General features: G+C 46.3%; 50 protein-coding genes and 1 tRNA gene (1 of these 51 running past the window's edge). 30 read left to right on the top strand and 21 right to left on the bottom strand.

The genetic code is table 11. The annotated features are described in order from the left end of the window. Positions 1 to 809 carry the 3' portion of a DNA polymerase IV gene (gene dinB, locus Q4Q46_RS16805; protein ID WP_259573136.1) on the top strand. 268 nt of this gene lie to the left of the window's left edge, so 809 of the gene's 1,077 nt are visible here — the last part of the coding sequence; the start codon falls outside the window, past its left edge; its stop codon occupies positions 807 to 809. A gap of 43 nt (positions 810 to 852) precedes the next feature. On the opposite strand, the gene Q4Q46_RS16800 is transcribed toward dinB, so the two are convergent. Then, on the bottom strand, positions 853 to 1,752 hold the full coding sequence (locus tag Q4Q46_RS16800) for a LysR family transcriptional regulator (protein ID WP_311906537.1): 900 nt from the start codon (positions 1,750 to 1,752) through the stop codon (positions 853 to 855). Between the two features lie 92 nt (positions 1,753 to 1,844). Here Q4Q46_RS16800 and Q4Q46_RS16795 point away from each other — a divergent pair, with 92 nt between their 5' ends. Beyond that, positions 1,845 to 2,777, top strand: a complete 933-nt coding sequence (locus Q4Q46_RS16795; RefSeq protein WP_311906536.1) for a DMT family transporter — start codon at positions 1,845 to 1,847, stop codon at positions 2,775 to 2,777. 153 nt (positions 2,778 to 2,930) lie between these two features. Here the strand turns inward: Q4Q46_RS16795 and Q4Q46_RS16790 are convergent, their stop codons facing one another. The 3 genes from Q4Q46_RS16790 to Q4Q46_RS16780 all read right to left on the bottom strand — a co-directional run bounded on the left by Q4Q46_RS16790 (position 2,931) and on the right by Q4Q46_RS16780 (position 6,945). After that, positions 2,931 to 4,577, bottom strand: coding sequence for a methyl-accepting chemotaxis protein (locus Q4Q46_RS16790; RefSeq protein ID WP_311906535.1), 1,647 nt, complete (start codon positions 4,575 to 4,577; stop codon positions 2,931 to 2,933). Between the two features lie 95 nt (positions 4,578 to 4,672). Next, positions 4,673 to 5,227 carry a cache domain-containing protein gene (locus tag Q4Q46_RS16785; protein WP_006080485.1) on the bottom strand — a complete coding sequence of 185 codons (555 nt, stop codon included), beginning with the start codon at positions 5,225 to 5,227 and terminating at the stop codon, positions 4,673 to 4,675. A gap of 257 nt (positions 5,228 to 5,484) precedes the next feature. After that, positions 5,485 to 6,945 (bottom strand): aminoacyl-histidine dipeptidase, encoded by a 1,461-nt coding sequence (locus Q4Q46_RS16780; protein ID WP_311906534.1) that lies wholly within the window; start codon positions 6,943 to 6,945, stop codon positions 5,485 to 5,487. 220 nt (positions 6,946 to 7,165) lie between these two features. On the opposite strand from Q4Q46_RS16780, the gene Q4Q46_RS16775 reads away from it, so the two are divergent. From Q4Q46_RS16775 to Q4Q46_RS16760, 4 genes are all read left to right on the top strand, one after another. Continuing rightward, positions 7,166 to 8,704, top strand: a complete 1,539-nt coding sequence (locus tag Q4Q46_RS16775) for a M17 family metallopeptidase (RefSeq protein ID WP_311889864.1) — start codon at positions 7,166 to 7,168, stop codon at positions 8,702 to 8,704. 1,456 nt (positions 8,705 to 10,160) lie between these two features. Further along, complete coding sequence (locus Q4Q46_RS16770) at positions 10,161 to 11,450, top strand: NCS2 family permease (protein ID WP_106651422.1); 1,290 nt, start codon at positions 10,161 to 10,163, stop codon at positions 11,448 to 11,450. A 210-nt stretch (positions 11,451 to 11,660) separates the two neighbouring features. After that, positions 11,661 to 12,779, top strand: coding sequence for a glutamate 5-kinase (gene proB, locus Q4Q46_RS16765; RefSeq protein WP_106651421.1), 1,119 nt, complete (start codon positions 11,661 to 11,663; stop codon positions 12,777 to 12,779). A 12-nt stretch (positions 12,780 to 12,791) separates the two neighbouring features. Continuing rightward, complete coding sequence (locus tag Q4Q46_RS16760; protein WP_311906533.1) at positions 12,792 to 14,069, top strand: glutamate-5-semialdehyde dehydrogenase; 1,278 nt, start codon at positions 12,792 to 12,794, stop codon at positions 14,067 to 14,069. A gap of 132 nt (positions 14,070 to 14,201) precedes the next feature. On the opposite strand, the gene Q4Q46_RS16755 is transcribed toward Q4Q46_RS16760, so the two are convergent. The 3 genes from Q4Q46_RS16755 to Q4Q46_RS16745 form a co-directional block, all read right to left on the bottom strand. Next, positions 14,202 to 14,504 (bottom strand): hypothetical protein, encoded by a 303-nt coding sequence (locus tag Q4Q46_RS16755; protein ID WP_107948823.1) that lies wholly within the window; start codon positions 14,502 to 14,504, stop codon positions 14,202 to 14,204. A 211-nt stretch (positions 14,505 to 14,715) separates the two neighbouring features. Beyond that, positions 14,716 to 15,192, bottom strand: a complete 477-nt coding sequence (gene ybaK / locus Q4Q46_RS16750) for a Cys-tRNA(Pro) deacylase (protein WP_311900329.1) — start codon at positions 15,190 to 15,192, stop codon at positions 14,716 to 14,718. 142 nt (positions 15,193 to 15,334) lie between these two features. Then, positions 15,335 to 16,261: a DMT family transporter gene (locus Q4Q46_RS16745; RefSeq protein ID WP_311906532.1), complete on the bottom strand. Its 927-nt coding sequence runs from the start codon at positions 16,259 to 16,261 to the stop codon at positions 15,335 to 15,337. A gap of 288 nt (positions 16,262 to 16,549) precedes the next feature. Here Q4Q46_RS16745 and dnaK point away from each other — a divergent pair, with 288 nt between their 5' ends. From dnaK to Q4Q46_RS16730, 3 genes are all read left to right on the top strand, one after another. Then, positions 16,550 to 18,469 carry a molecular chaperone DnaK gene (gene dnaK, locus Q4Q46_RS16740; RefSeq protein ID WP_226060583.1) on the top strand — a complete coding sequence of 640 codons (1,920 nt, stop codon included), beginning with the start codon at positions 16,550 to 16,552 and terminating at the stop codon, positions 18,467 to 18,469. 110 nt (positions 18,470 to 18,579) lie between these two features. After that, positions 18,580 to 19,713 (top strand): molecular chaperone DnaJ, encoded by a 1,134-nt coding sequence (gene dnaJ / locus Q4Q46_RS16735; protein WP_006082793.1) that lies wholly within the window; start codon positions 18,580 to 18,582, stop codon positions 19,711 to 19,713. Positions 19,714 to 20,222: 509 nt separating this feature from the next. Further along, the gene (locus tag Q4Q46_RS16730; protein WP_311906531.1) at positions 20,223 to 20,807 is read left to right on the top strand and encodes a DUF6988 family protein; all 585 of its coding nucleotides are present in this window, start codon (positions 20,223 to 20,225) and stop codon (positions 20,805 to 20,807) included. Between the two features lie 441 nt (positions 20,808 to 21,248). On the opposite strand, the gene Q4Q46_RS16725 is transcribed toward Q4Q46_RS16730, so the two are convergent. Continuing rightward, positions 21,249 to 21,527 (bottom strand): hypothetical protein, encoded by a 279-nt coding sequence (locus Q4Q46_RS16725; RefSeq protein WP_028759454.1) that lies wholly within the window; start codon positions 21,525 to 21,527, stop codon positions 21,249 to 21,251. 319 nt (positions 21,528 to 21,846) lie between these two features. Here Q4Q46_RS16725 and Q4Q46_RS16720 point away from each other — a divergent pair, with 319 nt between their 5' ends. From Q4Q46_RS16720 to Q4Q46_RS16680, 9 genes are all read left to right on the top strand, one after another. Further along, positions 21,847 to 22,410, top strand: coding sequence for a DUF4256 domain-containing protein (locus Q4Q46_RS16720; RefSeq protein ID WP_311906530.1), 564 nt, complete (start codon positions 21,847 to 21,849; stop codon positions 22,408 to 22,410). A gap of 156 nt (positions 22,411 to 22,566) precedes the next feature. Continuing rightward, positions 22,567 to 23,898 carry a DEAD/DEAH box helicase gene (locus Q4Q46_RS16715; protein WP_311906529.1) on the top strand — a complete coding sequence of 444 codons (1,332 nt, stop codon included), beginning with the start codon at positions 22,567 to 22,569 and terminating at the stop codon, positions 23,896 to 23,898. A 221-nt stretch (positions 23,899 to 24,119) separates the two neighbouring features. Beyond that, the gene (locus tag Q4Q46_RS16710; RefSeq protein ID WP_311906528.1) at positions 24,120 to 24,704 is read left to right on the top strand and encodes a GNAT family N-acetyltransferase; all 585 of its coding nucleotides are present in this window, start codon (positions 24,120 to 24,122) and stop codon (positions 24,702 to 24,704) included. A gap of 149 nt (positions 24,705 to 24,853) precedes the next feature. After that, positions 24,854 to 25,663, top strand: coding sequence for a M48 family metallopeptidase (locus Q4Q46_RS16705; RefSeq protein WP_006083908.1), 810 nt, complete (start codon positions 24,854 to 24,856; stop codon positions 25,661 to 25,663). Positions 25,664 to 25,880: 217 nt separating this feature from the next. After that, positions 25,881 to 26,498, top strand: coding sequence for a BamJ family beta-barrel-assembly machinery protein (bamJ, locus tag Q4Q46_RS16700; RefSeq protein ID WP_006083907.1), 618 nt, complete (start codon positions 25,881 to 25,883; stop codon positions 26,496 to 26,498). 71 nt (positions 26,499 to 26,569) lie between these two features. Then, positions 26,570 to 27,382, top strand: a complete 813-nt coding sequence (dapB, locus tag Q4Q46_RS16695; RefSeq protein WP_006082785.1) for a 4-hydroxy-tetrahydrodipicolinate reductase — start codon at positions 26,570 to 26,572, stop codon at positions 27,380 to 27,382. A gap of 168 nt (positions 27,383 to 27,550) precedes the next feature. After that, positions 27,551 to 28,711, top strand: a complete 1,161-nt coding sequence (gene carA, locus Q4Q46_RS16690; protein WP_086012618.1) for a glutamine-hydrolyzing carbamoyl-phosphate synthase small subunit — start codon at positions 27,551 to 27,553, stop codon at positions 28,709 to 28,711. A 27-nt stretch (positions 28,712 to 28,738) separates the two neighbouring features. Beyond that, complete coding sequence (carB, locus tag Q4Q46_RS16685; RefSeq protein WP_311906527.1) at positions 28,739 to 31,963, top strand: carbamoyl-phosphate synthase large subunit; 3,225 nt, start codon at positions 28,739 to 28,741, stop codon at positions 31,961 to 31,963. A gap of 172 nt (positions 31,964 to 32,135) precedes the next feature. Further along, positions 32,136 to 32,879, top strand: coding sequence for an RluA family pseudouridine synthase (locus tag Q4Q46_RS16680; protein ID WP_311906526.1), 744 nt, complete (start codon positions 32,136 to 32,138; stop codon positions 32,877 to 32,879). A gap of 59 nt (positions 32,880 to 32,938) precedes the next feature. Here the strand turns inward: Q4Q46_RS16680 and Q4Q46_RS16675 are convergent, their stop codons facing one another. The 4 genes from Q4Q46_RS16675 to Q4Q46_RS16660 form a co-directional block, all read right to left on the bottom strand. Beyond that, the gene (locus Q4Q46_RS16675; protein ID WP_311906525.1) at positions 32,939 to 33,712 is read right to left on the bottom strand and encodes a substrate-binding periplasmic protein; all 774 of its coding nucleotides are present in this window, start codon (positions 33,710 to 33,712) and stop codon (positions 32,939 to 32,941) included. 214 nt (positions 33,713 to 33,926) lie between these two features. Then, the gene (locus tag Q4Q46_RS16670) at positions 33,927 to 35,015 is read right to left on the bottom strand and encodes a methyl-accepting chemotaxis protein (protein ID WP_311906524.1); all 1,089 of its coding nucleotides are present in this window, start codon (positions 35,013 to 35,015) and stop codon (positions 33,927 to 33,929) included. A 304-nt stretch (positions 35,016 to 35,319) separates the two neighbouring features. Continuing rightward, positions 35,320 to 36,693, bottom strand: coding sequence for a magnesium transporter (gene mgtE, locus Q4Q46_RS16665; RefSeq protein WP_311900313.1), 1,374 nt, complete (start codon positions 36,691 to 36,693; stop codon positions 35,320 to 35,322). Positions 36,694 to 36,712: 19 nt separating this feature from the next. Further along, positions 36,713 to 37,432, bottom strand: coding sequence for a hypothetical protein (locus tag Q4Q46_RS16660; protein ID WP_311900312.1), 720 nt, complete (start codon positions 37,430 to 37,432; stop codon positions 36,713 to 36,715). A 774-nt stretch (positions 37,433 to 38,206) separates the two neighbouring features. On the opposite strand from Q4Q46_RS16660, the gene Q4Q46_RS16655 reads away from it, so the two are divergent. Next, positions 38,207 to 39,415: an endonuclease/exonuclease/phosphatase family protein gene (locus tag Q4Q46_RS16655; RefSeq protein WP_311906523.1), complete on the top strand. Its 1,209-nt coding sequence runs from the start codon at positions 38,207 to 38,209 to the stop codon at positions 39,413 to 39,415. 109 nt (positions 39,416 to 39,524) lie between these two features. Here Q4Q46_RS16655 and Q4Q46_RS16650 read toward each other — a convergent pair whose 3' ends face one another. From Q4Q46_RS16650 to bufA2, 3 genes are all read right to left on the bottom strand, one after another. Next, positions 39,525 to 40,337, bottom strand: coding sequence for an HvfC/BufC family peptide modification chaperone (locus tag Q4Q46_RS16650; RefSeq protein ID WP_311906522.1), 813 nt, complete (start codon positions 40,335 to 40,337; stop codon positions 39,525 to 39,527). After that, positions 40,334 to 41,233, bottom strand: coding sequence for an MNIO family bufferin maturase (gene bufB, locus Q4Q46_RS16645; protein WP_311906521.1), 900 nt, complete (start codon positions 41,231 to 41,233; stop codon positions 40,334 to 40,336). Before bufB ends, Q4Q46_RS16650 begins: the two co-directional genes overlap by 4 nt. A 117-nt stretch (positions 41,234 to 41,350) precedes the next feature. Then, positions 41,351 to 41,803 carry a BufA2 family periplasmic bufferin-type metallophore gene (bufA2, locus tag Q4Q46_RS16640; protein ID WP_006083895.1) on the bottom strand — a complete coding sequence of 151 codons (453 nt, stop codon included), beginning with the start codon at positions 41,801 to 41,803 and terminating at the stop codon, positions 41,351 to 41,353. Between the two features lie 498 nt (positions 41,804 to 42,301). Between bufA2 and Q4Q46_RS16635 the strand changes: the two genes are divergently transcribed. After that, the gene (locus tag Q4Q46_RS16635; RefSeq protein WP_311906520.1) at positions 42,302 to 43,492 is read left to right on the top strand and encodes a class I SAM-dependent rRNA methyltransferase; all 1,191 of its coding nucleotides are present in this window, start codon (positions 42,302 to 42,304) and stop codon (positions 43,490 to 43,492) included. 254 nt (positions 43,493 to 43,746) lie between these two features. Here Q4Q46_RS16635 and rpiA read toward each other — a convergent pair whose 3' ends face one another. Beyond that, positions 43,747 to 44,409, bottom strand: a complete 663-nt coding sequence (rpiA, locus tag Q4Q46_RS16630) for a ribose-5-phosphate isomerase RpiA (protein WP_263266320.1) — start codon at positions 44,407 to 44,409, stop codon at positions 43,747 to 43,749. A gap of 251 nt (positions 44,410 to 44,660) precedes the next feature. On the opposite strand from rpiA, the gene Q4Q46_RS16625 reads away from it, so the two are divergent. The 4 genes from Q4Q46_RS16625 to Q4Q46_RS16610 are packed head-to-tail and all read left to right on the top strand — an operon-like array spanning position 44,661 to position 47,762. Next, positions 44,661 to 45,596: a DUF808 domain-containing protein gene (locus Q4Q46_RS16625; RefSeq protein WP_311906519.1), complete on the top strand. Its 936-nt coding sequence runs from the start codon at positions 44,661 to 44,663 to the stop codon at positions 45,594 to 45,596. A gap of 48 nt (positions 45,597 to 45,644) precedes the next feature. Further along, a complete protein-coding gene (locus tag Q4Q46_RS16620; protein WP_311906554.1) occupies positions 45,645 to 46,601 on the top strand; it encodes a 3'-5' exonuclease in 957 nt (318 codons plus the stop codon). Further along, positions 46,598 to 46,756: a hypothetical protein gene (locus Q4Q46_RS16615; RefSeq protein WP_198555528.1), complete on the top strand. Its 159-nt coding sequence runs from the start codon at positions 46,598 to 46,600 to the stop codon at positions 46,754 to 46,756. Before Q4Q46_RS16620 ends, Q4Q46_RS16615 begins: the two co-directional genes overlap by 4 nt. Positions 46,757 to 46,802: 46 nt before the next feature. Beyond that, a complete protein-coding gene (locus tag Q4Q46_RS16610; RefSeq protein ID WP_311906518.1) occupies positions 46,803 to 47,762 on the top strand; it encodes a hypothetical protein in 960 nt (319 codons plus the stop codon). Between the two features lie 101 nt (positions 47,763 to 47,863). On the opposite strand, the gene Q4Q46_RS16605 is transcribed toward Q4Q46_RS16610, so the two are convergent. Continuing rightward, positions 47,864 to 48,202 (bottom strand): PBPRA1643 family SWIM/SEC-C metal-binding motif protein, encoded by a 339-nt coding sequence (locus tag Q4Q46_RS16605; RefSeq protein WP_012587000.1) that lies wholly within the window; start codon positions 48,200 to 48,202, stop codon positions 47,864 to 47,866. Between the two features lie 368 nt (positions 48,203 to 48,570). Between Q4Q46_RS16605 and Q4Q46_RS16600 the strand changes: the two genes are divergently transcribed. Next, positions 48,571 to 48,647 (top strand) — tRNA-Trp (locus tag Q4Q46_RS16600). Positions 48,648 to 48,740: 93 nt separating this feature from the next. On the opposite strand, the gene Q4Q46_RS16595 is transcribed toward Q4Q46_RS16600, so the two are convergent. After that, the gene (locus tag Q4Q46_RS16595) at positions 48,741 to 48,929 is read right to left on the bottom strand and encodes a site-specific integrase (protein ID WP_261272721.1); all 189 of its coding nucleotides are present in this window, start codon (positions 48,927 to 48,929) and stop codon (positions 48,741 to 48,743) included. On the opposite strand from Q4Q46_RS16595, the gene Q4Q46_RS16590 reads away from it, so the two are divergent. From Q4Q46_RS16590 to Q4Q46_RS16575, 4 genes are all read left to right on the top strand, one after another. Beyond that, positions 48,928 to 49,221 carry a hypothetical protein gene (locus tag Q4Q46_RS16590; protein WP_311906553.1) on the top strand — a complete coding sequence of 98 codons (294 nt, stop codon included), beginning with the start codon at positions 48,928 to 48,930 and terminating at the stop codon, positions 49,219 to 49,221. The two genes, Q4Q46_RS16595 and Q4Q46_RS16590, sit on opposite strands and share 2 nt — an antisense overlap. Positions 49,222 to 49,983: 762 nt before the next feature. Then, positions 49,984 to 51,183 (top strand): hypothetical protein, encoded by a 1,200-nt coding sequence (locus Q4Q46_RS16585; protein ID WP_311906516.1) that lies wholly within the window; start codon positions 49,984 to 49,986, stop codon positions 51,181 to 51,183. A gap of 77 nt (positions 51,184 to 51,260) precedes the next feature. Then, a complete protein-coding gene (locus tag Q4Q46_RS16580) occupies positions 51,261 to 52,106 on the top strand; it encodes a hypothetical protein (RefSeq protein ID WP_311906515.1) in 846 nt (281 codons plus the stop codon). A gap of 464 nt (positions 52,107 to 52,570) precedes the next feature. Continuing rightward, positions 52,571 to 52,993 carry a BLUF domain-containing protein gene (locus tag Q4Q46_RS16575; protein WP_261274036.1) on the top strand — a complete coding sequence of 141 codons (423 nt, stop codon included), beginning with the start codon at positions 52,571 to 52,573 and terminating at the stop codon, positions 52,991 to 52,993. A gap of 189 nt (positions 52,994 to 53,182) precedes the next feature. On the opposite strand, the gene Q4Q46_RS16570 is transcribed toward Q4Q46_RS16575, so the two are convergent. Further along, complete coding sequence (locus Q4Q46_RS16570) at positions 53,183 to 54,445, bottom strand: type II toxin-antitoxin system HipA family toxin (RefSeq protein ID WP_311906514.1); 1,263 nt, start codon at positions 54,443 to 54,445, stop codon at positions 53,183 to 53,185. Further along, positions 54,442 to 54,789: a helix-turn-helix domain-containing protein gene (locus Q4Q46_RS16565; protein ID WP_311906513.1), complete on the bottom strand. Its 348-nt coding sequence runs from the start codon at positions 54,787 to 54,789 to the stop codon at positions 54,442 to 54,444. The genes Q4Q46_RS16570 and Q4Q46_RS16565 overlap by 4 nt, the downstream gene beginning before the upstream one ends. 706 nt (positions 54,790 to 55,495) lie before the next feature. Between Q4Q46_RS16565 and Q4Q46_RS16560 the strand changes: the two genes are divergently transcribed. Beyond that, positions 55,496 to 55,987, top strand: a complete 492-nt coding sequence (locus tag Q4Q46_RS16560; protein ID WP_006087343.1) for a VOC family protein — start codon at positions 55,496 to 55,498, stop codon at positions 55,985 to 55,987. Positions 55,988 to 56,100: 113 nt separating this feature from the next. Here the strand turns inward: Q4Q46_RS16560 and Q4Q46_RS16555 are convergent, their stop codons facing one another. Next, positions 56,101 to 57,039: a LysR family transcriptional regulator gene (locus Q4Q46_RS16555; RefSeq protein ID WP_006087342.1), complete on the bottom strand. Its 939-nt coding sequence runs from the start codon at positions 57,037 to 57,039 to the stop codon at positions 56,101 to 56,103. Positions 57,040 to 57,671 lie beyond the last annotated feature (632 nt).

Genomic DNA, 57,671 nt, shown 5'->3' with positions numbered 1-57,671 from the left:
TCTCCCGTTATACCCAATTGATTGAGCCGTTGTCCTTAGATGAAGCCTATTTAGACGTGAGTGAGTGCCAACAATATAAGGGCTCGGCGACCTTGATTGCGCAGGCCATTCGCCGCGATATCTTAGCCGAAACGGGGTTAACCGCTTCGGCTGGCATAGCACCAGTGAAGTTTTTAGCTAAGGTTGCCTCGGATCTGAATAAGCCAAATGGCCAATATGTGATTACCCCAGAGACACTCCCTGATTTTGTTAAAACCTTATCGCTACGTAAAATTCCCGGTGTTGGCAAAGTCACCGCCGAAAAGCTCTCCTCGCTTGGGCTCAATACCTGTGGTGATGTGCAAGCCTACTCTAAACCTGAGTTATTGGCGCGATTCGGAAAATTTGGTGGCGTCTTGATTGAGCGTTCCCAAGGCATCGATGAGCGGGGCATTTCCGCCGACAGGGAGCGTAAATCAGTGGGTGTTGAAACTACGCTGGCAAAGGATATTTATAGCCTAGAGCAGTGCCAACAAGTGATGCCGGGATTGATCCAAGAATTAGCCCTACGTTTGAGCCGCAGCGCTAAAGAGCGCAAAATTCACAAGCAAGTGGTCAAGCTCAAGTTTAATGATTTCAAGCAAACCACCATTGAGCATCGTAGTGATGAAGTCTCGATTGTGATGTTTTATGATCTACTCGCACAGGCGATGGCAAGGCAAGAGGGGCGCGGCATTCGTCTATTGGGTATTTCGGTAGGACTCGCCGATTCTATCCTCGCAGTGCCCGAAATCCCAAATGCCCAGACTCAGCTTGATTTAGCGCTCTAGCTGTTTACTGAGTCGATACGCCGCAGACTCACGCCTGAATGGCTCAATAAGCCTCGGGTGGATTTGCCAACATAAAATCAATTAACAGTCTGACCCGTAAGGGCAGGTTGTCCCGATCGCGATACATCAAGTAGGCTGTGCGCGGAATACCTTGCCATTCTGGCAGTATTTGAACGAGCTTGCCGCTTTGTATCTGTTCACTCGCCATGCTGATGGGTAATAGTCCAATACCGAGCCCCGCCACTACAGCCTGACTGGCGATCGCCATATCATCGACGGCTAATTTGATGTTACCTCTTGGCTCAAACTCGACATTTTGCCCAGTGCTTTTGTGCTGTAAACGCCACGTTTTTGTGGGCTTAGCGATGATAACCGGATGCAGATCCAGTTCTTCTATGGATTGCAGTGTATGCCACTGGATTGCCGGTGTGCTGGCGCAAAGCACAAAGCTAATCGTGGTGAGCGGCCTTGCAATCCAATCGGGATCTTTAGGTTCACCCACTCGAAAGGCGATATCGATGGCGTTTTCACTGACATCAATATTCATGTTCGACAGACTTAAATCGATATCAATATTGGGATAATGCCGTTGGAAGGCGTTGAGTGATTCACCCAGCCAGCGATAGGTTGTATTGATGGGCGCCGAGATCCGCAATTTGCCAACCGCTTGATGTTTATCCGCATGCAACTCACCGGATACCTGGTTTAACTCGATAAACAGCGGGCCGCAGAGTTCGAGATACCGCAGGCCTGTAGCGGTAAGGTTGACTCTATGGGCGTCTCTGTGCAGTAAACGCAGGCCTAATGATTGTTCTAACAGATTGATTCGACGGCTTAAGGTTGAAGGTGGAATGCCTAAGTGCTGCGCCGCGAGCTTAAAGCTCCCTTGTTGTGCCACCACCCAAAATAAGCGCATATCGTCTAAGGAATAATTAAGTTTCATATTTGGAATTTAAGCTCTCAATCTTGTTTGTTTTAATAATATATGAAACTTATAAACTAAGCTCAATCCCAATTACCTCCCTAGAGTCCGATATGAAATCCCATACACCTTACATAACATTCGTTTGTCTACTGATTTGCGTTTTTAGCTGGGGCAGCGTGTTTCCCATTGCTAAGCGAGTGCTGGAGGAGATGTCAGGGGAATCCCTCGTATTCTGGCGTTTTACCATTGCGGCTGTGACTCTAGCGTTATATATCGCTTTTACTCGTCAGGCTTGGCCCAAATTGAGTTTGGCGCAATATATTGTCATAGCGCTAGTAGGCGTGATTGGTGTGGGCGGCTTAAATCTGGCGTTATTTAATGGCCTGCAGCATACCTCTGCCGCCAATGGTGCCTTGATTATGGCGCTTAGCCCGCTGGTGACTTCAATTGTCAATGCGCTATTACAGCGTGAATGGCTCAGCAGACAACAAGTGTTCAGCTTAGTGGGCGGTTTGGCGGGCGTATTGCTAGTGATCACTAACGGCAGTGTGCAGCAATTACTCAACTTTAGTTTTAACCAAGGTGATGTGATGATTGCCGCCGGCATGTTGGCGTGGAGTGGTTATACCATTTGTTCGCAATGGGTCGGCCATTGGTTGCCTGTGTTGCCCTTTACCTTGCTGAGTATGATAGCTGCCAGTGTGTCTATGTCCGTGGTTGGGCTTGGCCGAGGTGAGTTTCATCCTTGGCAGGAGTTGATTGGACTGTCGACGACGGCTTTGTCTAGCGTGCTCTACATAGGTTTGTTCGCCACTGTGCTCGGTTATCTGTTTTGGATTAACGGCGTTAAGGCGCTTGGTCCCGCTAAGGCATCGGTCTTTTTTAATCTCGTGCCCGTTTTTGCGGCATTAACGGCGTTAGCCATGGGGCAGGCGGTAACGGAAATTCAATTGGTGGGTATGCTGATAGTAATCCTTGCGTTGATGTTACCTATGTTAGTCAACCTACGCGCGGCAAGAGGCTTAGTGGTTAAGCGCTGCTAATCTATGCTAGCTTTGCTGTTTAAATATAAGGGAGCACCTGAATTCAGATCATCACTGCGACAGGTTTATGCTCCCTTATTCGGTAGAGGGGACTTTTCAAACATCACTGATTTACAAAAGGTAACTTATATAAAAACTTTCACTCTCGACAAATTACAGTTTAAAACGACTGACCAGCGCCGTGAGGTTACCCGCCATTGACGAGAGTTGTACGCTTGCGGCGTAGATTTCATCAGTGTTGCGTAAACTGTCTTCCGACTGTTCGGCAATGTGTTGAATATTTTGATGACTCTCATTGGCCATAGTGGTTTGCGCTTTGGCAGCGAGGGCGATTTGACTATTCATCTCGCTGATCTGGCTCACCATTTCTGCAATATGTGCTAGGGCTTCACCGGCATTACTGGCGGCTTCGACGCTCGAAATGGCCTTTTCATTACCAATATTAATTGCCGCCACAGCGCTTTGGGTGCCATTTTGCACATTGGCGATCATCAATTTAATTTCTTCGGTGGATTGGTGGGTCTTAGAGGCGAGGGAGCGCACTTCATCGGCAACCACAGCAAAGCCGCGTCCTTGCTCGCCCGCTCGCGCCGCTTCAATTGCTGCGTTAAGGGCTAATAGATTGGTCTGTTCGGCAATAGATTGGATCACCTCAAGTACGCGGCCGATATGTTGGCCTTCTTGTTCGAGTTTGTTGATTTGCATTTCTGCCGAGCCTACATCCCCCGCAAGTTCTCGAATTACATTGATGGTTTTTTTCACTCTTTCTTGGCCATCTGCGGTAAAGATATCGGCTTGTTTCGCGGCATCGGCGGCATGACTGGCACTGACTGACACTTCTTGCACAGAGGCAGCAATGTGATCACTGGCATCGGCGATTCTGTGGGTGGCCGCCTGTTGATCCATCAAGGTATGTTTTGCCGTGGCGCTGGTTTTGGCTAGTCCTTCGGCGGCGACATTAAGCTCCGAAGTAGATTGTTTAAACTGCGAGATAATGCCATGTAAGTTATCGAGAAAATGATTAAAGGCATTGGCAAGGTCGCCCAGTTCATCCTTAGAGGTTAGCTGGACCCGCTCGGTCAAATCACCATCACCATCGGTAATATCGTGGATTTTCGCCAGCAAAACTGCGAGCGGCTTACTGATGAGTTTAGGCAAGGCAACGATGAACAGAATGCAGATCAGGATACTAATCGTTAAAGCAATTAACTGCATCTGCTGCCCACGATAGGCGTCATCATCCACTTGGGTGACGGCTGCTGCCGTGTTGCTGTTTAAGTCATCGATCAGCTGATTAATATTTTGATGCAACTGCTCGAATTGCGTCGCTGCTTGGCCAAAACTCAGATCAATGGCGGTCGTGCGACCGTTACGGCCATTTTGGGTGCGCTGATTGCTGATTTCAGAAGTGGTGGTACTCCACGCCTCGAAACTGCGATTTAATTCATTGAGTTTTTCTTTTGCGAGGGGACTAGTGGTCACCTCGGAAAACTGATTAAGGTGTTCTTTGACCAGAGATATACTATTAGTGTGCTGTTTTAGAAGGCTATTATAGGAGTCCGTGCCGACGTTAACGAACATCAGGCTACGTTCGGCGACTTGCGCTTGGTAAAGCTCTTTATCAGCTTGCAGCAGTTCAGATTGGCTCGGTAAGTATTCGAGTGCGAGCGTATTTGCGCTGTTATTTAATGCTTTAAGCCCTAAGATGCCAGTTGAAGAGGCGAAGATGACAACGCCAGCGAGTAGCAGACTCGGGTAAGTCAGTTTCTGGTTAACGGAAAGATCTTTATACCATTCCATAGTCACGCCCTCCTTGATTGATGCACTGAAAGGTGAGGGCCGCGATAACCACTGAATAAAAGCGGATGCGGCCCATCACTGGCGTTCTCTGGCAATTAGAGTCCGAATTGATCGAGGTTGATCCCTATGGTGATAGCACCAATTGCGGCATCGCCATCCATGACGGGTATCGAAATTTGTACCAGATAAGCTTGGGAGCTAGTGTCAAATTTGACTGGACCTATGTGCTTATCGCCTTTGCCATTGGCGAAGGATTTTTGCCATTTATCTTCGTCACCCTGCCAGTAGTCTGAGGTTTTACTGGTCATGGCGACGTTAGCACCTTGATTATCCATGAGAAAAATTTCTTGGTAGTAAGGTTGGCTGGCTTCGAAGGTGGTGAGAAACTTGGCCGCTTCGTTGTTCATCAAGGACGACATAAAATCATCAATCCCAGCGGTGGCGATCCATTTTTCATCTAATGTTTTGATCGAATCTAAACTTTTGCCTTGAGCATTTTGCGCTTTAACGGCATTCACCAGCACCACTTCTTTACCTAATGGCATCAGTGAATCGGCTAGATCGATAACGGCTTGGGGGACTTCTTCGGCGAAACTGAGGTTACTGCTGAGCAGTAGTGCGGCGGCTGACAAGATTTTACCAAATTTCATGATCTCTATTCCTTAAGGTCACAGTATTGAAGGGGAAAGCGGCTATCTCTAAAAGCGCGACAAGCAAAAATACGTTCGGGTTAGACAGAACAACTATAGTAGAAAATTCAAGTTATTCAGTTCTTTCATAAAAATTTTATCAATGGCATTTCTGCACACAAATAGAAGGCGCGATAAAAAATAAGGCCACATCTGACTTGAGCAGATGTGGCCTTGAATTAGGTGCCAATTGAGTGAGCTAGGCTAACATTCGGGCGTTACGCCTTAACTGGAATACGCTCGAGTACGGCTAATAATAAGGTCCAGTATTGACCGACTGTGGTGATGTTCACCATCTCATCTGGGCCGTGCGGATAACGAATCGTAGGGCCAATCGAGACCATATCCATGTCTGGATAAGGTTTCTTGAATAGACCACACTCAAGACCCGCATGGATCACCATGATCACTGGCTCTTTTTGGTAAATGTCTTGATAGGTTTCGCGTACTATCGCCATCACAGGTGAGCTGTTATCTGGTTTCCAACCTGGGTAAGCGCCGCTTAAATCGATATCGGCTCCGGCTAAGTTAGTTAATGCAGTTAACATGCCTTCGACTTGAGTTCGACCAGAATCAATCAGTGAGCGAATAAGACACAGTATAGTGACTTGTTCATCGTCAGTGCTGATGACGCCAACGTTGAGTGAGGTTTCAGTCACACCTTCGACTTCATCGCTCATGCGGATCACGCCATTCGGGCACACATGCAGCAAATCGATCAGAGTATTTTGGCTGTTTTCGCTCATCACACGTTTTGGCGTGGGGATAGTGTTTAACACTAAGCGCATATCAGGATCGGCAATGGCGAGTTCTGTACGGATAAGCGCTTCAAACTCAGCGACTTTTTCGTTTAAGGCACTGACGTTTTCTTCAGGCAACATAAAGCTGATGTTGGCTTCACGTGGGATCGCATTACGCAATGAACCGCCGCTAAATTGGGTCAGCTCTAGCGCTAACTCATCGGCATTTTCAAAAAGGAAACGCGCTAATAACTTGTTGGCGTTGCCACGACCTAAGTGAATGTTCACCCCAGAGTGGCCGCCTTTTAAGCCAGATAAATGCAGGCTAAAGGCCGAGTAACTTTGTTCAGACGCTTGCCACACCATAGGCAGGGTAATTTGAGCATCGACGCCACCGGCGCAGCCCATGTAAATTTCACCCTCTTGCTCAGAGTCTGTGTTGATCAGGATCTCTGCATCTAACATGCCCGCTTGTAAACCAAAAGCACCCGTCATGCCGGCTTCTTCATCGATCGTCAGTAGCACTTCTAATGGACCGTGCTTGATATCATCTGAGCCCAAAATGGCCAGCGCCGATGCCATGCCGATACCGTTATCTGAACCTAAGGTTGTACCCTTGGCTTTAACCCAATCGCCATCAACATAGGCTTCGATAGGATCTTTAGTAAAATCATGCACTTTGTCGGCATTCTTCTGCGGCACCATATCGATATGGGCTTGAATGACCACGATTTTACGATCTTCCATTCCGGGCGTAGCTGGTTTGCGGATGATCAAGTTGCCAACGGCATCTTCAACGACGGCAAGTTGTTTGCTTTTAGCCCACGCTTGAATGTGCTGGCTTAAAGCTTGCTCATGCTTAGATGGGTGGGGAATCGCGCAGATTTGTTCAAACCATTGCCATAATGGCTGTGGGTATAACTGACTTAACGCTGTCACTAGAGTGTCCCTCATAAGGTCTTGTGGGTATAGGGCAAATTTGCGGCCATTCTAGCACATTCTGTGCAACCAATTAATCTCAGGATCTCAGGCTTTTGTTACGCTGGCAGCCAAAGTTTCCAGTTCGGACTTTTCAGGGGGGGCTCGATACCACTTTTAGATTGGTAATTAGGCGATAGAGCGGGAATAATGCAGGCACAATAATGAAAAAGGATGGGTCATGTTTCAAGTTAACTTCGTTGATGTAAAAGCAGAAAATGCCATTTTTGATGGCGAAGGCTGGGATGCGGTTGTGGTGGTAACGCCCGATCTGGATGCTATCGGTTTTGATGAGATAGGTTTATTGGCCAAGCACGGTGCCCACGTGGATAAGCGCGTGGGTAAGAGCCCGACATTACTGTTCGCCCCAGGGCTTGCAGGAGGGCGTTTGATCATTGCGCCTGTCACCCAAGTGAACGATGAGTATGTGGACGTGCGAGTCTATGCCGATGCTGCAAGGGCGGCGATTGCCATTGCAAAAGAGGCGGGTGCAAAACGTCCGCTGTTATATGTAGTGCCATCGAAGGACTCACGTTTTAGTTTTGCCGCTGAAGTCGCAGCTTTAGCCTGCGGTCAAGAGCTGTGGCAAACCTTAGAGCTACGTGAAGCGACTGGCTTAACGCCTGCATTTGAGGCCATAGGGTTATTATCCTTATCAACCCATAACAGCAATTTGCTCAATGCCTTAGAAGCGGGCCGTGTACTAGCACGGGATTTATGTGGTACTGAACCTGAGCGCATGTCGGCTAAAGCCTTTGCTGACTATTGTCTGCAATCCTTAGCGGGCAGCGTGATCAAAACCGCAGTGGTAGAAGACAGAGATATTTTAGAGCGTGACTATCCGCTGCTCAGTGCAGTAGCGCGTTCCTCTTTTGCCGTCGGTCGTCATCAACCTCGGGTGGTGAAATTAGAATATCTGCCAGAGGGTGAAGTGACTCGCACTTTCCTGTTCGCGGGTAAGGGCGTGATTTACGATACCGGCGGCGCCGATCTGAAAGTCGGCGGTTCTATGGCGGGCATGAGCCGTGATAAAGGCGGCGCTTCTGCTGTGGCTGGGCTATTCAAAACCCTGTCAATGCTCAAGCCTAAGGGAATTCGCGTGATTGCCGAGTTAGGTTTAGTGCGTAATAGCATAGGCAGCGAAGCCTTCGTGACCGATGAAATCATCACCAGTCATGCGGGTGTGCGAGTGCGTATTGGTAATACGGATGCCGAAGGGCGCTTAGTGCTGGCGGATTTACTGAGCCATCTGCGTATCAAAGCCGTGTCGGCAGTGAAGCCTGAAATGTTTTCGGTAGCAACACTCACGGGTCATGTTGTGCGTTGTTATGGCAGTTATCCTGCGGCGGTGGAAAACTCTGTGGCGAGTGCGCAGCAATGCGCCGTGACTTTACAACAGCAGGCGACTCAATGGGGTGAACCCTTTGAAGTGTCTACACTGCGTCCTGAAGACTTTGCGAAAATCCGCGATGTGTCAGGCGCTGCTGAAATGTTATCTTCAAATAATGCCCCATCATCGATTACCGCGCGTGGGCATCAATATCCTGCGGCGTTTTTGCTGAAAGCGTCTGGGCTATTTGACCATGGTGTAACAGCCCCAATTCCCTTAGCTTATATGCACTTAGATATCGCAGGCAGTGCGACAGAAGGTGATCCGCTCTACGGCAAACCTACGGCCAGTCCGCTGGTGGGCTTGTATCAATATCTGATCAATCGCTAACGGGTAGGGCGTGTTGACGTTTCAGGGTTATTTTTGCAGCGAGTTGGCTGGCTTTTATGCAAGGTAATGCCAGCCAAACGCTGCCCGAAGGGTTCGTCTGGCAAGCTCTTGCTCTTTGTCACTCGTCATTTGAGTAGAATAACTACACGTCACTCCTCGTTTCGCGATCACGAGCTTGCCAGAGCGAACAAAATTTAATCTCGAAACGTCAACACGCCCTAGTAACAAAAAGAAATAATTCTGTAATATCTTACTTATTAGATGGTTACAGGGTTATTTCTGTTTTTATGTGAAGCAGATCGCCATTAACCTTACTATAATTGTGTAATTTAATTACATTAAAAAGCCTTAATTAAAAAAATTACAAATAAAGGTTGTAATAAAACTACAAAACCATATAATTGCTTTCGTGGATTAGGCGCTATGCCTTTCCTCTCTAGTCTATCCAGGATGGATATTTTTCTCCAAGGACCTGAGTGACAAGTCGTCTCAACGGATATGAGAATCTCTAGTTCCAGGGAACCGAGCCAAGCTTCACTAGAGTACTTAATCACAACTAATTTAGGAGTATTGACTATGTCTTATACAGGCAACAACCATTTTTATTGGCAGAACACTTGGTTTAACACTGATGTTTTGCGTGGCGGTTTATTCGCCATGAGCTTTAAGGCTTAACCCTCCTTAAAGTTTAGTTTCCATCATCCATCAACCTTTGTATCGCCTTTTTTGGCGTGTTTAGACTCAAGTAGCATATCGATGTTTTTGCATGGATATGCCAGGTTTTTCCCGCTAGCGCGGTAATGTACTTCCCCGAAAGGGACGCTTGAAATATGTCTTTGCCTGCTCATTGAGCAGGCTTTTTTTTGCCTTTTTTTCGCTTAAGCCTGTAACTGTTTTACCTGATAGTAATGAGCATAAACTGTTTGTGTCAGAAGTGGTAAAGCACATATTACCAGCCCTCACGCTTAATCTCCTCCTCAGAGGTGAGGGATTGCTTCTTTAATAAATGTGGCATTGAGATTACTGGAGAAGAGGTTGAAGTGTATGTTGAGCCTGCGCCACTCTGGGATTATTGGTATGCACTGGGTGATCCTAAAAAATTCCAAGTGATCCTTTCATGCGCTATGTAAACGCTATTCGATGAAGTAGTTTGCTCAGGTGATAGCATTACCAATGCTAATAAATACAAACTTAACTAAGTTGCTAAGCGCTAACTGACTCCGCATATTTATCATTTTATTGAACCGCACAGTCATGGCGAGGTTTCCATCATTTGCGTTCAGAATAAATCACTCGGCCGTTTACCGAATGATTTATGGTTACTTGTGTTTATCCCTTGCCAATTTTCTGGCCTGACCAGCCTAAACTCCCTATAATCGGCTGCAAATGTCATCACGTTACATAGTGTTTACATCTAACTACCCTACATACTTAAAATAAAAAGGAACCTTGTTCCATGTTAGAAAAACTGTTCAAACTGAAACAAAATCAAACGAGCCTCAAGCAGGAAGCGGTCGCAGGTTTGACAACATTTATGACGATGGCCTACATCATTTTTGTGAATCCAATGATGTTAGCCGATGCGGGCATGGACCATGGGGCTGTATTCGTCGCGACCTGTTTGGCTGCGGCTGTCGGCTGTATAGTCATGGGCTTGATGGCGAATTATCCTATCGCGCTTGCACCCGGTATGGGACTGAACGCCTTCTTTACTTATACCGTTGTGGGTGAAATGGGTTACAGCTGGGAGACTGCACTTGGCGCGGTATTCCTGTCGGGTATTTGCTTTTTAATCTTATCTTTAGTGCGCATTCGAGAGTGGATTGTGAATAGTATTCCCATGTCGCTGCGTATTGGTATTGCCGCTGGTATTGGTTTGTTTCTTGCGCTGATCGGCCTTAAGAGCGCCGGTATTGTGGTGGCAAGCCCTGCAACCTTAGTGACCTTAGGCGATATCACTGCATTTCCGGCGGTTATGGCTGTGTTAGGTTTTTTCCTGATCATTGCTATGGTGCAACGTGGAATGAAGTCGGCGGTCATCCTAAGTATCTTGATTATCACAGCGCTGGGATTAATGTTTGGCGATGTGCAGTATCAGGGTATTGTATCTATGCCGCCGTCGATCATGCCGACATTTTTGAAGATGGATTTATCCCAAGTCTTTGAAGTGACTATGTTATCTGTGGTGTTTGCCTTCTTATTTGTCGATCTCTTCGATACCTCTGGCACTTTAGTTGCGGTTGCACAGCGCGGTGGTTTCCTCGATGAGAAGGGCCGTTTACCGCGATTAAACCGTGCCTTGACTGCTGACAGTTTAGCGACCATTGCGGGCGCGGCTTTTGGTACATCGACGACCACAAGTTATATCGAAAGTACGGCGGGTGTGAGTGCGGGAGGCCGGACTGGTTTAACGGCAGTTGTCGTGGGATTACTCTTTATTGCTGCGTTATTCCTGTCGCCATTGGCGGGCATGATCCCAGCTTATGCGACAGCGGGCACACTGTTTTATGTGGCGATTCTGATGATGTCGGGGCTCGTGCATGTCGAATGGGAAGATTTGACTGAAGCCGCACCGGTAGTTGTGGTGTGTATTTTAATGCCACTGACGTTTTCTATCGCTACAGGCATCGCCTTTGGGATGATTTCATACGCCGCAATCAAATTACTCACGGGTCGTTTTAGCGATCTCAATGTGGGCATTGTCGTCTTGGCCGCGCTGTTTGTGGCTAAGTTTATCTATGGCTAATCCTATCGATTAGTGGCTCGAGCAGTGCAAGCTCGCAACCTAGATTGTCTACAATAGACAATATTTTTTGAGGGTCATCTAACTGATGGCCCTTTTTAATGCGCTATTCTAAGCAAAATCGAAAATTTATTCGGAGTTAATAACTCCTTGCTACCAATTACCCAGCGGATTAGGTATAAGGATTGTTCGGTTATTTTTTACAAATGAATAATGAACTTAAGTGAGATTGCGTATCGCCGCGTAGTAGTGAAGTTAGGGACGAGTGTGCTGACCTCTGGCAGTAAACAGCTAGATAAAGCCCACATGGTTGAGCTTGCTCGTCAAATGGCCGCACTGATGAAGTCAGGGGTCGAAGTCGTATTATGCACTTCTGGCGCAATTGCCGCCGGGCGTGAACATCTCCAATACCCGATACTGCCCGACACTATGGCCAATAAGCAATTGTTAGCCGCTGTCGGGCAAAGTCAGTTGATCCTCGCTTGGTCACAACTCTTTAGTATTTATGGGCTGCATGTCGGCCAATTGCTGCTGACCCGCGCCGATTTGCAGGATAGGGAGCGTTACCTCAACGCCCGTGACACGCTTAATGCCTTGCTGGCCAATAATATTGTGCCGATCATCAATGAAAACGATGCCGTTGCCACCAATGAAATCAAAGTCGGTGATAACGACAATCTATCGGCCCGTGCTGCACTGCTGTGTGATGCCGATTTATTGATTTTATTGACGGATCAAAAGGGCTTATTCGATGCCGATCCGCGCACTAACCCGAATGCTAAGTTGATCTCCCAAGTCGTCAAGATTGACGACAGCCTACGTATGTTAGCGGGCGGTTCTGTTTCGGGTTTAGGCACGGGCGGAATGTCGACTAAATTGGAAGCGGCGGATATTGCTCGCCGTGCAGGCATCGAAGTGGTGATCGCCTCTGGCCATCACCCCGATGTGATCAAAAAAGTGGTGAGCAAGGAATCGGTTGGGACACATTTTAGTGCCATCGAAAACCCGCTCGAAAGCCGTAAACAGTGGATTTTAGCCGGCCCTGCGACTCAAGGTTCTTTAGTGCTCGATGCGGGTGCGGTCAAAGCCGTGACAGACAAGGGCCGCAGCTTATTGTCCAAAGGTATCGTCGGCGTTAAAGGCCAGTTTGAGCGCGGCGCAACGCTGCAATTAGTTGATCAACAGGGTAAAGTGATTGCTAAAGGGATGACACGATACTGCGGCCAAGCCCTGAGTTTGATCGCGGGCAAGCATTCTGACGAGATCGAGTCTTTACTCGGTTACGATTATGGTGACGCAATAGTGCACCGCAACGACATGGTTGTCTTATAAGCGAGGTCTGTTTTGAGTCAAATTAATCAAGATCAGTATTTACAGCAACTTGGTAATAATGCCAAACAGGCAAGTTATGCCTTAGCTAACTTAACGGCGAGCCAAAAGGCCGGTTTGCTTGAAGCCATCGCCGATGCGCTGACAGAAAACGCCGCCGCCATTTTAGCCGCGAATGCTAAGGATGTTGCCGCCGCTAAGGCCGATGGATTAACGGATGCGATGATCGACAGATTGTTGCTCGATGATGCGCGTCTGGCGGGCATTATTGGCGATATTAGCGATGTGATCCGCCTTGCTGACCCGGTAGGCGAAGAATTTGGCAGTAAATTATTAGATAACGGTTTAAGGCTGACTCGCCGCCGAGTACCACTTGGGGTTATCGGAGTGATTTACGAAGCTCGGCCCAATGTCACTGTCGATATCGCAGTGCTTGCCCTTAAAACCGGTAATGCGGTGATCCTCCGTGGCGGTAAAGAAACCCTAGCATCGAATAAACTCATTAGTGAGGTGATCCGCGGCGCGATTGTTGCCCAAGGTTTACCTATAGATGCGGTGCAATTTATTGATTCTTCAGACAGATCTTTAGTGACAGGTTTACTTAAGCTCGATCAATATGTCGACATGATAGTGCCGCGTGGCGGTCAAGCACTGCAACGCTTATGTGCCGAGCAGGCGACGATTCCGGTGATCTTAGGCGGCATAGGTATTTGCCATTTATATGTCGATAAAAATGCCAATCTTGAGCGGGCTCTCGAAGTGATCGCTAACGCCAAAGTGCAGCGTCCAACTGTGTGTAATGCGCTTGATACCTTGCTGGTGGATGAGCATGTGGCGAGCACCTTTGTACCGCAAATTGCCGAGTATCTGCATCGTTTAGGTGTGCGTTTTTCAGTTTGTGATACAAGTTTTAGTTTGCTTGATGGTTTAGGGTTTGATGTGACGCACGCTAAGGCTGAGGATTTTGGCATCGAATGGTTGTCGTTAACCTTAGGCATTAAAGTGGTGAGTGATATCGATGCCGCCGTTGACCATATTCGTACTTATTCTAGCGGCCATTCGGAAGCGATTTTGACCGATGACATTCACGCTGCGGCGCATTTTATGAACCAAGTGAACTCAGCGGCTGTGTATGTGAATGCCAGCACACGTTTTACCGATGGCGGTCAGTTTGGCCTTGGCGCCGAAGTGGCAGTGAGCACGCAAAAACTCCACGCCCGCGGCCCTATGGGGCTTGAGGCATTAACCACGTATAAGTGGTTAGCTTGGGGTGATTACACAAGCCGTGTTTAGTGGTTAAAAACCATAAAATTAAAGCCGTTAACGCATTACGTTGACGGCTTTTTTGTTTGCAGAATTTGATTGTATAGTTTGATTGTAAGTACCAATTTGCAGAGTCTATTTATGGCAGTGTCTGTTTGCGCATTAATGGAGAAGCGGCGTATAAGTGGCAAGTAACCAGATACAGAAAAATAGCGTCGACATGACGGTAGTGAATCTACGAAAGGCCTTGATGTATTCCAAGGTATAAATAAAGTACTTTTCCTGCACTCTGCGGGTGAGTAATACCGAGGGCAGCATAAAACTGCAATAGAGCATGACTACCATAGTGGTAAAACTGTTTCCCCAGAAATGCTCATAAATAAATAAGGCGATGCAGAGTAGCATAGCGCACCAGCTGATTGGGCTGATGCTATTTTCTGGGTTCCATTGGGTTGATTTTTCCATCTGACTATCCTTAGTCGATTTGTACCTCAGTACAATTTATAGACGGAAGTCTAGGCATTATCAAACGCTTTCTACTGTAGACCCTGTTTGCTGAAGCCAATTTTGTTGTTGCTAGGGTCTTGTTTGCGAGTTATCCAACATGAGCGCGTGCTATTTAATGGAGTAGATTGCTTAACGTCGAATAACTTGTGCTTAATGTGGTCGATGTGGCTTAAAGCGTCTTAATATCGGCAAATTCACCTTTGCAAAGTTGGGCTAAGTCTGTGGCCGCTAAGCTTATCTCTAAACCGCGTCTGCCCGCGCTGACATAAATCCTATCGAAGCCTTGAGCGCTGGCATCAATTAAGGTCGGTAACTGTTTTTTCTGCGCTAAGGGACTAATGCCGCCGACCAGATAGCCTGAGGATTTTTGTGCTAGGTCAGCATCGGCCATTTGCAGTTTCTTTTGTTTTAAGCATTTAGCTACGGCTTTTAGATTAAGCTGATGATCGACGGGCACAAGCGCGACGGCAATCGGCGCATGGGCTTTGTCGATGGCAACTAAAAGGGTTTTAAATACTTGCGCGGGGTCGAGCCCTAAGGTGTTAGCGGCTTCTTCGCCGTAGGCGGCGCAGTGTGGATCGTGGCTGTACTCTAAGATATCAAATGCAATGCTGGCTTTTTTCGCCAATCGAACGGCCGGGGTCATTCTATACTCCTTCACAAAATGGGTGATATTAGCGCTTAATTTTGATGTAAAACGTTAGCCACTTCGGTTTTTACGTTCTTTAATTGGCTCATTGCAGTGAGCCAAGTTTATTTCAGGCGACGATTCAGTGATGACTCTGCCATCACTCAGCGAGCTTTGGCTTTGGGCTTATCTTACTTTTGCGCTCGGTAAAACGGGGCCAAAGTTGTTGCAACATCATCCCTGATAAAATAAAGGCTAGGCCGAGATAGGTCGCCATCGCTATCGTTTCTTGCAAAATCCACGCAATAAACCCAATCGACATCACAGGGGATAAAAACACCATAGTGCTAATGTTGGCAGTGCGAGTGGCGGTTTTTAGCGCCATTAACCAGAGCACAAAGGTAATGCCCATCTCGAACAAGCCCACATACATACCTGCAAATATCGCTTTAAGACTAAAGCTGGGTAGGGTATCTGTCAGCACTAAAGTGACGGCAATAAAAGGTAAGCCGATAACAAAGCTTAATAATAAACTCACCACGGGATCGCCTTGATCTTTAGTGTTGACGATCCAATATAGGCACCAGAGAACTGTGCTGGTCAGTGCAAGGCCGATCCCGAGCGGGCTATCAAAGCTAAAGCCGCTGATATCACCGCCGGTGGCAATGATAAACACGCCAGTGTAGGCAATCAGCGCCGCTGCAATGTCGCTCTTGCGCAAATGTTGCTTTAACAAAGGCGCGGCCAGTAACGGCAGTAATACCGCCCAAGTGTAATTAAGTGATAACGCTTGTTGTGCTGGCAGTAAGGAATACGCTTTAAATAGTACGACATAGTAGAGGAAGGGATTGATGAGCCCTGTCACCAGATAAAACATGGGGCGGCGTAAAAACTGTTGCTTGAGTAAGGAAAGCTTTTTTTGCCAAGCAAGGATTCCGCCAAGGGCAATAATCGACGTGAGTACGGCAACAAATACCAGTTGCAATGGCGTGTAGTAACTCAAGGCAATCTTAAAGGCCGTGGCCACAGTAGACCAGAGGAAGACCGCCGCCATGCCATACACGTACGCTAAATTCGAAGACTTCACGCTGCTACCTTACTAGGATAAACATCCGCCAAATGTGGGCAGATTGAATAACAGCTTTAGTTGATAAGCAAGACTATTTTATGTGATTGGATATTTTATCCCGCGACGGATGTGAGAAAGATAAATCAGAAAATTTTTTTGTTCGCCCTTGTAATTAATTTCCCTGTCCCAATATAGGTACCAAGGCAGAGAAGGTGGCCAACGATGGACTTGATATTTCAACCGTCTAGCCCCATATCAAAACCAACTAAACAAATTTAGATTGAATGAAATTTTTCGGAGGACCTCATGGGTAAAATTATTGGTATCGACTTAGGCACAACAAACTCTTGTGTAGCTGTCCTCGATGGTGGCAAAGCACGTGTGTTAGAAAACGCTGAAGGCGATCGCACAACCCCGTCAATCATCGCTTATACAGATGATGAGACCATTGTCGGTTCGCCAGCAAAACGTCAAGCTGTGACTAACCCGACTAACACATTCTTCGCGATTAAGCGTTTGATCGGTCGTCGCTTTAAAGATGACGAAGTCCAACGTGACGTGAACATCATGCCATTCAAAATCATTGCAGCCGACAACGGTGATGCATGGGTTGAATCGCGTGGCAACAAGATGGCTCCACCACAAGTTTCTGCAGAAATCTTGAAAAAGATGAAGAAAACCGCAGAAGACTTTTTAGGTGAAGAAGTAACAGAAGCGGTTATTACTGTTCCTGCTTACTTTAACGATTCACAACGTCAAGCGACTAAAGATGCGGGTCGTATCGCAGGTCTTGATGTTAAACGTATTATCAACGAACCAACGGCTGCAGCATTAGCCTACGGTATTGATAAGAAACAAGGCGACAACATTGTTGCGGTATACGATTTAGGTGGTGGTACATTCGATATCTCTATCATCGAAATCGACAGCAACGATGGCGACCAAACATTTGAAGTGTTGGCAACCAACGGTGACACCCACTTAGGTGGTGAAGACTTTGACAACCGTTTGATCAACTACTTAGCTGACGAATTCAAGAAAGAGCAAGGCTTAGATCTGCGTAAAGATCCATTAGCAATGCAACGTCTGAAAGAAGCAGCTGAAAAAGCGAAAATTGAACTTTCAAGCACCAACCACACTGAAGTGAACCTGCCATACATCACGGCAGACGCAACAGGTCCTAAGCATTTAGTGATTAAAATCACTCGTGCTAAATTGGAATCACTGGTTGAAGACTTGATTCTCCGTACATTAGAGCCACTAAAAGTTGCCCTGGCTGATGCAGATTTATCTGTAACAGACATCAACGAAGTGATTCTAGTGGGTGGTCAAACACGTATGCCTAAGGTTCAAGAAGCAGTGACAAACTTCTTCGGCAAAGAACCTCGTAAAGACGTGAACCCAGACGAAGCGGTAGCCGTAGGTGCTGCAATTCAAGCGGGCGTTCTGTCAGGCGACGTGAAAGACGTATTACTGTTAGACGTAACACCACTGTCTCTTGGTATCGAAACCATGGGCAGCGTGATGACTAAGTTGATTGAGAAGAACACTACTATTCCTACTAAGGCGCAGCAAGTGTTCTCAACAGCCGATGACAACCAAAGTGCAGTGACCATTCACGTACTGCAAGGTGAGCGTAAGCAAGCGAGCGCGAACAAGTCATTAGGTCAGTTCAACTTAGACGGTATTGAGCCAGCACAACGTGGCCAGCCACAAATTGAAGTGATGTTCGACATCGATGCCGACGGTATTCTGCATGTGTCTGCTACAGACAAGAAAACCGGCAAGAAACAAAACATCACCATCAAAGCATCTTCTGGCTTAAGCGAAGAAGAAGTGGCGCAAATGGTACGTGATGCCGAAGCTCACGCAGATGAAGACAAGAAGTTTGAAGAGTTAGTGCAATCACGCAACCAAGCTGACGGCTTAGTTCACGCAACTAAGAAACAAGTTGAAGAAGCGGGCGATGCACTGCCAAGCGAAGATAAAGAGAAAATCCAAGCTGCGATGGATGCTGTTGACACTGCTATCAAAGGCAATGACAAAGAAGCCATTGAAAAGGCAACTCAAGAACTGATCGAAGCATCTGCTAAGCTGATGGAAATCGCTCAAGCTAAGTCTCAAGCTCAAGGCGGCGACAATGCCGACGCGGGCAAACAGGCTAACGCTGCTGCCGATGACGTTGTCGATGCTGAATTCGAAGAAGTGAAAGACGACAAGAAATAATGACTTGTTTTCAATCCAATAGATTGATTTCAAAGCGTTAATTTCTAGGCGGGCGTTACGGGGCAACCCTAACGCCCGTTTGTTCAACACCAGCTGAGAAGCATGAGATTATGTCAAAGCGAGATTATTACGAAGTATTAGGTGTCAGTCGTGACACTAGCGAACGTGAAATTAAAAAGGCCTACAAACGTCTGGCCATGAAATTTCACCCAGATCGCAACCCAGGCGACAAAACCGCAGAAGCTAACTTTAAAGAAATTAAAGAAGCCTATGAGATCCTAACCGACGCCGACAAAAAAGCGGCCTACGACCAATTTGGTCATGCGGGTGTGGATCCTAATCGCGGTGGCGGTGGTTACGGTGGTGGTCAAGGCGATTTCGGCGATATTTTCGGTGATGTCTTTGGCGATATTTTCGGCGGTGGACGTCGTGGCGGTCAACGCCAAGCGGCCCGCGGCTCAGATTTACGTTATAACCTAGAGTTATCACTGGAAGAAGCCGTTAAAGGCTTAACCAAAGAACTGCGGATTCCAACACTGGCGACTTGCGATCTGTGTGAAGGCAGCGGCGCTAAAAAAGGCACCTCTGCAACCACCTGTGGCACCTGTCATGGTCAAGGCCAAGTGCAAATGCGACAAGGTTTCTTTGCGGTGCAACAGCCTTGTCCAACTTGTCATGGCCGCGGCAAGATCATCAAAGATCCTTGCACTAAGTGTCATGGCGATGGCCGTGTTGAAAAGAGCAAAACCTTATCGGTTAAGATCCCAGCCGGCGTTGATACGGGCGACCGTATTCGTTTAGCGGGTGAAGGCGAAGCGGGTGAGTTTGGCGCGCCAGCAGGGGATTTATACGTTCAGGTCAGCGTGCGTGAGCATGCGATTTTCGTCCGTGATGGCAACAACCTTTACTGCGAAGTGCCGATATCCTTCAGTAAAGCGGCCCTAGGCGGTGAGATTGAAGTACCAACACTGGATGGTAAAGTCAGCCTGAAGATCCCTGCCGAAACGCAAACGGGCCGTATGTTCCGTTTACGTGGCAAAGGCGTCAAGTCGGTTCGCAGCCATGCGGTAGGCGATTTGCTCTGCAAAGTGGTTATGGAAACCCCAGTTAACTTAAACGATCGTCAAAAAGAACTGTTACGCGAATTTGAAGCCACCTTAACTGGTGAGTCAAAGAAGCACAGCCCAAAGGCTGAGGGCTTTTTCGATGGCGTGAAAAAGTTCTTTCAAGATCTGAATAGCTAACTTGATCGAGTGGCGCTTTGTTTAGCGCTTTAGATAAAAAGCCCTGCAATGGTTAACCTTGCAGGGCTTTTTTATGTCACAAATTTAGTTTGAGATTTCGATTCTTTTTAAAAGAAAAGTCAAAGTCGTGGGGCTTCACCCCACACCCGACCAAAAGGGGAAAAACGCCTGTTCCCCTTTTGGATATCCCCCGGCGTCCCCAACGGAGTTGAAAGCTCCTTGTGCTCATAGCCAAATTTGCTATCGCTTCCGAAGGATGCGTCCCTGCACCTGCGAAAGCTAGCTCGCCATCCATGGCGAGACTCACGCAATTTGTCTATTCGCCCTGCGGCAACTCCGAGGGGATGGTGTATCCTTTTGCCGTTAAAGTGAGTTTCAGCTGTAGTTTCATAGAAATTTGTAGTTGCCATTTAAGATTTTAGGTGAGCCGAATATTTCTATGAACCATTTTTTGTAGATATTACTTTAATAGAGTAGGTCTGTAGTTAAAATCGTTAGCAGAGGTCAAAATGGATTGCATATTTAAAGCTCGTGAGCATGTGGATAATGCTTGGCTTATAGCAGAAAAATTAGGAGTACTAGCTACAGATAAAAATAAATTTATTAGCTCCATGTTATACACCTCTATGAATCACTGTGATGCTATACAAGTGTTAGTTCAGCAGCAAAATCTAGCGTCTTCTTCAGCCTTGCTAAGACCACTCTTTGAAAATACTTTTCGTGCGGTTTGGTTGCGTAACTGTGCTTCAGAAGAGCAAAGCCTAAAAGTAATGAATTCAAAAGATGGGTGGCCATCGCCTTGGAATGCTATTCAGTTAATTGAGGCTCAATCTGATAACCCCAAATTACTATCTAAGCTTTGGGAAATTATGAGAGAAAATATGCATGATTTTACTCATGGAGGTCGTGAGCTAGCTCATTGGCAAATAGGTGGAAATATTATTACATCCAATATTAGCTATTCAGAAGTTTTTGAATTGATGAAAATAGTCGTCTTATTCTCCTCTTATGTACTTTCTCAGTTGATTGAGTTATCCGAAGATAAAGATGCAATTTTACTTTTAGAAGATCTACTTGATAACCAACCATTTTGAGATCGTTAGGCTGTAAATATTTCATCGCACCATAATGAAACTTAACTTTTAAAGTTAAAAAAGATGGGACTGGCAGATCTCTTTTGGGATTAATGGTTAACACTACAACTACAGGAGTTCACCTTCCCCTGCGAAGTTGCCGCGGGGCGTTGGAATAAATTGCGTGAGCCTCGCCATGGATGGCGAGCTAGCTTTCGTAGGTACATGGACGTTGCCTTCGGAAGCGATAGCAATTTATCCATAAGACCAAGGTCAGTAATCAATGCATGTAACTTTGCTAGGGGCGGCAAGGGAGATCCAAGAGGGGATTGCTGTTGATCCCCTCTTGGTCGGGTGTGGGGCGAAGCACCACGACGTTGATTTTGATTTAAAAATCCAAACGAAGTTTGGAAATGGGGTATGCGTGAGCCATCAATTATAATCAATGGCTCTTTTGAGAGGTTACTCTTCTGGAACAGTAAATGCGGCTTCGACTTTTTCTAACTCTTGCTCGGTTTTAAGCTGAAACGCTTGCTGCTTTTTAAGCTTGGCTTCTTCTTCAAGTGCCGCTTCTCTTTGTTTAAATTCGTGTCTCTCTGGTTTAGTCAGAAACTTAAACGCGAGCTTGTTGCCTAGCACATAGGCGACTACGTCTTCGCCCTTTGTGCGGCGTTCATCGACGCGTTGTGAAAAACGGGCGTTATCGCGGGCTTTACGTTCTTCGGCATTTAACTTACTCATAATCTGTTCTCCTCATTTAGTTAATCACGGTAGTGTTCCACTACGTTCAGTTAAACAAATGAGTTGTGTTGCACATTCATAAAGCTGATTGGGCGGGATTCTACCATAAGCTGGCATTAAATCTGCGCGGTAAAATGCGCCAATCCAAAACAGAATGTTATTAGTGCACTTTATGCTAAAACTTGCTTTATTCTTGCTCATGGCCCGAGCAAATCAGGCCTGTGCATTTTACAATGTTTTGACTATCTTAGGTTATGCTAAAACGGTTTATGGTCCATTGAGTGGTGATTTTCGATAACAAACCAAGGGCAGGGAAGTCATGGGGAAAATAACGGTGAATGATTTACTCTTAAGCGAATTGCTGGCAAAGCTGGCGTCAAGGTTTGCGGCAAATAGGTTGCACCATCAAGGGATTTTGTGGGCTGAGGTTGAGGCAAGAATTCTGCAAAGTGACACGCAAATCCAAAATGCGCTGCATTGGATGGAACACACAGGTGGCGAGCCTGATGTGGTGGGGATTGATGCGAATACGGGCAAATTTATTTTTGTAGATTGCGCGGCGCAAAGCCCTGCGGAACGGCGCAGTCTTTGTTATGACAAAGCAGCGATCGAGGCGCGCAAGAAAAATAAACCCGTCGGCAGTGCACTGGAACTGGCGGTGCAAATGGGTGTACAAATGCTGACCGAGGCGCAATATCGTGAGTTACAAACCTTAGGCGAGTTTGATACTAAAACCTCAAGTTGGGTAGACACGCCAAAAGATATTAGGGCTCAAGGCGGGGCGATTTTCTGTGATCGACGTTATGGCAAAGTGTTTACTTATCATAATGGTGCAGACTCTTATTATGCCGTGCGGGGTTTTCGAACTCGATTATTAGTTTAGTGCTAGCACGAGCAAATCTTAGCTAGATAAATGAATCAGTGAAATGAGTGAGTCAAAAGGGACTGCTAACTTTGATCTCGATTGATACAAGCAATATTGGTAATCCCACTCGACTCTGCGTAAACTTTCGCTCCCATGTTTTGATCTGGTGTTGTGATGACCTTTCCTGAGCTTTCTTCTTCCCCTGAGTCGTTAACTTTTGCTGAGCTTGGCTTAAATTCGGCGTTACTTAAGGCTTTGCCTGCAAGTCTTAAACATCCGACAAAGGTGCAGCAACTGGCGATTCCGGCCATTCTTGCGGGACGGGATTTGTTAGCCTTAGCACAAACCGGTAGCGGCAAAACCTTAGCTTTTGGTTTGCCACTTCTACAACAACTTTTGTTGCAACAGCAAACACAGTTGCAGGTGGCTAAATCTGTGCAGGCCCAAAATGCGCAGGCGTTAGTGCTGGTGCCTACACGGGAATTAGCACTGCAAGTGACTGAGGCGCTGCAAACCGTGGCTGGTCAATTATCGACTCCGTTGAACATTCAGCTTCTGTGTGGCGGGGTCGCATTGGAAGACCAATTGGCCGAACTCACTGCCAAGCCGCAGGTGTTAGTGGCAACCCCAGGGCGTTTACTGGATTTATGTAAACAATCTCACATCAGTCTCGATTCGATAAAACATCTAGTGCTGGATGAAGCTGACCGCCTGCTAGAAATGGGGTTTTGGCCCGATGTGCAAAAGCTGATGGCGTTCATGCCTAAACTTAAGCAAACCTCGTTGTTTTCTGCCACCTTGCCCGAGGCGTTGGATACATTAACCGAAAAGCTGCTGGTGAATGAGCCGCTACGGGTTGAAGCCCACAAAGTGAATTCTGTAGCTGGTGAAATCGAAGAACAGCTTTATTTAGTCAACAAGGGCAGTAAAGCACAGGCATTGATTGCGCTATTAAAACAATATCAATGGCCGCAGGTGCTGGTGTTTATCAGCGCCCGTGATGATGCCGATGCCGTCGCTAAACGGCTCGCCAAAGCGGGGATGAAAGTCGCCGCGCTGCACGGTGAAAAAGATCAAACCGTGCGCAGCCAAACCTTGGCCGACTTTAAAGCCAATCGTATCCAAGTATTAGTGGCGACAGATTTGATGGCGCGCGGCATTCATGTTGATGCCTTGCCTGTGGTCATCAATTTGGATTTGCCCATGAGTGCGCCTGTGTACGTGCACCGTATTGGCCGCACCGCCCGCGCTGGCGAAAAAGGGCTGGCGATTTCCCTCGTGTGCCACGGTGAAATGGCGACCTTAACGGCGATCCGCAGCTTGACCGCGCGGGAGTTACCGCTGGCATTATTGGCTGACTTTCCAGTAACCGATAAGCCGAGTGAAAATACCACAGATGGCGCCGCAGATGGCAAGGTTGAGCGTAAGCGACCACCGCGGGATAAACAGGCGAATCGCCGTAGCATCAATAAGCATAGCGCCAAAGAGTTTAAAGGTAAGCGCTGAGCTTGAAGCTATCCATAGTGAAGTCATAGTGAAACTGGAGTGACGCAATCCTGAAACAAGAGTGAAGCCATCCTCAAGCAAAGAGTGAAGCTATCCATAGCGTTCAAGCTTGGCGTGCTGCTATCACTAAACCGATAACAGAATAAAGCGCATTGGCTGCTGTTAACGCTTTCGCTCTGGGTGTAACTTAGTGACTTATTTACATATAAGGGAGCTAAGTTATGGCATCGACATTGGCGTTAAGCAAAGCACTTCATAAAGTGGTGAATAACGGTTTAACGACTGAGCACTTTGTACTTCGACCATTCCAGCGAGCGGATCTTGAGGCTTTTACCGCCTATCGAGCCGACCCTAAGGTCGCCCAATATCAAAGCTGGACGGATTACCGCTATAGCGATGCAGTCGCGCTGTTCGACAATATGGATTACGCACAATTTGGTGCGGCGGATACGTGGTTTCAACTTGCGATTGTCACTGCCGCGTCGGGAGTAACACCGACCGCGATAGTTGGCGATCTGGCGCTGCACTTTATTGATGAGCAGCAGGTAGAAATCGGTTTTACGATTGCGCCTGAGCATCAAGGTAAACAGGTCGCTTTTGAGGCCGTTAGCGCATTGCTGGATTACCTCTTCATTGAATTACATAAGCATCGCGTTATTGCGATCACAGACGCACAAAATCTTGCCAGCTGTCGCTTACTCGAAAAACTCCACTTTAGGCGCGAAGCCCATTATGTGAAAAACATCTTCTTTAAGGGCGCGTGGGGCGATGAGTATCTCTACGCTTTGTTGAAAGAAGAGTATTAATTCCCTTTAGGTGCAAAGTATCGCTAACGCGTGCCGCCAGTGTTTCTCTATTTGGCTTATCTTGTCTATCTCAGTAAAATCTCTTCATTAGTTGAGCCTTTGTTGGCTCAAGGATCTTCACGCCCGTCATGGGATTTAAGGAGTGCCAGATGAAATCAATGCGTTTAGGCTTAGTGGGTTTGGCGGTCGTGCTCGGATTATCGGCCTGCGCGACCACGCAATCGCCAACGGGACGGGGGCAGACCTTGCTCTTTTCAGCGGCGCAGATGCAGCAGATGGGTGATGCTTCCTTTGAGGAGATGAAAAAGCAGCAAAAGGTGAGTAGCGATAAAAAGCTGACGCAATACGTGAATTGTGTCGCTAATCGGGTGACGGCAGTGCTGCCGGATCAAACCCAGCGCTGGGATGTCGTCTTGTTTGACTCTGAACAAGTTAACGCCTTTGCACTGCCGGGCGGCCACATTGGTGTGTATAGCGGTTTACTTAAGGTTGCCGATGGTCCTGATCAGCTTGCTACTGTGCTTGGTCACGAAGTGGCGCACGTATTGGCGCAACATGGTAACGAGCAGGTTTCTCGCGGACAGTTAACGGGCGTCGGTATGCAAATAGCCGATGCGGCGTTGGGGGCGAGTGGCGTGTCGAATCGCGACTTATATATGTCGGCGTTAGGACTCGGTGCTCAGGTTGGGGTCATTCTGCCCTTTGGCCGCGCTCAAGAGAGCGAGGCCGATGTGATGGGCTTAGAGCTGATGGCGCGAGCCGGTTTCGATCCGGCGCAAAGTGTGACCTTATGGCAGAACATGTCGAAGGTGGGCGGCAGTCAAGGGCCAGAATTATTATCGACTCATCCATCGAACAGTAATCGCATCGCTCAGTTGCAACAACTGCAAGGGCAGATGCAGCCACTCTATGCCAGTGCTAAAACCCAAGTGAAGAACCAATGTGTGGCGCCGAAATAAGCTGCACGCTGCATAGCGAAGTGCCACTTAGCTGAGTGTTAGCGGTTGTTTTCTGGCCGATATGCGTCCTTAGCCTATTTACGCTTTTGGATAAATACGCAATAAGTGTGTAAAAAAGCCGCCTTAGTTAAATAAGCAGTCAGTTTATCAGCATAGGTCGCGGAACTATGGTAAACTGGCGCGCAAAATTCCACTGATAAATTGAGAGTCGTTAATTATGTCTGATAAATTCAGTACTGTTGAACAGCAAGCAAGCTACGGTGTAGGCCGTCAAATGGGTGAGCAACTGGCCGCCAATTCTTTTGATGGTGTGGATATTCCAGCCGTTCAAGCGGGTTTAGCCGATGCGTTTGCCGGTTTAGAAAGTGCTGTGTCTATGCAAGATCTGCAAGTTGCTTTCACTGAAATCAGCGGTCGTATTCAAGCTGCTCAAGAGCAAGCTGCTGCAGCTGCGTCTGCTGAAGGCGATGCGTTCTTAGCTGAAAATGCTAAGCGTGATGGCGTGACTGTGACTGACTCTGGTCTGCAGTTCGAAGTATTAGTCCAAGGTGACGGTGCTACTCCAACTTACGAAGATACAGTGCGTACTCACTACCATGGTTCTTTCATCAATGGTGATGTGTTCGATAGCTCTGTAGTTCGTGGCCAACCAGCTGAGTTCCCAGTATCTGGCGTTATCGCTGGCTGGACTGAAGCACTGCAACTGATGCCAGTAGGCACTAAGTTGAAATTATTTGTTCCACATCACCTAGCTTACGGTGAGCGTGGCGCGGGGGCATCGATTCCTCCTTATTCAACTTTGGTATTCGAAGTTGAATTATTAGATATCATCTAATATTGATAAAACGCCTAAGCCTGTCTTAGGCGTTTTCTTATGGAAGACAAAGAAAGATTGAGGAGATTGAAATGAGTGGACAAGTGAGAGTGGCAATCGTCGGTGCCGGTGGTCGTATGGGTCGCACTCTTATTGAAGCGGCTTACAATCATGACCATATATTGCTGGGTGCCGCTATTGAGCGCGCTGGCTCTAGTTTAGTGGGCGTGGATGCAGGTGAGCTAGCTGGTGTGGGTAAATTAAAAGTCATGATCATGGATTCGCTGGATTACGCGACCGATGATTTTGATGTCTTGATTGATTTCACTGCGCCAGACGCCAGTATTGTCCATTTAGATTGGTGTGTGCGCCATAAGAAAGCCATGGTGATTGGCACAACCGGTTTCAATCATGCTCAAAAAGAACAGATCAATGCCTTTGCCGAGCAAACGCCGGTAGTGATGGCGCCGAATATGTCTGTGGGTGTCAACCTGATGTGGAAATTGCTCGAACTGGCTGCCGAAGTCATGGGTGATTACACGGATATCGAAATTATCGAAGGTCACCACAGACACAAAAAAGATGCGCCGTCGGGTACAGCCCTGAAAATGGGTGAAGTGATTGCTAAGACCTTAGGTCGCGATCTTGAGAAATGTGCCGTGTATGGCCGCGAGGGGATCACGGGTGAACGCGATCGTGAAACCATAGGTTTTGCGACTATTCGTGCCGGTGACTTAGTCGGTGAACATACGGCCATGTTTGCCGATATCGGTGAGCGTTTAGAGATCACCCATAAAGCCTCGAGCCGTATGACCTTTGCTAACGGCGCTATGCGCGCCGCCCACTGGCTCGTGGAGCAAAAGCCGGGCTTGTATGATATGCAGCAGGTTTTAGGTTTGCATTAATATTAAAAACGCCGATATGGCGTTTTTTTTTGCACCCAGATACCAATGGGTGGACGGTTTCGCGTTTTTCCTGTAAACTCGCTGGAATTTGTCAAAATTTCGTAAATTAGCGGAAATTGGTATCTTAACATAACATAAAAACATTATATTTCAGTGGCTTGGCTCTTTATGGAGGTCGCGTTGACAAAGTCTGCCTTACTCGTACTCGAAGATGGAACTGTATTCTCTGGCACAGCAATTGGTGCCGATGGTCTCTCTGTTGGTGAAGTTGTTTTTAACACTTCCATGACAGGTTACCAAGAAATTTTAACTGATCCATCCTACTCACGCCAGATTGTAACATTAACCTACCCACACATAGGCAACACTGGTACCAATGATGAAGATGTTGAATCCGATGGGGTTCACGCTTGTGGTCTTATCATTCGTGATCTTCCGCTCATCGCAAGTAGTTTCCGCAATCAACAAAGCTTAAGTGATTATCTCAAAGCGAACAATGTCGTTGGCATAGCAGATATCGATACCCGCAAGTTAACTCGTATTCTCCGTGAAAAAGGTGCACAAGCCGGTTGTATTATGGCTGGTGCAGACTTAGACGAAGCAAAAGCGCTCGCAGCTGCCAAAGCCTTCCCCGGTTTAAAAGGCATGGATCTCGCTAAAGAAGTCACAACTAAAGCTGCTTATCCATGGCGTAAAGGTAGCTGGCGTTTAGTGGGCGGTTTACCTGCAGATACGCCAGCAAATGAGCTTAAATACAAAGTAGTAGCCTACGACTACGGCGTTAAGCAAAACATTCTGCGTATGTTAGTGGACCGCGGTTGCGACGTCACCGTTGTGCCAGCTAAAACCTCTGCCGCCGACGTGCTGGCGATGAATCCCGATGGTGTGTTCCTTTCGAACGGCCCTGGCGATCCAGAACCATGCGATTACGCGATTGAAGCAATTCAACAGATCCTGAAAACCGACACACCGATTTTCGGTATCTGTTTAGGTCATCAGTTATTGGCTCTGGCCTCAGGTGCAAAAACCTTAAAGATGAAGTTTGGTCACCATGGTGCAAACCACCCAGTGAGCAACATTGAGAAAGGTAACGTGATGATCACCAGCCAAAACCACGGTTTTGCTGCCGATGAAAGCACGCTACCCGCCAACATTAAGGTGACGCATAAGTCGCTGTTTGATGGTTCACTGCAAGGTATCCATCTTACGGACAAACCTGCGTTCAGCTTCCAAGGTCACCCTGAAGCGAGCCCTGGCCCGAACGATGCCGCCCCGCTGTTCGATCACTTTATCGAGCTAATCGACATATACCGTCAGAACGCCAAGTAGTACGCTAGCTAGGAGAAGAGAGAAGCAATGCCAAAACGTACAGATATAAAGAGTATTCTTATCCTAGGCGCCGGCCCAATCGTGATTGGTCAGGCATGTGAATTTGACTATTCTGGCGCACAGGCGTGTAAAGCGCTGCGTGAAGAAGGCTACCGTGTCATTCTGGTGAACTCTAACCCTGCCACCATTATGACTGACCCAGAAATGGCCGATGCTACTTATATCGAGCCGATTCACTGGGAAGTGGTCCGTAACATTATTGCTAAAGAACGCCCAGATGCGATTCTGCCAACCATGGGCGGCCAAACCGCACTGAACTGCGCATTAGAACTTGAAGCCAAAGGCGTACTGAAAGAATTTAACGTCGAGATGATTGGCGCGACTGCCGATGCCATCGATAAAGCTGAAGATCGTAGCCGCTTTGATAAAGCGATGAAAAGTATCGGTCTTGACTGTCCACGTGCGGGCATTGCCCACAACATGGAAGAAGCTTACGGCGTACTCGATCAAGTGGGTTTCCCTTGCATTATCCGTCCATCCTTTACTATGGGTGGCTCGGGCGGCGGTATCGCCTACAACAAGGAAGAGTTCGAAGAGATCTGTTCACAGGGCTTAGAGTTATCGCCAACAAGTGAACTGCTGATCGACGAATCACTGATCGGTTGGAAAGAATACGAGATGGAAGTGGTACGTGACCGCAACGATAACTGCATTATCGTCTGTGCCATCGAAAACTTCGATCCTATGGGTGTACACACTGGCGACTCTATTACCGTTGCGCCAGCGCAAACCCTGACTGACAAAGAATACCAAATCATGCGTAACGCCTCTATGGCCGTACTGCGTGAGATTGGTGTTGAGACAGGCGGTTCGAACGTACAGTTTGGTATCAACCCGAAAGATGGCCGTATGGTTATCATCGAGATGAACCCACGTGTATCCCGCTCTTCAGCATTGGCATCAAAGGCAACGGGTTTCCCGATTGCGAAAATCGCCGCTAAGTTAGCGGTCGGTTTTACCCTTGATGAGCTGATGAACGACATCACTGGCGGTCGCACGCCAGCGTCATTCGAGCCTGCTATCGATTACGTTGTGACTAAAGTGCCACGCTTTAACTTTGAAAAGTTTGCTGGCGCCAATGATCGCTTAACTACACAGATGAAGTCTGTGGGTGAAGTGATGGCGATTGGCCGTACTTTCCAAGAGTCACTGCAAAAAGCCTTACGTGGTTTAGAGGTTAGCCGTAACGGTTTAGACCCTATCACTGATATGGCAAAACCGGAGGCAATGCAACGTATTCGCCATGAGCTGAAAGAGCCTGGTTGCGACCGTATTTGGTACATAGCCGATGCGATGCGTGCGGGTTTGAGTTTAGATGAAATCTTTAAGCTGACCAATATCGACCCTTGGTTCCTCGTGCAAATTGAAGAGCTGATCAAACTCGAAGGCGTTGTGGCTGACGCGGGTCTGGCGGGTCTGGATATCGACTTACTGCGCAAACTGAAACGTAAAGGCTTTGCCGATGCGCGTCTGGCCGATGTATTAGGCGTGAATGAAGCCGAAGTGCGTAAGCTGCGTGATAAGTTTGACCTGCATCCAGTCTACAAGCGTGTGGATACCTGTGCGGCTGAGTTTGCAACAGACACAGCTTACATGTACTCAACGTACGAAGAAGAATGTGAAGCTAACCCATCGACCCGTGACAAAATCATGGTGTTAGGTGGCGGGCCAAACCGTATCGGTCAAGGTATCGAGTTCGATTATTGCTGTGTGCACGCGGCGTTAGCGCTACGTGAAGATGGTTATGAAACCATCATGGTGAACTGTAACCCTGAAACCGTTTCAACCGACTACGACACTTCAGACCGTCTGTACTTCGAACCCGTCACACTGGAAGATGTACTCGAAATCGTCCGTATCGAGAAGCCAAAAGGCGTTATCGTGCAGTACGGTGGTCAAACACCATTGAAATTGGCCCGTGCCTTAGAAGCCGCTGGCGTACCTGTCATTGGTACTAGCCCAGATGCAATTGACCGCGCCGAAGACCGTGAGCGTTTCCAGCAAGCGATTCAACGCTTAGAGATGAAGCAGCCTGAAAATGATACCGTGACTACGGTTGAAGGTGCTGTGATTGCCGCTGAGCGTATCGGTTATCCGTTAGTTGTGCGTCCATCCTATGTACTGGGCGGCCGCGCGATGGAAATTGTCTACGACAAGCAAGATTTGCTACGTTACTTCAACGAAGCCGTGAGCGTATCGAATGCGTCGCCTGTATTGCTCGATCGCTTCTTAGATGATGCGATTGAAGTGGATATCGATGCTGTGTGCGACGGTGAAATCGTGGTGATTGGCGCGATTATGGAGCATATCGAACAAGCGGGGGTTCACTCAGGTGACTCAGGTTGTTCGCTGCCGCCATACACGCTAAGCCAAGAAATCCAAGATCGCATGCGCGTTCAAGTCGGCAAGTTGGCGATGGAACTCGGTGTTGTCGGCCTGATGAACGTACAGTTTGCCGTGAAAGATAACGAAATCTATATGATTGAAGTTAACCCACGTGCTGCCCGTACTGTGCCATTTGTGTCCAAAGCAACGGGTGTGCCTTTAGCTAAGATTGCCGCGCGTGTGATGGCGGGTCAAAGCTTAACGTCGCAAAACTTCACTAAAGAAGTGATCCCACCTTTCTACTCAGTGAAAGAAGTGGTGTTGCCATTTAACAAGTTCCCGGGTGTTGACCCACTGTTAGGCCCAGAAATGCGCTCTACCGGTGAAGTCATGGGCGTGGGCGATACGTTCGCCGAAGCCTATGCCAAGGCGCAGTTAGGTGCCACTTCTGAAGTGCCTAAGTCGGGTCGTGCGTTATTGTCTGTGCGTAACAGCGATAAGAAACGCGTTGCCGATTTAGCGGCTAAGTTAATCGAGCTCGGTTACCAAATCGATGCCACTCACGGTACTGCGATTATCCTTGGCGAAGCGGGTATCAACCCACGTCTAGTGAACAAGGTACACGAAGGTCGTCCACACATTCTCGATCGCATCAAGAATGGTGAATACACTTATATCGTGAACACTACCGAAGGTCGCCAAGCGATTGAAGATTCTCGTCAATTGCGCCGCGGTGCACTGCGTTACAAAGTTAACTACACCACGACCATGAACGCTGCATTCGCCACTTGTATGGCCCATGCCGCTGATGACCGTACTAACGTGACGTCAGTACAAGAACTGCATTTACGCGTACTGGCTAAATAAGCCACAGCGTTAATGCCGTGAATTAGAGGGCCGCATAACTTAGGTTATGCGGCCTTATTATTTAGGCCTGTGTCTGTTTTGCTCAATTTTTGAGTTTGTTTTATTGAGTTGTGCCGTTTGTTTTGAGTATGACTTAACTCATTTTATTGCCCATTTAGGTAGCCTGAAAACTATGTCTGCTCCTGCCGATAGCCCTGCCAAAGTTGATACTTTTATTGCGCCGCCTTGCCTCTGGCAAATACGTTTGCTCTATCAAGATAGCGACATTCTGCTGATTGATAAGCCGAGCGGATTATTGAGTCTGTCGGGGAAGAATCCGCTCAATCTCGACTCAGTGCATTATCGTTTAGTGCAGGATTTTCCGACGGCCACTTTGTTGCACAGACTCGATTTTGGCACTTCGGGCATCATGCTGGTGGCACTAAATAAAAGCGTGAATGGCTTGCTGACCAAACAGTTTCAGGCACGTACGATCGAGAAGCGTTATACCGCCTTGCTGCACGGACATATCGCCGCTGACAGCGGGGTGATTAATCTGCCGATCGCTAAAGATGTCGATCATTTCCCACTACAAAAGATTTGCCACAGTACAGGTAAACCTGCGATCAGCGAATATCGGGTGCTTGAGCGGTTAACCGAGCCTTTCGCCACGCGGGTCGAGTTTACCCCTGTCTCTGGCCGAACCCATCAACTGCGGATCCACAGTCAGCAATTTGGTCACTCGATTCTGGGGTGCGATCTCTATGGTGGCGTGGGTGAGAGTGTGGCTGATAAGGCCGATAACGCTGCTGCACCTGAACCAGACATCACTAAGATGACGAGTAACAGCAGATTAATGCTGCATGCGACCCGCTTAGCGTTTGATCATCCGATCACGGGTGAGCGTATCGACTGGTTTTGCGAGTGTCCTTTCTAAGAGTTTGCTAAAGAGTTATAGAGTTTTGCAATTTGCGCTTAGCAAGTAGATCAATAGATTTAGTTGCCAAGTCCGATACGTTCGGTCTGCATTGGCGGTGCATCGTTGGGGAGCCAAGTATGGTAAATCGTTGCGAAGGTGCCATCCGCTTTTATTGCTTCTAGGGCGCTTTCCCACTGCTCGATCACCTCATTGGGCGTGCCTTGTGAGAAGGCAATGTAAAGATGGTTAGCGCTAATCGTGAAGAGGGACTCTACATCATCAATACTGGCGCCCGCATCCGACAAAATACTTGGCGCAGTGAGATTGGCATTACACCAAAGATCGATACGGTGCTTCATCAATTGTTTCGCACTTAACAAGGGCGTTGATGAGGCGGCGACATTGGTAAAGCCGTGTTCGGTAAGCAAGCGCTCCTCCACTGAGGCACGATAGACGCCAATTGCCTTCGCCGTTTTAGCATCTTCTATCGAGGTAATTTTTATGCCGCTATTTTTTAAGGCATAAAAATTGGTCGTGCCGACAGCAACGGGTCCTATCATAGTAAACATCTGTTCCCTTTCAGCCGTGCGCGTCATAGTGAACAACACTGTATTGGGCTGCTCGGTCAGCATTTTCCAGCCGCGAGCCCAAGGTACGACTTTAATTGGGTCTGGACTCTTGATGCGTTTTTGAATTTCTTCTACGACTTGTACTGCTAAACCAGCAGGTTTGCCATCAACAGAAAAACTGATCGGTGACCATTCTTCCGTATAGATGTTTAGCGGCTGTGCGCTCAGAGAGAAAGCGCAGCAGAGGATAAGTGATAGCAAAAAGCTTGTGACTAGTTTCATTAATAACCCTAAAAATTAGAATGTTATAATTGAGTCTCACTGCTTGCTCTTGAAACGATTAAAGATGAACGCTGTGTTCAAATCAAGTATAGCTAGGGGTTCATTTTCTAAGAGTAAATTTAATATACCGTTTTGAACGATAAAAAAGAGCGCGAGTATGGCGCTCTTAGGTGGGTATTTTTATCAATGCTGACTTAAGCCTGTTCGATAAACATCAGGCTCGATAAACGTCACGCATCAGATTATCAATGCATTGGACAACACGCATACTGGCGTCTTCCATCGAATGCAGTTGTTTAACCATTTCAGGCAGATTACCTTTTTGCCTGGCATTGAGCGCGGCTTTACCCGCTTCATGTACCGCTTTATGTGGTGCATCTAAGGCTTTGAAGTTACTCAAATGCTGATAATTCTCAGCGCCAAATCCTTTGAAATACCATTGCCCGAGACGGCACTCAGTGTGCGAGTTCACACTGTGGTTATGCTGTGGTTTTTCAATTAATTGATAGACACTGCTTTTCCAGACCGCGTGGTCAAGTTTCGTGGTATTTAAGAATGACGCGGTAGCAGCGTTATGGATAACCTGCTGCATTTGCTTTGAGCGTTGCAGTACATCTTCAACCACTTGGCCGATTTGGGTAGAAGAGCTGGCAACATCGATAGCGCTGCTTTGATTGTTATGGACAATTTCTTTAATTTCAGCCGCTTGAATGACGATTTGCTTTACCAGTTTTTCAATGTGGCTGCTGGCTTCGTGGGCTTTACTGGCAAGTTGGCGCACTTCATCGGCAACCACTGCAAAACCGCGTCCTGCTTCACCTGCGCGGGCGGCTTCAATGGCGGCATTCAATGCCAGCAAGTTCGTCTGTTCTGAGATACCTTGAATTGCGGCAACAAACTGGTTGATTGAAGAGGTCGTCGCATCTAGCTCAGTAACGGCTTTCATGCTGCTCGACGCTTGCTCATTAATATAAGTCGCCCGTGTGCCTAAACTTGCCACGGCGATGCGGGTTTGATCAAAAATCTTATCAAGCTCTGACAGTGAATCCTGTTCGGAGGTAAGCAATTCGGCGCTATTGGCTAAACCTTCGCGCACCGCATTGAGCATTTCTCCACCTTGGTTTTGGCAGGCTATCACCTCAGTGTAGTGATCCGCATTTTGCCGCGATTGCTGCTGCATAGTCTCATTTTCACGGATCATGCCACGCAGTTCATCGATTTCATTTTGGCGTTGTTGTTCTAGTTGGATAAGCCGCTCTTTAAGCGCCTTATTTTCAGCTTTGAGCTGGGAATTAAACCACATAAAAAAACCTCTAGCGTCGCAAGGACTATGGCTATTGCTTATCGACTTACAGTGACTAGACTCTGCGGTAAATACTGCAATGTTAATAAGAAGTAAAACTATTCAGGTGTTGAAATATTAACTGATCCTTTGGCTTTATTCTTAATTTTTTTAGGGTTATTGTCGCTTTTATGCGTTGGCGCAAATTAACCTTATTTTTCGAGTGAAAAGTGAACCAAGCTAAGGCTAAATCTGGGCCAAGTAGCTGGTTCACTTTGAGGTTTTCGGCTATTGATTAGCGCTATGTCAGGCTCTATGGCATGCTTTATGGCATAGGTAAGTCGAGTACCATAGTGGCAATGCTGAAATATATAAGCACGCCTATGATGTCGGCGATGGAGGTGATCAGTGGCGCACTTGCCGCCGCAGGATCCATCTTTAACTTGCTCAGTAAGAAAGGCAGTGACATACCAATCAAGCTACCAATAATCACCACTATTTGCATAGTGAGCGCGACAACCAGCGCGATTTCAGGGCCGCCACGCCAGAAGCCGAGCAGTGATACGGCCGCCGCCATGCTGGCACCTAATAATCCGGCGACAAATAACTCACGGCCCAACATAGATAGCCAGTCCTTGAGTACCACTTCTCCCGTGGCTAACCCGCGTACCATTAAGGTCGACGATTGTGATCCCGCATTACCGCCGCTATCGATCAGTAGCGGTAGGAAGAAGACCAAGGAAACATAACTGGCAATTGTGTCTTCGAAGAAGGCGATACCGGCTCCTGAGAAGATATTGCCAAACACCAAAATCACCAGCCAAACCACGCGCTTGCGGTAGAGTAAGCCTATGCTGGCTGTCTTAAGGTTATGGTCAATATTGCCGATGGCCGCTGTTTTCGTGAACTCAAGATCCGCCTGTGAGCTGGCAATATCCATAGCATCATCATAGGTGACGATACCGACAAGCTGGCCTTTGCCATTGACTACAGGCAGTGCCATCAAGTCGTAATGGGCGATCATCTGCACCGCTTCTTCACGAAAGGCATTCGCATCGAGCGCGACGGGATCGGGCTTCATAAAATCGACCACTCGCTCGTGCGGCTGCGCCAGCAATAGCTGTCTTAAAGACACAGTACCAATCAAGCGACCTAACATGTCCACCACATAGGTTTGATAAATGGTTTCCTTATCGGCGGCCTCAGTGCGTAGGGTATCAATGGCTTCTGCCGCTGTATGGCGGCTATTGAGCAAGGTGTAATCTGAGGTCATGACCGCGCCGACCTTCGCCTTGTCATAGGCGGCGAGGGTGCGCATATCTTCCCGTTTGGCTAATGCGAGTGCAGGTAAAATGGCCGCTTGCTGGGTTTCATCGAGCAGATTGTAAAGGTCGGCACGTTCATCGGCCGCCATGTGTACTAGCAGCGCAGAAAGCGTGGTTTTGTTTAGCTGCTGAACTAAGCTCGCCTGCAATTCGTCGGTCAGGTAGCGGAACAGATTGGCGCACACCTTAGGTGAGGCCAGTTGCAACAATAGGACTTGTTGCTCTTGATTAAAGACGTTAAATACCGCTGCAATATCGGCAGGGTGGCGCTTTTCGGCTAATTCAGCCATAGCGCTGGCACTGCGTTGTTCGATAATCATTTGCAGGTTATGGATGATTTTTTTAGTGTTGTTTGTGCTGTTATTCATGTTCATAGTTCATTCTCTCAACGATCTAGTGACCAAAGTAAAAGGTGATGTCTGCGCCAAGTTGCAGCGCGTTGCCACGAAGGGCATTGCCTAAGCTCAATTCCAGCTGTAGCTGCCGTTGCGGCGTGTGTTGATAGGCGAACTGATAGGCCGCCTCACTCAACTCTTTTTGATAAAGCTCGGCTATCAGGCGATGGTGACTACTGAGTTCATACGCCGCCGCGATACCCACAAGTAATTGGGTCGATTGATTAAACTCATGGGTGAAACCTAAGTTGGCATACAGGCTGACATCGGAGTCGCCTAAGGTTTTGCCCATAATGCCGAAGGCTTCGGTGGCAAATCCGTTATTGGTATCGAGGTTTTTCTGTAAGTTGATCACCACTGCGCTGTGCCAATCATCCTGCTGCCGATCTGAATCCGAACCTGAATCTGAGTAAGAGCTTAAGTTGAGCGGTAGCTTGATACTGACTTCAGCCTGCTCCTCACGATTATCGTCATTGGCATTGGACGCTAATCCTAAATGCCATTCCCATTGATTGCGGCTGCAAGTCGTGGTTGCGTTAAATTGTGGGCGCGCATGATCCGACCTAGGTTGTTGCCAGCCGAGTTCTAATTCGCAGTGTTCTGCGAGGGCGGGATCATCCACTTCAAGATGGGATGCTGCCGCACTCATGCTGTAGCACAAGCTGAAACTTGCACAGGATAAAGACCGCAAAATTGCTGCGTTGTTTATGTAAGCCATGTTAAGGCTCCTCAGGTGTAAACCCTTAGGTGTTAATCCATCGGGTAAACGGAGGGTACTGAGGCAAAAACTTGCTTTGAGATGCAAAAAATACACATAACTGAACCCCAGCGAATATGCTGGAATTACGAAAAGCGCAGCCATAGGCTCAGGCTTTATGGTTTGTGATTGATATTTTGGGGGAGGCGGAGTGAAGAATGGTTCACACTACTACCCTGCTTAGCAGGTAGCAGCAAAATATTGCGGGCTAGTGCTAGGCGTTAAATCCTGTCTTTTGGACAGGGCATCTACTGTCGCTTATGTGTGTGCCCACAGTGGGTCTCCGCAATGATTAAAAGTCGCCATCATTCTAATGGGCCAAAAGTTAAAGTCAACCGCACAAGTCGTTACCTATGTTTTTGTTTAAATTTAGATTTTAATTAAATGTTAACATTATGGTGCTACTTAGGTCTGTGTATGGTTATTGGACTGCTTGATGAATTTATGTGCAGTGGCTTGTTGTTGATTTGTTTGTTTTATGGGCGCTGACGGTAATGCTGCCTCTATGAGGTGTCTTTTAGTGGTATCGGATATCGGGCATTGGGTATTGGGTATTGATGTCTCGGGATCGGATATTGATGCGTCGATTGAGTTTGGCTAACACCTTATCTCAAATGGATTATTTGGCATTGATGCACATCGGGTATACCCTTGTAGTGTCTTACCTGTGAGTCAAAGTGATCATTCATACAGGTTCAGACAGGTCGCCGTTTTCAGATTTGGGGGGATTAAGCTGTGGCACACAATATCGATGAGTTGGAATCAATTACTGCACCTATCGATCATAAGTGCACCGCGAATATCAAGATCGCCAGTATCAATCTGTTTAACTTTATTGAGCCGCCTTTGGCTTACTACGACTTTGAAAACATCTATAGCCATGGTCAGTGGCAGAAAAAGTGCCAATGGCTGAGTGAGTTTCTCACCCATCGCCAGCCCGATATTGTCGGATTTCAAGAAGTGTTCAGCCCTGAACCACTCAAACGTATCGCCAGCGAGCAAGGTCTAGGGTATTTTGCGGTCGTCGATGAACCTACCCTTATCAGTGATTATATTTATCGTAGCCCTGTGGTTGCGCTTGCGTCCCGTTATCCCATAGTGGAAATCAGCAGCGTCGAACCTGATGCACGCTTAGTGGCGGCGATGGGATTATCGAGTGAATTTGCCTTTAGCCGTAAGGTGCTGCGCGCAACCATTGAGGTGCCACACATTGGTAAGTGTGATTTTTATGTGGTGCACTTTAAATCAAAACGCGCCGGATTAGCCCTCGAGCCTAAGCTAATTGAACCTAAGCCACTTGAAAATCAGCCCCTAGGATTCGATAACTCGGCGCCCGCAGCGAGCATAAAACTGCATTCAGAAACCCAATTAATCACAGAGCAAGCTTTAGGCCGCTGGGCATCCACCATGCAGCGCGGCGCGGAAGCTGCGTTATTATTCAATGGCATATTAGTACGCAGACAAGCATCTAAATATCCCGTCATAGTGATGGGGGACTTTAATGACAGCCTGACAATGGGCGCCTTGGATGCGCTAATAATACAGGGCGAGAGTATCCACAGTAATGACATAAAAGCCGCTGGCCTTGGGCATTTATCGGATGCGGCGTTAGCGGCGGTGTTTGCTCAATATCAGCTTAAGGATGCCTATGAGTTATTTATCGAGGCCAACCTATTTATCAATGCCAATCAGCAGGGCAGTTTGACGGGTAATACCGCTTACCATAGGGAACACAGAGCGGCGACCCATTACTATGGCCCTAAAGGTTCTGTGCTGGATTATATTTTGCTTTCGAGCGAGTTTGATGCGAGCCATGGCCGCAGTTTAGCCCAAGTGGTGGATTATCAAACCTGCGACAGGCACTTAGTCAGACCCGAATACGAGCGCGATGCCTACAGCACTGACCATGCGCCCGTAATCGTTGAGCTAGCGCTACGTAGCTAAGTTTTATGCTTCAGTTAAGCGAGCTAAATCAAGCAACATAAACTCACTCAAGCGGACTCGATCGTACTTTAAATCACATTAGCGTTCACTCACATAAACCCCATTGAAATTAAGCGATATCGCGGATAAGCCCCATTTGAAACCAAGCTTGCAGTGCCTGCAGCACTTGCATCGGCGCCTGCGCGTCGCTAAAAAATGCCAACATCATTTCGCATTGTTCGGCAAAGGTGGCACCGCCGATAAATCCCAACAGCAGGGCGAGTTGATATTCGGATAGGGAAATAAACTCAGTTAATCGGCTTTCGCCGCGCCAAAGTAACCAAGCTCGTTTACCTTGATAATCGGGACTGGGCGGTGATGCTTGCTGTTTTAATGCTTGCCAAGTTTCCACCGCATTACTGTTGCATTGAAATAGCTGCACGCTGGGGTGAAAACGCAGTTGGCAACCCGGCCATTGCTCGGCAGGCAGTGCTTGCAGGCGCGCAAAAGTGGCGCGCTCGGTATCAAAAGCATCGAAGGCATTCAATAAACGCCGCTCGAAGCGAGTAATATCGGCAATAATCGGATACTGACTGAAAAACGCATCTTGGGTTAAATAGTCGGGCAGGGCATCGGCAAAACTGCGCAGTGAGGTAAACGCCGATGGCTGACTGGCAATATAACCTTTGGCCATGCGTTCAAAGAGTTCATCACCCAGATAGATACCCAGCATTTCGTGGTCGGTTTCGAGGGTTTCGGTTAGACGAATGCGATAGGCATTGGCATAAATCTGCATCCGAATATCAGCATTAATGCCGCCTTGCTCGGCAATCTTATCTTTGAAGGTTTGCGTGGTTTGCTCAAGTGTGGGCGGTGTATCTACCGCAGCACTCGCCAGCAGATAATTCATAAATGCGTGTTGTAGCTGCTGAAGTTGGCTCATGCGATAACCTTTCCTTCATGCATGTTATTTCTACCTTTGGCGGCGTTGAGTGGATGCGCCTCACCTAAGGTATCGCGGGTGATATTTCTGGCAATCGTGAGTTCGGCTTCGAGGGCGGAAAACTCGGGGATATTGGCGTCGCGCTCTATCATAGTGCTGATGCCGCCAAAACGTTTCAGTGCTGCACAGTAGAGGTCCCACACGCTGCTCGGTACATCATGGTCGTGCGTGTCTATCACATAGTCGCCATAGTCGCTGTGTCCGGCGAGGTGGAATTGCTGCACTCGCTTGGGATTAATTTTATTCAAGTAGTCCAACGGGTTGAAATTGTGATTGCGGGCACTGACGTAAATATTATTGATGTCTAACAAGATTAAACAGTCTGCGGTCTCGGCAACGGCATTAACGAATTCCCATTCGTCCATGCTGGAATCTTGATAGGACAAATAACTAGAAACGTTTTCCATCAAAATGCGCCGACCTAAAAAGTCTTGGACGGTTTTAATCCGCTGCGCTACATGCTTAACGGTTTCTTCGGTATAGGGCAGTGGCAGGAGATCATGGCTGTTCACCCCGTGAATTGAGGTCCAGCAGATATGATCGGAAATCCAGTGGGGCTGCACCTCGTTGGCGAGCTGTTTTAAGGCTTTAAGGTAATCCATATTGAGCGGGTCGGTACTGCCAATCGACAGGGAAACACCGTGCATCACCAGGGGATAGCGCTCGCCAATTTCCTTGAGGTAATAGCGGGGTTTGCCGCCGGCAACCATGTAGTTTTCCGAGAGCACTTCAAACCAATCGATATCGGGTTCGGTATTGAGCACGGCATCAAAATGCTGTGTCCTCAGACCTAAGCCAAAACCTAATGGTGCTTGCGTGATGACATCTTGCGCCACATTGACTCCTTATCCTTAAGTTTTCTGCTGCTGTTGTATGGGTTAACACGGTGGTAAACAGGGGGACAAATGTGACCAGCACAAGCTGGTCACGATTTTTAATCAGCATATTGGCGTTTAAGCGCCTGCTTTGCCGCCGATATCACCGCATGATTTTGCAGGTGCTGCGACAAAACCACTGCCTTTACAGCTGGCGTGTCCGGCGCAGGCGTTATCGGCAGTTTTACAATCGTTATGGCCTTTGCAGGTGTTAACGCCATAGCAGTGAACGAGTTCGGCGTTAGCAATTTTACCCACCCAGTCATCTGCGACTTTACCGCCGACATCACCACAGCTTTTTGATGGCATAGCTACAAAACCACTGCCTTTGCAGCTGGCATGTCCGGCACAGGCGTTATCGGCGGTTTTGCAATCGTTATGGCCTTTACAGGCATTCACGCCATAACAATGTACGAGATCGGTACTGTCGGCGCCAGCCATAGGTTCGGCGGCATTGGCATAACCCGCCATGCTTGCCATTGCCATCGCTAATGCGGCGCCCGTCAGTGCAGTTTGTGTTTTCTTATTCATGGTTCTAATCCTTTTGAGTGTGACTGCTAATGAGTAATCTTGATTTGGTTGCTTTGATAACGACTGCTGTAAATCGACGACTTATAAAGCAATGACTAATAAACACAGGAGTAAGCCTAGTTGTTATCGAGCGATTCGTTTGAATATCTTGTGCGCTGGCTAAACGAGCCTTTCGAATGCGCAGTGCTTTTTCCTGTTGCGTTAATGAGACCCGCACTTAGACCAATATCTTTCAATTTAAGTTAAAATGATGTTGTGAAAATCGAGACCTGCGCGATCGAGAGAGTCGGGAAATCGCCCTATTTATGGAAAAAAATGGCGTTTCTTACACAGGTTTTACGACGTAAATAAGGTATGATCGGCCACCCGTGGATGATGGTAAATAAGCGCTGCGGCGCGTTCGGTACTCGCACTTAGGTGACATTGGGTATATCATCCGTTTCCCATTTTTTAGACTGCAGCCCTTTTTTAGTGGCGGCACTATTTTTAAAGGCAACTATGGCTATCAGAATCAAACTTAAACCCGGCCGCGAGAAGTCACTCGAGCGTCGCCATCCTTGGGTATTTTCCAATGCTATTCATAACATTAAGGGAAAACCTGAAGCGGGTGAGACAGTCGATGTGGTCGCGCATGATGGTCATTGGTTAGGTCGTGGTGCTTGGTCGCCTGAGTCGCAAATCCAAGTGCGGATTTGGACTTTTGATCGCGAAGAAGAAATTGATCGCGCGTTTTTTGCCAGACGTTTGCAGCGGGCGCAAATCGGCCGTAACGATCTGATCCGCGAGCAAGGCTTAACGGGCTATCGTTTAGTGGCCGCCGAGTCCGATGGTTTACCTGGGATCACCATCGACAGATACGCCAATGTGTTGGTGTGCCAGTTACTGAGCACAGGTGCTGATTTATGGCGCGACACCTTAGTTGAGTTATTGGCCGAGCAATATCCTGATTGCGCTATCTATGAGCGTTCCGATGTGGATTCTCGTAAGAAAGAAGGCCTGCTGCCAGTTACCGGTTTATTGCACGGCACGCTGCCTGAAATGCCGGTGATTATCGAAGAAAACGGCATCAAGATCGCTGTCGATGTGATTAAAGGCCATAAAACAGGTTTCTATCTCGATCAACGTGATAACCGCGCCATTGCTGCCCGTTTCGTGAAAGATAAATCGGTATTGAACTGTTTCTGCTACACAGGCACCTTTGGTTTGTACGCCGCAAAAGCGGGCGCGGCCAGCATAGAAAACGTCGATGTGTCTTCTTTAGCATTAGCGACGGCGCGTCAGAACATGCAAGTAAACGGTTTGAGTGATGACAATGTGCATTACAACGAAGCCGATGTGTTTAAGTTGCTGCGTCTATACCGTGATGAAGGCAAAACCTTCGATGTTATCGTACTCGACCCACCTAAGTTTGCCGATAACAAGGCGCAGTTGAACGGGGCTTGCCGTGGTTATAAAGACATCAACATGATTGCATTGCAGTTGTTGAATCCAGGTGGGGTGTTATTGACCTTCTCTTGCTCAGGATTAATGCCTGCGGATCTGTTCCAAAAAATCGTGGCCGATGCTGCGCTCGATGCGAAACGTGAAATCCAGTTTATTGAACGCTTAAGCCAAGCGAGCGATCACCCTATCGGTAGCGCCTTCCCAGAAGGATTCTACTTAAAAGGCTTAGTCGCCAGAGCTTGGTAAGAGCGGCAAGAGCTTGGTAGATAGTCGCTAGAGCTTAAGCCAAGCGTTTGATATAAGCTGCCTGCGATGTGGGTTTAGTTAGAGAATAGGCCGTTTAGTCAGAGAATAGATGGCTGAGTCAGATAACATTGAACCCTAAAAAACCATAAAAAATGCCAGCCCTTTGAAAAAGTGGCTGGCATTTTTATTGCGTATTTTTACCGTGTTTTTACATCAGCAGCCTTGTGACTGCGATGGAAGCTTTAACGCTTAACTTATTTGGCGGTAAAGGTTTTTACGCCATCAGGGGTGCCGACTAACAACACATCTGCGCCGCGTTTAGCGAACAGACCGTTAGTGACAACACCGACGATCTCATTGATCTGACTTTCCAATTCCTTTGGATTAAGGATCTTAAGATTGTACACATCGAGGATCACGTTGCCGTTATCTGTCACAACGCCTTCACGGTACACAGGATCGCCGCCTAGCTTAACTAACTGACGTGCCACATAAGAGCGCGCCATAGGAATGACTTCAACTGGCAGTGGGAATTCACCTAGGATGTCGACTTGCTTAGTGTTATCCACGATACAAATAAACTTTTCAGCCACAGCCGCAACAATTTTCTCGCGAGTTAACGCCGCGCCGCCGCCTTTGATCATATCCATATGGCCGTTGATTTCATCGGCACCGTCCACATAGACAGATAAACGATCGACGCTGTTTAAGTCATAAACGGGAATACCCAGCGCCTTCATTTTCTGAGTTGATGCCTCAGAGCTAGAGACGGCGCCTTCGATATCAGCTTTCATGGTCGCCAGTGCATCAATAAAGTGATTCACAGTCGAACCAGTACCAACACCAACAATACTGTCTCTTTCAACGTACTTGAGTGCGGCCCAACCGGCAGCTTTTTTCATTTCATCTTGAGTCATGTTGACATCCTGTAACGGCAAATGAGTAAAAAATTCTGCGCTTAGTATACTCTTTTCCGATAAATAATGTGGCGCAATTCCGCCCTAGCTGTGATCTAGATTGCAGGCTGGTCAATATCAGTCAGCGGCCCCAATAACCTAAGCAACTGAAGTAGTTAAGTTGGAAAGCATTTCGCTATACGTCACTAATCTAACTAAGCTACTATGGCAAAAGCAGAATGGTTTATAGATGATTTGTAGAGGGATTTAGCATGGCTGGCGCAAGTTTATTAACCTTACTCGACGATATCGCATCGATTTTGGATGACGTCGCGGTAATGAGTAAAGTAGCGGCAAAGAAAACCGCGGGTGTACTGGGGGATGATTTAGCCCTCAATGCCCAGCAAGTGACGGGCGTAAGCGCCGATCGTGAATTACCCGTAGTGTGGGCGGTGGCTAAGGGATCATTCCGTAATAAGTTGATTTTAGTGCCTGCTGCTCTGTTAATCAGCGCCTTTATTCCTTGGGCGGTAACGCCGTTATTGATGTTTGGTGGTCTGTTTTTATGTTACGAAGGATTTGAAAAACTGCATCACAGCTATAGCCACAGAAAAGGCCAGCCACACAGCGAAACGCAAGAGGAACGTGAGCTACCAGATATCAAAGATTTAGCCGCTTACGAGGCCGAAAAAGTCAAAGGTGCGATTCGTACCGATTTTGTGTTATCGGCGGAGATTATCGCGATTACCTTAGGCATAGTGGCGGACAAATCCCTGTCGACGCAGTTTTTCACCTTATCCGTTATCGGGATCATCATGACCATTGGTGTGTATGGTTTAGTGGCGGCGATTGTGAAAATGGATGATGCGGGTTTGTACTTGAGTCAGCGTGAAGGTGAGTCGGCCTTAACGCAAATGAACCGTAAACTGGGTTTTGGCTTATTAAGCGCCGCACCTGTGCTGATGAAAAGTTTAACCATTATCGGCACTGCGGCCATGTTTATGGTGGGCGGCGGGATTTTAACCCATGGCTTACACATGATTGGCGAGCAAATTCACCATGCTGAGCAAGCCGTCGCGGCTATGGGCTTTGTCGGACCTGTGCTTGCCGTACTGACGCCAAGTGTGCTTAATGGCCTATTTGGCGTTGTTGCTGGCGCAGTCGCCCTTGCTGTGATGACAGGGATACAGAAACTGCGTGGCGAGTGAGGTGCGCGCATCGACAATCGAGGGTTAACTCAACAAGGAAGGGCGATGATGAAGTTAATGAAGTACTGTATCTCCCCGAGTAAGTTGGCTTGGTTACGCAAAGAATTAGGTAAAGATGCCAACGGCTTGATTGCAGCAATGGATGCTGCGGGCACGGCTTATCTCGATAAGCTCAATGTATCGACCGAGGTGTTAGAGGGAGAGCCGTTAGAAGGTGAGGTGGCGGCCGAGACTGATACGCTCACCAATACAAATGCTAAGACTCAGACTCAGCGGCAAGCGCAGCGTCAGTTGGCGTATTTGTGGTTGCAGCAGCGGATTGCCTTAGCGACGCGTATCGATGATGCTGACATGGAGGCACTCGCAGCTTTTGAATTGCAACAGATTCACATTGAAGTGGTTCAGCCATCGGAGTTTGATGCAGTTGTCGCGCGATTACAGGCTGAGCCAGTCTTAGGTTTTGATACTGAAACCCGTGCGAGTTTTGAGCGCGGCGTACAATATCCCCTGAGCCTTATCCAAATCGCGACAGCGGACGCTTGTTACCTTTTTCAGCATGCCATTTTAGGTGAGCAATTCACTCAGTTAAAAACCGTATTAGAAGATGAAAACATACTCAAAGTTGGCGTTGGATTACGCAGTGATGCGCATGCCCTCAAGCGGCAATGGGGGATCAATGTCGCTTCAAAGTTGGATTTAAACTGGGCATTGGCGCAACTGGGGGCTGATAAGGAGATGGGGACGCGCCAATTGGTGGCGACTCTGCTGGGTACCCGTATTGATAAGCCGAAAAAAATCACCCTATCGAATTGGCAGCATGTGCCTTTATCTGGCGCGCAAATCGATTATGCCGCTGCCGATGCCTTGGCAGCGCTCAAGTGTTTCAATGCGTTAATCACTCTGCTGACGCCTTTTTATCGTGTATCGACTGATCCAAAAGCCGGGCCGTTAATCCCTTTGAGTCTAGTGGCGCCTTTGGCGAAATATTTCAAGGAGGTTGAATGAAGCGCAAAAACCAAGATGCCCCAAAAGTTAAAATCATGTCATCACACTCGGATATGAGTTCGCAGGGCACCAGTACCTTAGGTTTGATTTACCGCGTGCTGGGCATGTTGATCCTGCTAGCGATGATTACCCTAGGGGTGAATGCCTGGGCTTAGTGATTTTGTGAGCATCTGCTAACAGGTAAAAATAAAGGAGAACGCTATGTTAGATGCCATTTGTGAACTCGAAACAGAGGATCATTTAACAGCGAGAACCACTTACAGTGTTTTTAAGTTTCAGCAATTACCCGATGAAGATATCGAGCGCTTACGACAATGGTTAATTTGCCCTGCGTGCGGCGGAAAAGCGTATTTCCGTAAAGCTTCCAAGGATGGCAAAGCCGCCTGTTTCGGCTCGCGTTATCACCAAGCTGATTGCATTGAATTTAAACCCTCGGCGCAAAAATCCCGCGAGGAACAAGATGCTATCGAAGTGCAGCAACAGCTGGTGGACGCCGATGCGCTAATGATCGATTTCAGCCGCAAGCCTCGCCGCCATTCTTCCGCAAATAAAGCATCCACTGCGTCATCCGCAAGTAAGACAGCGCCGACGTCTAAGTCGTCTTCAATATCTAAGTCATCTTCTATATCTGAGTCGTCACCAGTACCTGTTGCATCGTCAATGGATGCTCAAGTGCAAGAGTCGAAAACAGACTACCAAGTTAATACTGCGGCACACACAACCGAGAAACGGGTGCCAAGCCAAGGGCTCGAAAAGTTACTGCACAGTTTATTGCGCGGTACAGATCTGGCGAAGTCTGATCTCTGGGTATACACAGACAGTGAGCGTAAATACCGTTGGCGGGCGAAGAACCTGTTCGTCAACTTTGCCGATGCCGACCCGCTCGATAACAAACCCCACATGTATTGGGGCACTATCTCCCACACTGATCCGACCATGAGCTGGCTTAATCCCGCCGACAGTAAAGATATCGGCATTCCTATCGATGGGATAAAACAGCCATTATTAGCGCAATTTGAGATAGAAGATAAACGCTGCTTTGAAGGTGCGGGTTTGATTTTATTTGGCAAATGTTTTTGGAATAAAGAAAAGACCCGCAAAATTATTCAGCTGTGGAATAACGATTTGCAGCGGATTTTTATCTCAAAGCTAGAGGATTAGCTGTGGGGGAAGAAACTAAAATGGAGCAGAAAAGGGGCTATTCCCGACGCACAAAAACGTCTTAGTAAAAGTCCCTATCTATTTTTCGCTGATTAAGGCGCTTACTTGCCGCAGCACTTCTTGAATTTTTGACCGCTACCACAAGCACAAGGCTCGTTACGATTTGGTTTTTTCTCGAACGTTGTAGTTTTAGGTTTATTCAATAAACCTTCTAATTCAAGGATATCTTCAGCAACATCAGCATTGACTTCGATATTGGCGAACAGTTGGTGTTCGGCAACAATCGCGGCAACTTCGAGTTTACGCGCTTCATCGGCAACAATTAATTGCAGAGGGAAAGCTTCTGTACCCGGTTTAGCAACACGCTTAGTGTTGTAGCCAAAGCTCTCATGCTTAGGTTTAGGCGTTCTACGGCCTTTAAAGAAAAATTTGTCTGACATTTTGGTTCCGTCGAGCAGTGTATGAAATTGACGATGCTTATACTATAAAACGCCGATTTTATAAATCGAACTCAGATCTTTTTTCGATAAATGTGTGGCTTTTGCCATTAAGTGGTCCAAAACTTGTCGAAACAACCATATCTGTCGAATTTACTGCAGTGATTCTAGCTAGGACATTAGGGCGGCTAATTCTCTAGATAATGTATCCGTTAAAACATTGTGCCCGATATGCGGTGACTTTTTAATCTCAGTGGTAATTAATTCAACAGTAATCGTCTGACTTGTTTGAAAAACCTTCAGTTAATGAGTTTTGTCATAAAAAGTACTTTACCTTTGAGAGTGCTTTTAGCATAATGCCCCACGTCAACAGGGGTGTAGTTCCAATTGGTAGAACAGCGGTCTCCAAAACCGATGGTTGCGGGTTCGAGTCCTGCCACCCCTGCCAAATAAAACAACGGCTTGCATAGAAATATGCGAGCCGTTTTATTTTGCGTAGAATAAAACGTAGAAAATGATTTTACTCGGATTGAATAAGTAGTCATTTTTTAACGCTACCAATTGTCGGTACTATTTCCACTTTCCTGTCGTAGGTGTTCACTTGTGCCAAGGTTTTATGGCCCGAGTATTGTTGCTTCTCTGACAGTGTTCCCTCAAAGTCTGATACACCTTTAGCTTTAATATCATGGAACGTGCAAGTGCGTTCAATCTGCGGATAATTCATTTCCATTTTTGCCTTCGCTCGCTTCCAAGCACTGCGCAATCCATCTTGTGTTAATTTCCTGCTGGGCCGTTATTGGGTGTACCAAGAATTGGGCAAGGGGTTTTCGAACCGCAGCGCCTGCGACCGTTTAGGTGAAGCACTGGGCGGTGGCAATTTAAAGCACGAACTCAAGGTGCCAGTTTACGTCGCCCATTACCTGTGTAAAGAGCAGTGGGCCTTAATGGGATTTGACAGCAAAAAGTCCTATATCTTCTGGCTAAGAAAAGCCGAAATGGCACTGCTAGATAGGATGAATTAGAAGGAACGCCCTCTTGCGAGGGCTGGCGGGTTAGACGGTTGTCCACCAAGACTGCTAACCCGTTGACAGGATTTTATCAAAGGTTCGGACAGATACCTATGCGAAATCATTCGCTATTAAATGATGATGAAAATACGAGATCAATAAAGTTGATATGGGCGCGCTATATTTCATTTCAATCAAGCGTTTAAGTTTTAGGTACTTGGAAATATTAGTTTTGGCCTAATTTCATGACACAAGATGCAAATACGAGTCCTATTTTACTGCGGAGCAAGAGGGGTTTAATTTATTTTATCAAGAGGTTATTCGATACAGTTTTAAATAAGAGGATGTAAAAACGCGTATATTCAGTTTGTTGTTTGTTAGGTGTGTATTGAGTAGAGAGCTGATTTTTATAAAGTAATACTGTTAGTTAATCGTACGCATTGTGTAGATCTTATGGGCTAAATACTCATACGCTTCTTGCCCCCATTCTTTGCAGTTATCCGGCAAGTATGACAGCTTAAATGACGCGTAATATCAGTCTAAAGTTAGGGCGTCACTCACTTTACTTCCCAATTTTCGTAGCTATATTTAGCTTGCTAGGAGCAAGCAATGCCCAAAGGAATGGATAGACATTGAAGTCTAATACCTATCTTCTCTTCGGATCCAAGCGCCCGTAACCCTTTATAATGAATAACTTATTATTCACCAATACGTATGGTGAACGTTTTTTCATGTATGAAGAGTTGATACTATTTCACTACTTATATGGATATTATTATGTCTTCAGGTACAGCTATATTAGAAAGAAGCGAAGCTACGTCAGTTAATCAAGCAATGGATACGCTAACTGCACAGTGGTACAACGCTGTTGTCACAGGTTTAGGTTTATCGCCAGATCAATTTCAACTTTACCAGGGACCAAATTCAGCAATGAATACCTCTCAGGATATGTGGAATTTGTTCAACGCAGTGCCACCTGCATCGATTAACAATTACTATAATCCAAGCCAAGTGAATAACTTTGCCTCTGATTATGGGTTGATTTTGAGTGCTCTGGTGCCAAGTTCAAACTCGAGCTTCCAAAATTGTATGGGTGACTATTACAGTAAATGGACCAGCTATTTTAGTGATCACGATCCTAAAACTTGGGATGCTCAAGGGGTTTCCGATTTGTTTAGCTCATGGGCAATGAGAAATGCTCCTGGTCAAGCTGGTTGTGTAACAGGATTGACAAACATCTATATCAATCCAATTAATATTGCTGTTAATAAGTTTGCCTCGGCCAAAGAGCAATATGCTTGGAATAAAACTGTTGATGCAATGAAGTCTGCATTAGCTGGGGGGGCAAGCAAATCTTTCAGTATGAACAGCCAAACCGCAAGTAGTGACGTTGAGCATACTTGGGCAAATGGTCGTACGTCATTTTTCTTTGACATCTTTTCGTTTGGTGGCGGTGGCGGTTATGACCAACTTACCACCAAAACGAGCAGTGCTGGCTTAAAAATAGATGCTCAGTTTGACAAAGTGACCACCTTTACTGCTGGACCGCTGGCAGCCAATGATCCAAACAACCCTGTGTTATCAGATTACTCGGCATGGTATGAAAGTGCTGCTTTAGCGAAAGCCTATACGACTAAAGATAATACCGTTTGGGACAAACAAAGTTCGACTACTTGGGACAAAGCCTTTGGTAGCAATGGTTTTTTACTGCGCACGACATCGTCTATTGTGGTCGCTGATGGCATTACTATTAAGATGACCTCAAATGCCTCTTATAGCTCTAGCGAACGCACTGAAATTCTGGCGGCAGCGAAAGCAGGAATTTGGCCATTTTTCAGCGCTTCAGGTGGTGGCGGTAGCACCACTGATATTAAGTTTAATGATGATGGTAGCTTTACTGCTACAACTACAATTGCCTTGGGGAATCCTCAGATTTTAGGGATTTTACAATCACCAATCGCAAATAGTTTCTCTTAAAATTAGTAACCATAAGTAAAGGCTTCGCTTTTAAAGCGAAGCCTTTTTAATTAGCGCTGAATCAGGAGGTTGGGCTGGTGAGTAAGTTGCTAATGCGGTTGTTAATGTGTTTTTTGATTAGCTTTCCTTGTAATTCAGCTTGCGATAGTACCTTAGTGTCGAGTGATATTGCTCAATTTGCTATTAACTTTTGGCATCAACAATTATCACAATATATTGATGTTAATGCTGATCAGGTAAAGCTTGCGCAAGGTAATATGGCGCTTGGCAGTAATTCTAATCAATTGTGGAATATTTATAATGCCGACTCGAGTAGCACTGCTGGTATTTACTACGATCCGAGTCAGTTCAATAATTTTGCTTCCGACTATGGCATGATACTCTATCACTTACCTGTAGTGCCTGTACCAAACCCAGATTGCAATATCAATCAGGCAATCATAGACTTTAAAACAGCTAACGGTCAGTATCCTTGGAATAAAACCATTAATGATATCAATGCCGCATTGAATAATAGTAATGCCATGTCTTTAAACGCCAGTAAGACAATGCCAAATTTAAGTAATTCATCATCCCCTTATGTGATTACACTTAAAGCCAGTTATCAACGTTTTGTAACTTATTATGCTCAACCCTATTATCAACAAAGTCCTGAATTAACTGGCTATTCTCCTTGGTACTATCAATGTGCATTGTTTACAGCATATAACGATAAGACAAGCCCCTATTGGCAATCAACCTTTGGTGAAAAAGGCTATATGCAACATATCACCGTTGCACTGGTAGTAGTTGAAAATGGATCTTATTGTTTAACGATTACCTTTGATAATAAACCGTCTGAGAATTGTAGCTCTAGCACGAGCCCCAGCATTATTGCCGTGGTGATCTCCCCAATTAATGAGTTATCAGGTTTGTGGCATTAGAGAACATCCCTGCTTATTAATTTTAATCACCATTTACGGATTGTTAACGCCAGTGAAACTAGGTTTTTTATGAAGGTGTAAGCATCTTGCGTTGTAGTGGCTAAATAAAATGGTCATACTTTGATGAGATTTTAATTCTTGTTCTAATTTAAAATGAATAAGCTAGACTTAAAAAGATGTGATGGAACACTACTATGACAAGGAATTCTCAATGCAACTCATACAAATCAAGCAATGCTATCAATTCGGAAGCGCTCGATACGATAGAGCCAGTCTTAAAAAAGCAAATTCCTATAGTCCTATAGTCCTATAGTCCTATAGTCCTATAGTCCTATAGCATACCAATTAATTATGATTTGGCAGCGGCCAAGTCCAACAAACAATTTATGCCCTGCAAACAGCGCGTAAATACTAAAGCGTTAGGGTAAATTTAACTTCAATCAACCAAAAGGGACGTAAGCACAATGCTGTTTGAATTACTTTATACGAGTATCGCACCGGCAGGTTTATCAGAAACTGAACTTTTAAGCATATTAGAAAAAGCCAGAGCAAAAAACCAAGCCTCTGGTATAACAGGAATGCTGGTTTATCATAATCGGGAGATAATGCAAATTCTTGAGGGTGAAGAACTCAACGTCAGGGCTCTTTTTCAAACTATTTTCAAGGACGAAAGGCATACTAGTGTCGAAGTTTTTTATCAGGGGAATATTGACCATAGAGCATTTTCTGAATGGTCTATGGCATTTAAAGTGCTCGATGAGAATACAGTCAGAAAAATGTTAATTGGGTATGAAAATTTCAACCCCGAAAAATCACCGATCAGTATGATTGCGGATAGTCCAAATCGAGGTAAGAGAACATTTCTGAAAATGCGAGATTCGCTGTAAGAAAACTTGTGTTTCTAAAGGTTCTATCCAAACAACCGACTTAATTTGAATCTCACGAATTAGAGTAAAAATCTAACGCGCTTTGTCCAAAAACGAGCTAGTGGTTCACTCTACACCAGACTGATTCACACTGATACCCCCGATGTTACAACCGAAATCAATATTGTTATTGGGGCCTGATTTCATTAGCTAGCAGAGGATTTTAAAGTCGTTATGTAGTTTGGCCCAGTGAGCTTTTAATATCGCTTTATGCTCTTCATGCATGGGGAGTTCAGCAAGTGCCTCTGGCCAAAAAGTACGGGCTTGTTGCATGGCATCCAGTAGATGAACCTTTATTGCAGGCCATGGTAGGCCTGTTCTCGTTGCCCATGCTTGGAAGGTTGTTATATCGATGGCGTACCATAGCTTTTGTTTATTCATGTTGAGGGCTATGGCGGTTTCGCCTTCTATGTAGGGTAAGGTGCTCACAATATCGTAAGCGGGTGAGAGTATCGCATTTTGGGTATCTGGGTAGATAACACTCCAATTCTTTAAGTGGGCATCACCGTTGGCGAGCAAGATATTGGCCAGCAATCGCCTTGCCATTTGCTGCACGTCTTTTAATCCATTGTAGCTGCTCATATATAGAGCTTTAGCTATGGCTTCGTAGTTGTATTTACCGTATTTATCATGGGCGTAAACTTCGAATATTTGGGCAAAGTCCTCTGCATGAATGCGGCCCGTATCACTGCGGTCAAAGCGCTTAATTGCATAAGCCGTTGGCTCATCTGGTAGTTTGATGTTGGGTAGATTATCCAATGCATTAAGCGAAATGAGCTCAATTTCAGGGATATTTACTCCGATTATTTGTGCCAACTTCATTGCGGTGTATTCATTTTGCGGGACGTTGCGGTGTACTGTTGAAGGCGTCTTGATAATCCAACTATCTTGGCCTTCTTGATTGGCATTTATGTTGAATCGTCCATCGTTTCTGCTTGTCGAGAATTTCATTTGAACACCGGCAAGTGAGAACTTATTACTAGTGTGGGTGATGTCGATTACGATGGCTTCTGTTCTTTCCCGTGGAGATAGTGCCCAGACTGGAATATCTTCTTTTGCTATGGCTGATGCGATTAAGCCGCCGGGAAGATTGTTCCCTGCCCATGCCAATATAGGAAATTCGTTGTTCTCATGTACTTTTAGCGCGGCAGACATCCAATGTCGCAATGCGCCCTCGGGGAGCAAATTGGACAGCACCGGTGATAATCTTTGTGTTCTGACTTGTATTTTATCGATGTAGTGGGGGTCTAGCAGCTGGGTGAGCGTTAATGTTGGTCTAAGTGCTTTTGGCATCGTGATATATTCAGGGTCAAATTTCAGAATGTTTTTACCCCCAGAATAATGGGTGAGTATCGCAATCCGTTGATGATTTAAATAAAGCGCGAGGGCCTCTACTGATTCAGCCGGTTTCATAGGTTATCTTCTTTATCATCAACTGAATGTAGGACCTTATCCCAAGATGTGCCCGTCTCTCTCGTTAAGTTGTTAGGCGAATGACGGTCAATTTCTGGTTCTAAAGTTGCTTGGTTAATGAGTACTTTTACTGCACTTATGTGCTGTTTAGGAACGAGCATCATTTCAAGATTTAATCCTTCCAAGACTCTCAGTAATGTCGATAAGCGAGTATCACTGCCACTTTCTATTCGTTGGTATTGTTGCTGTGACATACCAATGTTCAGCAGCATGTCTTTCTGACTTAGTGCCAATTCTTCTCGGTAGTGCTTGAGTTCTGTGGCTAATTCGCTGAGGTGCTTCATGGTGTTGGCTCGGTTATCTTTTTCTTATAAACATCATATTAGTTGTTATTTACTATTGATTACAACTAATGAGATGTTTATTTGTCTAAATACAACCAATTTGTTGTTTATGCGTATGGATACAACATATTAGTTGTATATGTGACGTTGATATCGGATTGGATTTTGTCATAGATGAGGTGGTTGTCGCGGGCTACATTATGGCCGCGCTGGTGTGTGTGATTAGGCCGGCTTGATTGTGTAGACATTGAAGAGTCGTTATTTAACACCACACTTCTGGGACAAAACCTTATTAGCCAGATTCGGATTAGCTATTTTATTAGTAACGCCTCTTTGGGCTACAAACTAATCAACTCTCGATATCACCAGTTGGAATAGGCATAACAGGGATATGAATCAGTTCTCTAGAGATCTGATTCATGCTAAGGCAAAAAAAAGCCCCGTTGAAAGGAAGAAACGGGGCGAAATGGGTCTGCTTTAAGGTCAGCATGAATCAGTCTGGTGTAGAGTGATTCACTGGCTCATTTTTGGACATTTTCGTGCTAGCCTAGATCGCGCTGAGGCGGCGATATGTAACACCTTACCTTTATTATAATTTAAAATTATCATTTTTATAAATATCGATAATTTTAATTGCTAATGATTAAGCCATATATTCCATTCCATCGAAACGATAGTTACAAAAAGAAATGTATTGGAGCACATTATGAAAATGAATCACGTAGGTATTATGGTTGGTGATATGGACAAAGCGGTTGAATTCTATACTAAAGCGCTAGGTCTTCGTATTGTAATGAACAAGACTAAAGTGATTGAAGAACGAGAATCTGCGATTGGCCGTATGTGCATTGCGGTATTCGGTGAAGGTTTTAAAGGCTTTAACATCGCTCACTTGGTAACAACAGATGGTATCGGCGTTGAACTGTTTGAGATGAAAGATCGTCAAGAACGTCATGAAGTAGACTTCGCTCGCCTAGGTATCTTCCACTTCTGCTTACAGCTACCTAAAGAGCAGTTTGATACAGCAATCAAACGTGTTGAAGAGTATGGCGGTAAAGTTCGGATGGACATCATGCGTTACCATCCAGAAAACGAGCTAAAACAAGCACAAATGGTTTATCTGGAAGACCCGTTTGGCAACCTGTTTGAGTTCTACTCACATTCTTACGAAGACACTTACGCTTCAGACTATGAATAAGTAAATACGTAAAACAAAAGGTTGGCTCTGATGCCAACCTTTTTGTATTCATTCCTAGGTCAGATATAAGATCAAAAAGCTAATAGCTTCTGAATAGTAGTTCTTAACTTACATCAACCAATATCAAAAGAGTTCTCGATAACTTTAATGATCTGTTCATAACGCCTAGCAAGTGGTGAATTAAGTTTGCTAACCAAGTACACAGGCTCCTGTATCTCTGCGGTAATATTGAATATTTTTAGCTGTTCTTTGGCTGCGAACAGGTTGACGCACCATCGAGGAACCACCGTAAAACCGATACCCTTAGCTATAGGAACCAATATTTGATGCACTTGGTTAATGTAGCTTTGTGTCGAAACATTCTCTAAATCGACCAAACTAAGTAAATCATTGTGGGCTTGATTAACATAAGTTTGGAAATAGTGAGCCAAATCTGGATGACGAACTACTCCCAACTCCATTAACAATTCATTTATAGATAAGTTTTCGTCTGCGGAAAGTGGCAGCACAAGAGCAAGACACTCCGCACCAATAATACGGCTCGCAAAATATTTAGGATTGGGTTCTTTTGTCACTAAACCTATATCCAATTTTCCCTGTAGTACTTGCTCAAATATACGTTGGTTTGGTGTTGCTTCTAACTCAATGGATAAGTCTGGATAACTCGTTTGCAAAGAAAGTAATTCTGAATAAATCAACCAGGCGAAAGTTCCCGAACAGCCAATAGTACAGCGACCTCGGAAAGGTTCGTCGTGTGCCAAATTCTGTAATAGTTCAGACTCTTCTTCAAAATGTTTGACAGCATAATCGTAAACTTTACGCCCATAGATTGTTAACTCAAACTTTTTGTTAAATCTCTTTATTAGAGGATAACCGCATGCAGCTTCTAGTTTATTTATGTGCTGGCTTACCCCAGGTTGCGTCATGTGGAGCAATTCGGCCGTTTTGGTGAAGTGTCCAACATCGACCAATGTTTTAAAAGTGTTAAGCCAAATAGGATTGAGCATAGTTAGAAACCAATAATTATTAATAAATACATTTTCAATAATCATTAATTATACTGAAAATCACCCTTTGTGTCCCTATCGCTCAGAGAGAACCACAAACTCATGACGAACTTCAACCAGAGAGAGTCAAATAGGTTAATGAAAAGATTTAGAGATTAGATTACAAAACGGCTAATAATTTTATAAAGGCTGACTTTTACGGATAACTTGAGGTAGGGCAAATACGCACTAGCAGTATGAGTTAGGGGTTCTACTCTAACCAAGAATAGGGCAAAGATTTGTTAGCCCAAAGCTCATGAAAAATGATCGCGTTCGCGCGTGAACCAGACTAGGCAAGTCTGATTCAATGTAACGGTTTATCAAATCCCTCATGATCACACCTTACTCTTTGGTAGTCATTACATTATGTATCTCAAATTATCAGATAACAAATGCCTGAACTTCGAGCTGCGGCAAACTTTGGGTAGAAGTGGGTTAAAGCCATCTATCGGGTCTAATTGCATCGTGATTTGAATATTTACAGGTTAAGTTAAGACTAATCCAGTTCAATCGTGCGTTCGGTTTAACCTATTCTTAGACCACTTTTTTCACCTGCAGACGTGTCACTCGATCACCTTACGCTTCATACCATGTAGTCAGCTTTAACCAATCCCAATGAACTTCATGAGCTGTGGGCT

Source organism: Shewanella vaxholmensis (assembly GCF_031932135.1).
GTDB classification, from domain to species: Bacteria; Pseudomonadota; Gammaproteobacteria; order Enterobacterales; family Shewanellaceae; genus Shewanella; species Shewanella hafniensis.
The sequence above is the reverse complement of the archived record's forward strand: the minus strand, read 5'-3'. Positions and strand labels throughout refer to the sequence as shown.

Excerpts from the sequence above, each read along its gene's own strand:
- Q4Q46_RS16675 (WP_311906525.1), bottom strand. The coding sequence starts at position 33,712 with ATGAAACTAGTCACAAGCTTTTTGCTATCACTTATCCTCTGCTGCGCT.
- Q4Q46_RS16660 (WP_311900312.1), bottom strand. The coding sequence starts at position 37,432 with ATGGCTTACATAAACAACGCAGCAATTTTGCGGTCTTTATCCTGTGCA.
- Q4Q46_RS16595 (WP_261272721.1), bottom strand. The coding sequence starts at position 48,929 with ATGGAAATGAATTATCCGCAGATTGAACGCACTTGCACGTTCCATGAT.
- Q4Q46_RS16680 (WP_311906526.1), top strand. The coding sequence starts at position 32,136 with ATGTCTGCTCCTGCCGATAGCCCTGCCAAAGTTGATACTTTTATTGCG.
- Q4Q46_RS16620 (WP_311906554.1), top strand. The coding sequence starts at position 45,645 with ATGAAGTTAATGAAGTACTGTATCTCCCCGAGTAAGTTGGCTTGGTTA.
- mgtE (WP_311900313.1), bottom strand. The coding sequence starts at position 36,693 with ATGAACATGAATAACAGCACAAACAACACTAAAAAAATCATCCATAAC.
- proB (WP_106651421.1), top strand. The coding sequence starts at position 11,661 with ATGAACTTAAGTGAGATTGCGTATCGCCGCGTAGTAGTGAAGTTAGGG.
- bamJ (WP_006083907.1), top strand. The coding sequence starts at position 25,881 with ATGTCTGATAAATTCAGTACTGTTGAACAGCAAGCAAGCTACGGTGTA.
- dnaK (WP_226060583.1), top strand. The coding sequence starts at position 16,550 with ATGGGTAAAATTATTGGTATCGACTTAGGCACAACAAACTCTTGTGTA.
- Q4Q46_RS16635 (WP_311906520.1), top strand. The coding sequence starts at position 42,302 with ATGGCTATCAGAATCAAACTTAAACCCGGCCGCGAGAAGTCACTCGAG.
- ybaK (WP_311900329.1), bottom strand. The coding sequence starts at position 15,192 with ATGACCCCGGCCGTTCGATTGGCGAAAAAAGCCAGCATTGCATTTGAT.
- Q4Q46_RS16565 (WP_311906513.1), bottom strand. The coding sequence starts at position 54,789 with ATGAAGCACCTCAGCGAATTAGCCACAGAACTCAAGCACTACCGAGAA.
- Q4Q46_RS16725 (WP_028759454.1), bottom strand. The coding sequence starts at position 21,527 with ATGAGTAAGTTAAATGCCGAAGAACGTAAAGCCCGCGATAACGCCCGT.
- Q4Q46_RS16720 (WP_311906530.1), top strand. The coding sequence starts at position 21,847 with ATGGGGAAAATAACGGTGAATGATTTACTCTTAAGCGAATTGCTGGCA.
- carB (WP_311906527.1), top strand. The coding sequence starts at position 28,739 with ATGCCAAAACGTACAGATATAAAGAGTATTCTTATCCTAGGCGCCGGC.
- Q4Q46_RS16795 (WP_311906536.1), top strand. The coding sequence starts at position 1,845 with ATGAAATCCCATACACCTTACATAACATTCGTTTGTCTACTGATTTGC.
- Q4Q46_RS16775 (WP_311889864.1), top strand. The coding sequence starts at position 7,166 with ATGTTTCAAGTTAACTTCGTTGATGTAAAAGCAGAAAATGCCATTTTT.
- Q4Q46_RS16615 (WP_198555528.1), top strand. The coding sequence starts at position 46,598 with ATGAAGCGCAAAAACCAAGATGCCCCAAAAGTTAAAATCATGTCATCA.
- Q4Q46_RS16710 (WP_311906528.1), top strand. The coding sequence starts at position 24,120 with ATGGCATCGACATTGGCGTTAAGCAAAGCACTTCATAAAGTGGTGAAT.
- bufA2 (WP_006083895.1), bottom strand. The coding sequence starts at position 41,803 with ATGAATAAGAAAACACAAACTGCACTGACGGGCGCCGCATTAGCGATG.
- Q4Q46_RS16560 (WP_006087343.1), top strand. The coding sequence starts at position 55,496 with ATGAAAATGAATCACGTAGGTATTATGGTTGGTGATATGGACAAAGCG.
- Q4Q46_RS16605 (WP_012587000.1), bottom strand. The coding sequence starts at position 48,202 with ATGTCAGACAAATTTTTCTTTAAAGGCCGTAGAACGCCTAAACCTAAG.
- Q4Q46_RS16625 (WP_311906519.1), top strand. The coding sequence starts at position 44,661 with ATGGCTGGCGCAAGTTTATTAACCTTACTCGACGATATCGCATCGATT.
- Q4Q46_RS16790 (WP_311906535.1), bottom strand. The coding sequence starts at position 4,577 with ATGGAATGGTATAAAGATCTTTCCGTTAACCAGAAACTGACTTACCCG.
- Q4Q46_RS16715 (WP_311906529.1), top strand. The coding sequence starts at position 22,567 with ATGACCTTTCCTGAGCTTTCTTCTTCCCCTGAGTCGTTAACTTTTGCT.
- Q4Q46_RS16705 (WP_006083908.1), top strand. The coding sequence starts at position 24,854 with ATGAAATCAATGCGTTTAGGCTTAGTGGGTTTGGCGGTCGTGCTCGGA.
- dapB (WP_006082785.1), top strand. The coding sequence starts at position 26,570 with ATGAGTGGACAAGTGAGAGTGGCAATCGTCGGTGCCGGTGGTCGTATG.
- dnaJ (WP_006082793.1), top strand. The coding sequence starts at position 18,580 with ATGTCAAAGCGAGATTATTACGAAGTATTAGGTGTCAGTCGTGACACT.
- Q4Q46_RS16575 (WP_261274036.1), top strand. The coding sequence starts at position 52,571 with ATGCTGTTTGAATTACTTTATACGAGTATCGCACCGGCAGGTTTATCA.
- rpiA (WP_263266320.1), bottom strand. The coding sequence starts at position 44,409 with ATGACTCAAGATGAAATGAAAAAAGCTGCCGGTTGGGCCGCACTCAAG.
- Q4Q46_RS16800 (WP_311906537.1), bottom strand. The coding sequence starts at position 1,752 with ATGAAACTTAATTATTCCTTAGACGATATGCGCTTATTTTGGGTGGTG.
- Q4Q46_RS16785 (WP_006080485.1), bottom strand. The coding sequence starts at position 5,227 with ATGAAATTTGGTAAAATCTTGTCAGCCGCCGCACTACTGCTCAGCAGT.
- Q4Q46_RS16650 (WP_311906522.1), bottom strand. The coding sequence starts at position 40,337 with ATGAGCCAACTTCAGCAGCTACAACACGCATTTATGAATTATCTGCTG.
- Q4Q46_RS16670 (WP_311906524.1), bottom strand. The coding sequence starts at position 35,015 with ATGTGGTTTAATTCCCAGCTCAAAGCTGAAAATAAGGCGCTTAAAGAG.
- Q4Q46_RS16555 (WP_006087342.1), bottom strand. The coding sequence starts at position 57,039 with ATGATTATTGAAAATGTATTTATTAATAATTATTGGTTTCTAACTATG.
- Q4Q46_RS16570 (WP_311906514.1), bottom strand. The coding sequence starts at position 54,445 with ATGAAACCGGCTGAATCAGTAGAGGCCCTCGCGCTTTATTTAAATCAT.
- Q4Q46_RS16770 (WP_106651422.1), top strand. The coding sequence starts at position 10,161 with ATGTTAGAAAAACTGTTCAAACTGAAACAAAATCAAACGAGCCTCAAG.
- Q4Q46_RS16755 (WP_107948823.1), bottom strand. The coding sequence starts at position 14,504 with ATGGAAAAATCAACCCAATGGAACCCAGAAAATAGCATCAGCCCAATC.
- Q4Q46_RS16610 (WP_311906518.1), top strand. The coding sequence starts at position 46,803 with ATGTTAGATGCCATTTGTGAACTCGAAACAGAGGATCATTTAACAGCG.
- carA (WP_086012618.1), top strand. The coding sequence starts at position 27,551 with ATGGAGGTCGCGTTGACAAAGTCTGCCTTACTCGTACTCGAAGATGGA.
- Q4Q46_RS16585 (WP_311906516.1), top strand. The coding sequence starts at position 49,984 with ATGTCTTCAGGTACAGCTATATTAGAAAGAAGCGAAGCTACGTCAGTT.
- Q4Q46_RS16730 (WP_311906531.1), top strand. The coding sequence starts at position 20,223 with ATGGATTGCATATTTAAAGCTCGTGAGCATGTGGATAATGCTTGGCTT.